Annotated in this window: 51 protein-coding genes and 2 pseudogenes; 21 read left to right on the top strand and 32 right to left on the bottom strand. The window is 69.8% G+C overall.

Annotated features, from left to right (window positions below; all coding sequences use genetic code 11):
• Nucleotides 1-360 precede the first annotated feature (360 nt).
• From AADR41_RS10240 to AADR41_RS10225, 4 genes are all read right to left on the bottom strand, one after another.
• Nucleotides 361-750, bottom strand: coding sequence for a GntR family transcriptional regulator (locus tag AADR41_RS10240; protein WP_259934326.1), 390 nt, complete (start codon nt 748-750; stop codon nt 361-363).
• Nucleotides 747-1,451 carry a hypothetical protein gene (locus AADR41_RS10235; RefSeq protein WP_342281012.1) on the bottom strand — a complete coding sequence of 235 codons (705 nt, stop codon included), beginning with the start codon at nt 1,449-1,451 and terminating at the stop codon, nt 747-749. Before AADR41_RS10235 ends, AADR41_RS10240 begins: the two co-directional genes overlap by 4 nt.
• 763 nt (nt 1,452-2,214) lie before the next feature.
• The gene (locus AADR41_RS10230) at nt 2,215-2,910 is read right to left on the bottom strand and encodes a UbiX family flavin prenyltransferase (protein ID WP_342281011.1); all 696 of its coding nucleotides are present in this window, start codon (nt 2,908-2,910) and stop codon (nt 2,215-2,217) included.
• 76 nt (nt 2,911-2,986) lie between these two features.
• Nucleotides 2,987-4,426, bottom strand: a complete 1,440-nt coding sequence (locus AADR41_RS10225; RefSeq protein WP_342281010.1) for a UbiD family decarboxylase — start codon at nt 4,424-4,426, stop codon at nt 2,987-2,989.
• Nucleotides 4,427-4,644: 218 nt separating this feature from the next.
• Here AADR41_RS10225 and AADR41_RS10220 point away from each other — a divergent pair, with 218 nt between their 5' ends.
• Nucleotides 4,645-5,637, top strand: a complete 993-nt coding sequence (locus AADR41_RS10220) for an Lrp/AsnC family transcriptional regulator (RefSeq protein WP_342281009.1) — start codon at nt 4,645-4,647, stop codon at nt 5,635-5,637.
• An 852-nt stretch (nt 5,638-6,489) separates the two neighbouring features.
• Here AADR41_RS10220 and AADR41_RS10215 read toward each other — a convergent pair.
• Both AADR41_RS10215 and AADR41_RS10210 read right to left on the bottom strand, forming a co-directional pair.
• The gene (locus AADR41_RS10215) at nt 6,490-6,867 is read right to left on the bottom strand and encodes a hypothetical protein (protein WP_342281008.1); all 378 of its coding nucleotides are present in this window, start codon (nt 6,865-6,867) and stop codon (nt 6,490-6,492) included.
• A gap of 374 nt (nt 6,868-7,241) precedes the next feature.
• Nucleotides 7,242-7,865, bottom strand: a complete 624-nt coding sequence (locus AADR41_RS10210; protein ID WP_342281007.1) for an LD-carboxypeptidase — start codon at nt 7,863-7,865, stop codon at nt 7,242-7,244.
• Nucleotides 7,866-8,424: 559 nt separating this feature from the next.
• On the opposite strand from AADR41_RS10210, the gene AADR41_RS10205 reads away from it, so the two are divergent.
• Both AADR41_RS10205 and AADR41_RS10200 read left to right on the top strand, forming a co-directional pair.
• Complete coding sequence (locus AADR41_RS10205) at nt 8,425-9,090, top strand: hypothetical protein (protein WP_342281006.1); 666 nt, start codon at nt 8,425-8,427, stop codon at nt 9,088-9,090.
• A gap of 383 nt (nt 9,091-9,473) precedes the next feature.
• Nucleotides 9,474-9,638: a hypothetical protein gene (locus AADR41_RS10200; protein ID WP_342281005.1), complete on the top strand. Its 165-nt coding sequence runs from the start codon at nt 9,474-9,476 to the stop codon at nt 9,636-9,638.
• Nucleotides 9,639-9,689: 51 nt separating this feature from the next.
• On the opposite strand, the gene AADR41_RS10195 is transcribed toward AADR41_RS10200, so the two are convergent.
• Nucleotides 9,690-10,385 (bottom strand): TetR/AcrR family transcriptional regulator, encoded by a 696-nt coding sequence (locus tag AADR41_RS10195; RefSeq protein ID WP_342281004.1) that lies wholly within the window; start codon nt 10,383-10,385, stop codon nt 9,690-9,692.
• Nucleotides 10,386-10,515: 130 nt separating this feature from the next.
• On the opposite strand from AADR41_RS10195, the gene AADR41_RS10190 reads away from it, so the two are divergent.
• Genes AADR41_RS10190 through AADR41_RS10180 form a run of 3 tightly spaced genes read left to right on the top strand, consistent with a single transcriptional unit; the run spans nt 10,516 to nt 14,596 of the window.
• The gene (locus tag AADR41_RS10190) at nt 10,516-11,706 is read left to right on the top strand and encodes a CaiB/BaiF CoA transferase family protein (RefSeq protein ID WP_342281003.1); all 1,191 of its coding nucleotides are present in this window, start codon (nt 10,516-10,518) and stop codon (nt 11,704-11,706) included.
• A 46-nt stretch (nt 11,707-11,752) separates the two neighbouring features.
• A complete protein-coding gene (locus AADR41_RS10185; protein WP_342281002.1) occupies nt 11,753-13,144 on the top strand; it encodes an MFS transporter in 1,392 nt (463 codons plus the stop codon).
• Nucleotides 13,145-13,177: 33 nt separating this feature from the next.
• Nucleotides 13,178-14,596 (top strand): amidase, encoded by a 1,419-nt coding sequence (locus AADR41_RS10180; protein WP_342281001.1) that lies wholly within the window; start codon nt 13,178-13,180, stop codon nt 14,594-14,596.
• Between the two features lie 356 nt (nt 14,597-14,952).
• Here the strand turns inward: AADR41_RS10180 and AADR41_RS10175 are convergent, their stop codons facing one another.
• Together AADR41_RS10175 and AADR41_RS10170 are read right to left on the bottom strand one after the other, a co-directional pair.
• A complete protein-coding gene (locus AADR41_RS10175) occupies nt 14,953-16,203 on the bottom strand; it encodes a PP2C family protein-serine/threonine phosphatase (protein ID WP_342281000.1) in 1,251 nt (416 codons plus the stop codon).
• A 333-nt stretch (nt 16,204-16,536) separates the two neighbouring features.
• Complete coding sequence (locus AADR41_RS10170; RefSeq protein WP_342280999.1) at nt 16,537-17,151, bottom strand: DUF2867 domain-containing protein; 615 nt, start codon at nt 17,149-17,151, stop codon at nt 16,537-16,539.
• 105 nt (nt 17,152-17,256) lie between these two features.
• On the opposite strand from AADR41_RS10170, the gene AADR41_RS10165 reads away from it, so the two are divergent.
• Both AADR41_RS10165 and AADR41_RS10160 read left to right on the top strand, forming a co-directional pair.
• Nucleotides 17,257-17,847 carry a TetR/AcrR family transcriptional regulator gene (locus AADR41_RS10165; RefSeq protein ID WP_342280998.1) on the top strand — a complete coding sequence of 197 codons (591 nt, stop codon included), beginning with the start codon at nt 17,257-17,259 and terminating at the stop codon, nt 17,845-17,847.
• Between the two features lie 387 nt (nt 17,848-18,234).
• A complete protein-coding gene (locus tag AADR41_RS10160; RefSeq protein WP_446751007.1) occupies nt 18,235-19,410 on the top strand; it encodes a serine hydrolase domain-containing protein in 1,176 nt (391 codons plus the stop codon).
• An 88-nt stretch (nt 19,411-19,498) separates the two neighbouring features.
• Here AADR41_RS10160 and AADR41_RS10155 read toward each other — a convergent pair whose 3' ends face one another.
• Nucleotides 19,499-20,422 carry a TIGR03620 family F420-dependent LLM class oxidoreductase gene (locus AADR41_RS10155; protein WP_342280997.1) on the bottom strand — a complete coding sequence of 308 codons (924 nt, stop codon included), beginning with the start codon at nt 20,420-20,422 and terminating at the stop codon, nt 19,499-19,501.
• A gap of 108 nt (nt 20,423-20,530) precedes the next feature.
• Between AADR41_RS10155 and AADR41_RS10150 the strand changes: the two genes are divergently transcribed.
• Nucleotides 20,531-21,124, top strand: coding sequence for a TetR/AcrR family transcriptional regulator (locus AADR41_RS10150; protein ID WP_342280996.1), 594 nt, complete (start codon nt 20,531-20,533; stop codon nt 21,122-21,124).
• 40 nt (nt 21,125-21,164) lie between these two features.
• Here the strand turns inward: AADR41_RS10150 and AADR41_RS10145 are convergent, their stop codons facing one another.
• The 7 genes from AADR41_RS10145 to AADR41_RS10115 all read right to left on the bottom strand — a co-directional run bounded on the left by AADR41_RS10145 (nt 21,165) and on the right by AADR41_RS10115 (nt 28,350).
• On the bottom strand, nt 21,165-21,464 hold the full coding sequence (locus tag AADR41_RS10145; protein ID WP_342280995.1) for a hypothetical protein: 300 nt from the start codon (nt 21,462-21,464) through the stop codon (nt 21,165-21,167).
• 418 nt (nt 21,465-21,882) lie between these two features.
• Nucleotides 21,883-22,710: an ABC transporter ATP-binding protein gene (locus AADR41_RS10140; protein ID WP_342280994.1), complete on the bottom strand. Its 828-nt coding sequence runs from the start codon at nt 22,708-22,710 to the stop codon at nt 21,883-21,885.
• Nucleotides 22,707-23,690 (bottom strand): ABC transporter ATP-binding protein, encoded by a 984-nt coding sequence (locus AADR41_RS10135; protein WP_342280993.1) that lies wholly within the window; start codon nt 23,688-23,690, stop codon nt 22,707-22,709. The genes AADR41_RS10140 and AADR41_RS10135 overlap by 4 nt, the downstream gene beginning before the upstream one ends.
• Before the next feature lie 4 nt (nt 23,691-23,694).
• The gene (locus AADR41_RS10130; protein WP_342280992.1) at nt 23,695-24,546 is read right to left on the bottom strand and encodes an ABC transporter permease; all 852 of its coding nucleotides are present in this window, start codon (nt 24,544-24,546) and stop codon (nt 23,695-23,697) included.
• Nucleotides 24,543-25,490, bottom strand: coding sequence for an ABC transporter permease (locus tag AADR41_RS10125; protein WP_317859734.1), 948 nt, complete (start codon nt 25,488-25,490; stop codon nt 24,543-24,545). Before AADR41_RS10125 ends, AADR41_RS10130 begins: the two co-directional genes overlap by 4 nt.
• Before the next feature lie 6 nt (nt 25,491-25,496).
• Nucleotides 25,497-27,152, bottom strand: a complete 1,656-nt coding sequence (locus AADR41_RS10120) for an ABC transporter substrate-binding protein (protein WP_342280991.1) — start codon at nt 27,150-27,152, stop codon at nt 25,497-25,499.
• Between the two features lie 13 nt (nt 27,153-27,165).
• Nucleotides 27,166-28,350, bottom strand: a complete 1,185-nt coding sequence (locus AADR41_RS10115; RefSeq protein ID WP_342280990.1) for a C45 family peptidase — start codon at nt 28,348-28,350, stop codon at nt 27,166-27,168.
• A gap of 140 nt (nt 28,351-28,490) precedes the next feature.
• Between AADR41_RS10115 and AADR41_RS10110 the strand changes: the two genes are divergently transcribed.
• Complete coding sequence (locus AADR41_RS10110; RefSeq protein ID WP_342280989.1) at nt 28,491-29,381, top strand: MurR/RpiR family transcriptional regulator; 891 nt, start codon at nt 28,491-28,493, stop codon at nt 29,379-29,381.
• 663 nt (nt 29,382-30,044) lie between these two features.
• Nucleotides 30,045-30,587, top strand: a complete 543-nt coding sequence (locus tag AADR41_RS10105; RefSeq protein WP_342280988.1) for a GNAT family N-acetyltransferase — start codon at nt 30,045-30,047, stop codon at nt 30,585-30,587.
• Between the two features lie 221 nt (nt 30,588-30,808).
• Here the strand turns inward: AADR41_RS10105 and AADR41_RS10100 are convergent.
• A pseudogene (locus tag AADR41_RS10100) lies at nt 30,809-31,112 on the bottom strand (hypothetical protein).
• A 51-nt stretch (nt 31,113-31,163) separates the two neighbouring features.
• Here AADR41_RS10100 and AADR41_RS10095 point away from each other — a divergent pair.
• Nucleotides 31,164-31,484: a VOC family protein gene (locus tag AADR41_RS10095; RefSeq protein WP_342280987.1), complete on the top strand. Its 321-nt coding sequence runs from the start codon at nt 31,164-31,166 to the stop codon at nt 31,482-31,484.
• A gap of 33 nt (nt 31,485-31,517) precedes the next feature.
• Here the strand turns inward: AADR41_RS10095 and AADR41_RS10090 are convergent, their stop codons facing one another.
• Both AADR41_RS10090 and AADR41_RS10085 read right to left on the bottom strand, forming a co-directional pair.
• Nucleotides 31,518-32,186 (bottom strand): hypothetical protein, encoded by a 669-nt coding sequence (locus AADR41_RS10090; protein ID WP_342280986.1) that lies wholly within the window; start codon nt 32,184-32,186, stop codon nt 31,518-31,520.
• Nucleotides 32,187-32,591: 405 nt separating this feature from the next.
• Complete coding sequence (locus tag AADR41_RS10085; protein WP_342280985.1) at nt 32,592-33,134, bottom strand: DinB family protein; 543 nt, start codon at nt 33,132-33,134, stop codon at nt 32,592-32,594.
• Nucleotides 33,135-33,571: 437 nt separating this feature from the next.
• On the opposite strand from AADR41_RS10085, the gene AADR41_RS10080 reads away from it, so the two are divergent.
• A complete protein-coding gene (locus AADR41_RS10080) occupies nt 33,572-34,669 on the top strand; it encodes an AI-2E family transporter (protein WP_342280984.1) in 1,098 nt (365 codons plus the stop codon).
• Nucleotides 34,670-35,134: 465 nt separating this feature from the next.
• On the opposite strand, the gene AADR41_RS10075 is transcribed toward AADR41_RS10080, so the two are convergent.
• Nucleotides 35,135-35,941 carry a DUF6042 family protein gene (locus AADR41_RS10075; protein ID WP_342280983.1) on the bottom strand — a complete coding sequence of 269 codons (807 nt, stop codon included), beginning with the start codon at nt 35,939-35,941 and terminating at the stop codon, nt 35,135-35,137.
• Between the two features lie 244 nt (nt 35,942-36,185).
• Nucleotides 36,186-36,641 carry a membrane protein insertion efficiency factor YidD gene (gene yidD / locus AADR41_RS10070; protein ID WP_342280982.1) on the bottom strand — a complete coding sequence of 152 codons (456 nt, stop codon included), beginning with the start codon at nt 36,639-36,641 and terminating at the stop codon, nt 36,186-36,188.
• A gap of 334 nt (nt 36,642-36,975) precedes the next feature.
• Here yidD and AADR41_RS10065 point away from each other — a divergent pair, with 334 nt between their 5' ends.
• Nucleotides 36,976-37,668 (top strand): DUF1963 domain-containing protein, encoded by a 693-nt coding sequence (locus tag AADR41_RS10065; protein ID WP_342280981.1) that lies wholly within the window; start codon nt 36,976-36,978, stop codon nt 37,666-37,668.
• A gap of 406 nt (nt 37,669-38,074) precedes the next feature.
• On the opposite strand, the gene AADR41_RS10060 is transcribed toward AADR41_RS10065, so the two are convergent.
• From AADR41_RS10060 to AADR41_RS10045, 4 genes are all read right to left on the bottom strand, one after another.
• Nucleotides 38,075-39,400 carry a BNR-4 repeat-containing protein gene (locus AADR41_RS10060; RefSeq protein WP_342280980.1) on the bottom strand — a complete coding sequence of 442 codons (1,326 nt, stop codon included), beginning with the start codon at nt 39,398-39,400 and terminating at the stop codon, nt 38,075-38,077.
• A gap of 227 nt (nt 39,401-39,627) precedes the next feature.
• Nucleotides 39,628-40,929 carry an extracellular solute-binding protein gene (locus tag AADR41_RS10055; protein ID WP_342280979.1) on the bottom strand — a complete coding sequence of 434 codons (1,302 nt, stop codon included), beginning with the start codon at nt 40,927-40,929 and terminating at the stop codon, nt 39,628-39,630.
• 67 nt (nt 40,930-40,996) lie between these two features.
• Nucleotides 40,997-41,917, bottom strand: a complete 921-nt coding sequence (locus AADR41_RS10050; RefSeq protein ID WP_342280978.1) for a carbohydrate ABC transporter permease — start codon at nt 41,915-41,917, stop codon at nt 40,997-40,999.
• On the bottom strand, nt 41,914-42,843 hold the full coding sequence (locus AADR41_RS10045) for a carbohydrate ABC transporter permease (RefSeq protein WP_342280977.1): 930 nt from the start codon (nt 42,841-42,843) through the stop codon (nt 41,914-41,916). The genes AADR41_RS10050 and AADR41_RS10045 overlap by 4 nt, the downstream gene beginning before the upstream one ends.
• A gap of 437 nt (nt 42,844-43,280) precedes the next feature.
• Here AADR41_RS10045 and AADR41_RS10040 point away from each other — a divergent pair, with 437 nt between their 5' ends.
• Nucleotides 43,281-45,581, top strand: a complete 2,301-nt coding sequence (locus tag AADR41_RS10040) for an FAD-dependent oxidoreductase (protein ID WP_342280976.1) — start codon at nt 43,281-43,283, stop codon at nt 45,579-45,581.
• Between the two features lie 64 nt (nt 45,582-45,645).
• On the opposite strand, the gene AADR41_RS10035 is transcribed toward AADR41_RS10040, so the two are convergent.
• The gene (locus AADR41_RS10035) at nt 45,646-46,434 is read right to left on the bottom strand and encodes an IclR family transcriptional regulator (RefSeq protein ID WP_342280975.1); all 789 of its coding nucleotides are present in this window, start codon (nt 46,432-46,434) and stop codon (nt 45,646-45,648) included.
• Nucleotides 46,435-46,934: 500 nt separating this feature from the next.
• Between AADR41_RS10035 and AADR41_RS10030 the strand changes: the two genes are divergently transcribed.
• Both AADR41_RS10030 and AADR41_RS10025 read left to right on the top strand, forming a co-directional pair.
• Nucleotides 46,935-47,510, top strand: a complete 576-nt coding sequence (locus AADR41_RS10030) for a histidine phosphatase family protein (RefSeq protein ID WP_342280974.1) — start codon at nt 46,935-46,937, stop codon at nt 47,508-47,510.
• Between the two features lie 317 nt (nt 47,511-47,827).
• Nucleotides 47,828-48,724 carry an aminoglycoside phosphotransferase family protein gene (locus AADR41_RS10025; RefSeq protein WP_342280973.1) on the top strand — a complete coding sequence of 299 codons (897 nt, stop codon included), beginning with the start codon at nt 47,828-47,830 and terminating at the stop codon, nt 48,722-48,724.
• A gap of 334 nt (nt 48,725-49,058) precedes the next feature.
• On the opposite strand, the gene AADR41_RS10020 is transcribed toward AADR41_RS10025, so the two are convergent.
• The 3 genes from AADR41_RS10020 to AADR41_RS10010 form a co-directional block, all read right to left on the bottom strand.
• Nucleotides 49,059-49,532, bottom strand: a complete 474-nt coding sequence (locus AADR41_RS10020) for a universal stress protein (protein WP_342280972.1) — start codon at nt 49,530-49,532, stop codon at nt 49,059-49,061.
• A gap of 246 nt (nt 49,533-49,778) precedes the next feature.
• The gene (locus AADR41_RS10015) at nt 49,779-50,255 is read right to left on the bottom strand and encodes an SRPBCC family protein (protein WP_342280971.1); all 477 of its coding nucleotides are present in this window, start codon (nt 50,253-50,255) and stop codon (nt 49,779-49,781) included.
• 521 nt (nt 50,256-50,776) lie between these two features.
• Complete coding sequence (locus AADR41_RS10010) at nt 50,777-51,628, bottom strand: LysR family transcriptional regulator (protein WP_342280970.1); 852 nt, start codon at nt 51,626-51,628, stop codon at nt 50,777-50,779.
• Between the two features lie 81 nt (nt 51,629-51,709).
• Here AADR41_RS10010 and AADR41_RS10005 point away from each other — a divergent pair, with 81 nt between their 5' ends.
• Both AADR41_RS10005 and AADR41_RS10000 read left to right on the top strand, forming a co-directional pair.
• Nucleotides 51,710-52,204 carry a cupin domain-containing protein gene (locus AADR41_RS10005; RefSeq protein ID WP_342280969.1) on the top strand — a complete coding sequence of 165 codons (495 nt, stop codon included), beginning with the start codon at nt 51,710-51,712 and terminating at the stop codon, nt 52,202-52,204.
• A gap of 164 nt (nt 52,205-52,368) precedes the next feature.
• A pseudogene (locus tag AADR41_RS10000) lies at nt 52,369-52,575 on the top strand (DoxX family protein); the annotation flags it as partial.
• 86 nt (nt 52,576-52,661) lie between these two features.
• Here AADR41_RS10000 and AADR41_RS42820 read toward each other — a convergent pair.
• The gene (locus tag AADR41_RS42820; RefSeq protein WP_446751006.1) at nt 52,662-52,886 is read right to left on the bottom strand and encodes a DUF6368 family protein; all 225 of its coding nucleotides are present in this window, start codon (nt 52,884-52,886) and stop codon (nt 52,662-52,664) included.
• 303 nt (nt 52,887-53,189) lie between these two features.
• On the opposite strand from AADR41_RS42820, the gene AADR41_RS09995 reads away from it, so the two are divergent.
• Entirely contained in the window at nt 53,190-53,747 is a 558-nt protein-coding gene (locus AADR41_RS09995; RefSeq protein ID WP_342280968.1) for a DUF3291 domain-containing protein, read from the top strand.
• Between the two features lie 389 nt (nt 53,748-54,136).
• On the top strand, nt 54,137-55,156 hold the full coding sequence (locus tag AADR41_RS09990; RefSeq protein WP_342280967.1) for a carbon-nitrogen hydrolase family protein: 1,020 nt from the start codon (nt 54,137-54,139) through the stop codon (nt 55,154-55,156).
• Nucleotides 55,157-55,340: 184 nt separating this feature from the next.
• Here AADR41_RS09990 and AADR41_RS09985 read toward each other — a convergent pair whose 3' ends face one another.
• The gene (locus tag AADR41_RS09985; RefSeq protein WP_342280966.1) at nt 55,341-56,372 is read right to left on the bottom strand and encodes an SMI1/KNR4 family protein; all 1,032 of its coding nucleotides are present in this window, start codon (nt 56,370-56,372) and stop codon (nt 55,341-55,343) included.
• Between the last annotated feature and the right edge of the window lie 253 nt (nt 56,373-56,625).

Here is a 56,625-nt window from a genome sequence, read left to right as displayed (position 1 = left end):
TGCCAAATGTCGGTTCTGGCACGGAACTTGGGGAGCGGTCGCGCAGAGGGACAGTTCTGTTCGGTGACCGGAGAGCGTCACGACCCTGAGCCCGTCACCGCGCGCCTCAACCGCCACAGGCATGAGCCCTGTTCGAGCCGACACGTACGCTGTCGCGACGGAACCGGGATCGTGAAGGTGGTGTCGACATGTCCTTGACGTGGCTGGAGAGGGTCCGCGGTCGTCGTACTCGGCGCACGGTTCGACAACGTTCGCAATCGCCTCGTCAAGCGCACCGAGCAACGACGAGCCGTTCTCGACCGCCTCGGCGTGCACTGGCAGCGGCGGCGGAGCAAGGGCGCGAACTGATTCGCCCCGAGGTCACGGTGTGTCGCGGGATGCGAGAGCATGCCGGATTGCCGCGAGGGTTTCCTCGTCAGTGGCATTGAGCTGCCTGGCGGCGGCCGCGTAGCTGCTTGCGTGTGCCGCGAGCTTCGCTTTGATGTCGGTAGTGGCCGCGGGGGCGACGACCTGGGTACCAGAACCTCGGCGGCTCTTGACCAGGCCCGCGGTCTCCAGTTCGCGGTATGCCCGCACAACGGTGTTGTTGGCCAGCCCGAGGTCGGAGGCAAGCTGGCGCACAGACGGCAGCCTGTCTCCCTGGGTCAGCCGGCCGATGGAGATCAGATCCGCCAGTTGTACGCGGAGTTGCTCGTACGGTGGGACCGGGGAGGCGTGATTGACGCTGATGCTGATGCCATTTGTCGTCATGGTCGGCCCTTGATGTAGGCCTGCGGCAGCAACAGGACACCCAGACAGTGACACGCGGTCAATGCGGAGGTGAAAGCCGTGACGGCCAGCCCCCACAAGGCCACGTCCTTCATCCCTCCCGCGCAGGACAAGCCCAGTACCACGACGCCCATCGTCAAGGAGACAGCGAAAAGAGGGGCGGCCACCAGCACACCCCATGCGCCGACTGCCGCCCGGACGTTCGTGCGGCGTTGGTCGTCGCTCGCGCACCGCGCGGTGACACGGCGCAGAAGCAGTGCGCAGGCCACGGTGCCGACGGCGAGGCCGCCGAGGGCCGGCCAGGCGTAGTGGGGGCCCGGCCAGGGCGAGAGCAGCTGGCTGCCCTCCGGGCACGTGACCGACAGCGCACGTCCTGGACGGCCGTCGGCGTCCGACGAGCCCGTTGCGGCGGAGACGATCAGGAGGACCAGCAGGACAACCGCCTGCACGGCCAGGGCAGCGGTCAGGAATCGGGGCAGGTTGTCCCGGATCCGGCGCGGTGCAACCTCGGCCACTCGTAGTCGGCCGGGACTCGGGCGCGCGATTGCATGTGCCGCGAACACGCCGCCCATGGCACACAGGCCGAACACGGGGAACCCGTACAGCAGATCCACGTCGGACTCGGGGCTGAAGGAGACCAGGGCGTTGACAGTCAGGCCGGTCGCCGCGCCGGCCCATCGCACGGGAGTCTCAAGCCTCGCCCGCCTCGCACTTTCCGTTCCTGCGGCAGCAAACATGCCGGGCCCGTCCCCTCCCACGATGTGTATCAACTATGTGACACACTGCCCCGGCAGATTGAAGTGTGTCAAGTAAGTAACACACTTGGTCTGCCCGTCTCGGCCGCCCTCATCCGCTCCGTGGTCCCACGGCACCGGAGGGGCCCACCGACCACCCTCGCCGAAGCCAGTCGCCACCTCGTCCGATCCAGTCGGGGCGGAAGTCCGAGGAACGTCCGCCCCGGCCGTCGCCCGGGCCGCTACCCGGCCGGCCATTCCCGGGTGCCGGCCAACCGTTCGGTCTCGGTCCCGGCCTCTTACGACGTGGACCGGGGTCGGCACCACGGAGGACTTCCCACGGGGACGCAGGGTGACAGCGGTGCTTCCGCCCCACCCGGAGCCTGCTCCGGGTGGGGCGGGCCGTGCCGGTGGGGGGTTCGCGGCTCCTGTCCGCGTCCGGCCCCGTCTCGTCCGGCCCCGTCCCACCGGGCGGGCGCCCCCGCCGCGGCCTGCTGAGCCCCCCTGGCCGCCGAGCCGGGATGACCATCCGCATCGTGATCCGGGACCAGGTCACCGGTGCCGCCGGCCGGCGCTTCGAGGCCCGAGAACCGACCCGGAACTCAACGCCTGTCACACCCCGACGCGCCGCCAGAGCCCCACTTCCGCGGAAACCGGGGTGAAGCGTCCGGAGGTCGGCCACGGAGCGAGGGACTTCGCTCCGCGCCAAAGCTCAAGGGCGTCCCGAACCCCGCCGACCGGGCTGCTGGCGTTCGCCGTCTCCCGGGCTGCGCCGCCGCATCCGGTCCACTCCTGACATGGGCCCGCGACTGCGCGTATGGGCCAGGCCCTGCCACCGCGCCGCGATGTCCGCGGTGCCCACCGGGAGATCGAACTGGTCGAGGATCCGCATGACGATGTGGTCCACGAGGTCGCTGATGCCGTTCGGGATGTCGTAGAAGGCCGGCATCGGGGGGACGATACGGACTCCCATACGGGAGAGGGCGAGCATGTTCTCCAGGTGGATCTCGCTGAGCGGTGTTTCCCGGGGGACGAGAACCAGCGGACGGCGTTCCTTGAGCGTGACGTCGGCCGCACGGGCGATCAGGTTGTCGGCCATGCCATGCCGTACCGCCGCGAGGGTCTTCATGCTGCACGGGACGATGACCATGCCCGAGACCGGAAAGGAGCCGGAGGAGATCGTGGCGCCCAGATCGCCGAACTTATGTGTCACGTCGGCGAGTTCGGAGCAGTACCTGCTGGTGCGGGACGTCTCCACCTCGATGGTGGAGCGGGCCCAGGTGCTCAGCACCAGATGGGTCTCCACTTGCGGCACCTCCCGCAGGATTTCCAGCAGGCGGACAGCGATCGGTGCCCCGGTGGCGCCGGTGACTCCGACGACGAGGCGGGTGGGGGAAACGGTTGTCACGGCGGGCTCCTGTTGCGGCGGAGGGGAACGGGCTGGCGGGGAGGGGGCGCGCTGCCCCCTCCCTTGCTGTGCCGGGCTACATCGACAGGACACCCGCCCAGCGCGCGCGCAGCTCGTCCCGGGTCGTCTCGTCGACCCGATTGGCCGCCGGGTACTGGTCCTTCCACGCGAACGGCTTGCACGCGTCGATCAGCACGATGCCCATCGACAGATCACCGGCGGCGCGTTTGTCCGGCGACAGCCGCGGGTCGATGGCAGTGGTGGGTGCGCGCAGCACCTGGATGGACTCGGACGGGTCGACGCGGGTGAACATCGCCCACAGGACGTGGTTGATGTCGGTGATGTCGATGTCCTCGTCGACCACGACGAAGTACCGCTCCATGCCACCGGTGCGCTTGCGCCCGGCCGCCGCGAGCAGTGCGTGCATGGCGTCGCCCGCGCCGGTCTGCTCGATGGAGACGACCATCATGAGCTGGCGGGCGTAGGCCCACACTCCCTTGATGTTCTGGACGCCGGAGGCCTCCAAGTGGTCCCAGGTCACCGATGCCGAGTACAGCGGGACGGCCTGGTCACCGGCCGGGACGGTCGGGAGCATCGGCGGGGCGCCCAGGATGATCGGGTCGTCCCGGTGCATGATCCGGTTGACCCGGACCACGGTCTCCTGGCCCGAGTGCGTGTAGTAGCCGGTCCACTCCCCGAAGGGCCCCTCCAGCACGGACTCCTCCTCGACCGGCGGCAGTTCGCCCTCGATCACGATCTCCGCGTACGCCGGGATCGGCAGGTCGCTGCCCGGTGCGTACAGGACCTCGACGCCCTGCCCGCGGAGTCCGCCCGCCAGGTCGTACTCCGACATCCCGGACGGCGCGGCGATCGCCGCGGCCGTCGACAGGATCGGGTCCTGGCCCACCACCACCGCGATCGGGCAGGTCCGGCCTCGCTTCCAGTACTTCTCGGCGATCGCCTTGGCGTGCCGGTTGCCGAGCATCCACAACGAGAGCCGGTCCGGGCCCTGGACACAGGCCCGGTAGGTGCCGACATTGACCCAGCCGCTGTCGGGGTCGCGGGTGATGACCATGCAGGCAGTGCCTATGTAGCGGCCGCCGTCCCCGTCGTGCCACTGCGGCGCGGGAAAGATGCCGAGATCCACGTCGTCGCCGACCAGGACGTTCTCCAGAACCGGTCCCGTGGCGACCTCCACCGGCGGGATGGGTTCGAGCCGCTTGCTCAGGTCCTTCCAGGCCCGCACGATGTCGAGCTTCGGAGTGTCGTGGGGCAGCCCGAGTGCCACCGCGGTCCGCGCGGCGGTCCCCATGAAGTTGGTGAACACGCGGTGTCCCGCCGGGTAGCCGGGAATGTTGTCGAACATCAGCGCGGGGCCTTCCTTCTCCGCCATCAGTTCGGTGATCCCGCCGATGTCCAGGTCCCGGTCCGCGCCGTCGATCCGGAGAACCTCGTCCTTCCCGAGCGTCTGCGTGATGTGATCGATGTAATGCCGAAGGTCACGGAATGCGTTCATGTGTCGTCGGGGAGCCGGGCAGTACACCCGTGCCTCCCGTCCTCCTCTTCTCTTTCGTGACGGCGGCGGCTGCGCATGGAGCGGTTGCCCACAGGGGGCGGCTTTCGCGAGGGCAGTCACCGCGCGGGCCTGCATCGCCAGGATCCGGACCGGCCAGGACCAGGCGCAACGAGCCTGGACATGCATGCCGGATATTGCGCGAGATAGAGTCGGGATACGTGGAATGCATCGATCTCCAGCTCATTCATGCACTGCAAATTGATGGCCGCGCACCACTGCACCGGATTGCTTCGGTGCTGGGAATCTCCGATCAGATGGCCGCCCGCCGCTACGCCCGGCTGCGTGAGACGGCGGGGCTCCGAGTCGTGGGCCGGCTCAATCCCCGTCCTGTCGGGCAGACCGTGTGGGCGCTTCGACTGCAGTGCGTCCCCAGCGCCTCGCTCGGCCTGGCCCAGGCACTGGCCGAGCGTGAGGACACACGATGGGTGCAGCTCGCCTCCGGCGGCACCGAGATCATCTGCCACCTCGCAGTCCACCGTGACAGCGACCGGGACGCGCTGCTGATGGACAGGCTCCCTTCGAGCCGCCGGGTCACCTCGATCACCGCGCACCGCATGCTGCGGCTGTTCAAGGGCGGACCGACCACCTGGGACGGCCCCACTTCCGCGCTGAGCCGGGACCAGATGGACGCACTCGCGCCCTCGTACCCGCCCCCTCACCCCCAGGCGGCAGCGGTGGAACTCACCGACCTCGACCACGTCCTGCTCGCCGCGTTGAACCGCGACGGCCGCGCGCCGCACGCAGCGCTCGCCGTGGAGGCCCGGTGCCATGAGTCGACGGTGCGCCGCCGCATCGCGCACCTGCGCACGGCCGGAGCGCTCTTCTTCGTGCTGGACGTGGACGAGCGTCTCCTGGGCAACCCGGCCGGAACCACCATCTGGATGTCGGTGCAGCCCTCGCAGCTCGCCGCCGCCGGAGCCGCGCTGGCGGGCCACCCCGAAGTGGCATACGCCGCCGCCACCACGGGGCGGACCAACCTCCTGGCCAACGTCCTCTGCAACGACGACGAGTCCCTCTACGTGTACCTCTCCGACCGCATCGGCACTCTCCTGGGCATCGACACGGTCGAGACCGCCCCGATCATCCGCACTCTCAAACGCGACGGCTCCGTCACACGCAACCACGGCCTCGGGATGGGTGAGCGCCGTTGATCGTGTGGCCGGGGCCTCCGGCAGGCCGCGCGCTGAACGCCCCCGCATCGATGTGAGCGGCTACACGGAACTCATCCGTCACGGTGCCGAACTCCGGCTCCTCCAGCGGATTCAGTCTCACCTTTCGGGCGGGTCCGTCCTTCGAAAGTGAGCGCCGTGTCGGCCCGTGGGCGATCGAGTTGGACTGGCCGAGCATCGGGACCAATGCAACATCTCCAGGGCAGTGTCGCGTGCTCGCTTCCGTTGAGTCCAAGAATGTGCGCGATCTTCGCAGCGATCTCCGCAATGTCGGCGGGGCGACTGGTGTCGACGGTCAGCAACGGACCGCCCAGCTTGAGTGGGCCCGGGTACGTGGCACGAATGGCGGCAACGCGCTCGGCGAGAGCGGCCGCGGCCCGGCGCAGGCCGACTGGCCGACGTTGGCACGGAACAGGTACGGACAGCCGCTCCCCGCATCGATCGCACCCCGGCCGCGCCACGCCCGCGTGAGCCGGGTCAGTCGAGTGCGCGCAGTACCAGCCTCGCCACTCCCGTGATCCCCCGTCCGATCCACCGGAGCAGTCCCGTCTCCACCGCCAGCTCGGCGGCATCCGCAGCTACGTCCGCACGGTCCTCACCGGAACGGCACCGCGAACAGGAACGAGGCCAACTCTTCTTTTGTGCACTGCACTTTCTACATATTGCCATATCCGCATTCTGCCCTGGTCGGTCTGCGGGCCAGCCACAGCACCGACCACCCCTGCGCCGCTCCGAGACCGGCCCTCACTGCGACCTCGCTCCGCAAGCATGCCGAGCAACTGGAGATGTGCGCCGGCCCCGGCCCGGCCGGGGGCCGGGCCGGGGCAGTGTGCGTTACGGGCGCGGTATCTCTGTGGTGACCTGGTCATACCGGACGAGACGAGGGGTGAAGGAATACGAGGGATGTCTCTCCTGGAGACGTGCCGTGGCATCGTCGAGATACGCCCACATGTCGGTGGGGTCGGCGCCGACGCCGAAGGTCGCGTCGTTCAACACCTCCATGTCGGGACTCGCGATGTATGCCACGTACTTGAGGGTCTGACTGCCACCGGCCATGGATGCTTCGGTCTCCTTCAAGGTGCTGTGTGGTGTGTTCTCGTCCCTGCCGCCCGTGGTGTCTGCGGCCTGCGCTGTTCCGGTTGTCGTGAGAAGTGTCGATGCGGCAACTGCGCCGGTGGCACTCAAGAGCGCTCGCCGGGAAATGTCTGACACAGTCCTCCCCCTGCCCTGGTGGCCCCTCACTGCGGGGGCTCGCGGCTGACGTTACAGCCACGTCTTCGCAGTGGAAGGACCAATGCGGTGACTCGGATCCCGGTTCCGGGGACTCTTCCGCGGGTGGCTCCGTACGCGGCAGAGGGTTCTGGCCCGGCTTTCATGCAGTCGCCACGGTGGATGACGGCTGAGCGCCCGGGCGGCTTGCGAAGTCGCCCGAGAACAGGCTGTGGTCAGTACGGCCGGGCTGACGGTCCGGGCCGTGGACAAGGCCGTGCCCCGGTTGAAGGAGCTGTTGATCCTGGCGATCACGGACATCGCGATGCGGTCGGTGGACGTGAACATCGAGATGGGGCGTGCTGGCGCGCAAGGCATCACACACGAGAACCGCGACCGGCCCCGACAACCGGCGGGAGATCTCCGGAGCGTTGTTCAGCCGACCGGTTGCGTCGCCGCGTGCGGCCGTACCGCCGGTTCGAGCGCAGATAGCTCCACATATGCGATGCCTGGCCACCCGTCTCCTCCCAGAACAGCACCGCGCCGTCGCACCTTTCGAGTGGCAGCGCGTACGGCGTCGCCTGTGCCGGCACGATGCGATTGATCACCCCGCCGATCAGCCGGCCTTCGGTGCGACCGGGACGCCAGCACTCCCACGACGGGGTGGTCGGCAGCGCACCGATCGCCTCGTCACTGGTCTGCAGTCTCAAGTAGAGCTTCTCAAGCACCGCTTGGCGTGCTGCGGGCGCGGCCTGCCAGTGCCCGCCGAGTCCAGGGGTGGCCAGGTCGGCATGGAAGCCGACCAGACCCGTGCGCGCATGGAGCACCAGATGCAGCAGTGAGATGTCGCTGTGACCGAGGATCGGCTTGGGGTCGGCAGCGATCGCCTCGACGTCGATCAGGTCGAGGTAACCGAGCGCCGTCTGGCCGCCGTCATACGCGATGATCGCGCGCACCTCGGGATCACGCAGCAGTCCGTTGAACTCCTCGGCGATCTCCACCGGCCGAGCCGCACCCCATCAGTTGCGCCGCCCTGCTTCGAGGTGCGGTGCCCGGCGCACACGGAATCCCATCCGCTCAAGCACGACCACTGCCTGCTCAAGATCGGGCTCGTAAGCGGTGTGGAGCGGCCCGGACAGCGACGCGACGGCGAGATCTCCGGGCCCAAGAGCGCGAGGCCGAAGCAGTTGAGGCAGTTGAGGCAGTTGAGGCAGTACGGAACCAGTCACCGACGCCGTCGGAACGATCGAGGCCGATCGGGCCGTTGCCGCCGGTGATCTCGGTCCGCAGGTCCACAAGTCCGCAGGTCCGCAGTGGCGAAGGTCGCAGGGAACCGCGCGGCGTCGTTCCGTCTTCGTTGACTGCCGTGAGCACGGGCGTGCCTTCCCAACCGGCGCAAGATCACCCCGCGGCACGACCGAGACGACGATCGGACGAGGTGACAGCCATGCGGGAGGACAAACCCCAGGGCTTACGCTCCCGCACATGACCAAGTTCTTCGCCACCGTGTGCCTGCCGCCGACCGCGCCTCGGAAAGTTCCACAGGCGATAGCTGCCACCATGGCGCCCTACGATACCGACCTCACCGAGGAATGGAATCCGGTCGGACACTGGGACCGGTGGGCCATCCACTCCAGCGCGGGCAACGCCTACCTCGTGCTGCCTCCGCACGACGGCGACCGCAGGCTCGTCACGGCCTCGACCGTGCCGCGCAGGAAGGCGAAGCTTGATGTTCTCGGGCCGCTGGAATGCTACGGCGGGCCTCGGGGGCTGCTCGACTTCGACGGCATGCGGCAACGAGCAGCGCGTACGCATGACGCCCTGCTCGCCGCCTGGACCGAGCTGACCGCGCTGCACCCGCCGGCCCGCCCGCTCGCCGACTTCCTCGCCCGCCACGAGGCCGATCCTGAAAGATACTCACCGGCAGATGCCAGGAAGGAGCATCTGGCCCAGCCGCTGGTGCAGGACGTGGCCCGGCGGGCCGTCGCGGAAGACCCGCACTTTGACACGTCGTTCCTGCTCAACGACCCGGTCGCATATTTTGCGCAGGAGCACGAGGAAGCCCGGCTGTGGTCGGTCCGGTGCGCCGTGCCCGGCTTCGCGCTGGTCACCCTTGATGGCTCGTGGACGGACGCGGGCACAGACGGCTACTGGGAACAAGCCAACCGCTATCTCGACGGTCTCGACGCCGAGGCCGTCGTCATCGACCTGCTCTGTCACTCCTGAGCCGTCGGAGCGGGCCGGACCAACGGAGGCCCGGCCCGGGGAGGGCGAGGATCACGAGCGGGTGCTTGCTGACGTCGCTGCGCACGGTCGCCGGCCGGCGGCGTACTCCCTGCACTTCGGTGAACCCTCACGCAGCGCGGATGTCACCCCCCCTACCTGCCGCCCGCGGCCGGGGAGTCCGTCACCGCCGACGGGATCCACGGCCCGGCCATCCGGAACGCCGCCATCGCGGATCAGCGCTCCCCCGCCCTGACCGCGGACGGCGTCATCGGCCCGAATACCTGCAACAAGCTGGTCCGTTCCGAGTCCGGCCACGGCGTCGGCCCCGCTCCCACGTCAACGGTCACAGGCTCGACCTGCGCACGCGTGACGAGGGCAACCGCGTGGCCGACCGGATCAGGACCACCCAGCGCGAGGGCGCTCCCCGGGACGAGAACGCCCGCTGTCGCTGCACTCTCGACGGCATCTCCGCCAAGTACGTCTACGAGGTCCCCGCGGCGGCGTCTCCGGAGGCCCCCTCGCAGCGCCACAAGAATGTCAAGACGTGACTTGACGTGATCTCAGGTGGGGACCAGGCGGGAACCGGAGTCGCCGGCCCGTCATCCCTGCATGTGCCCCTCTGGCGCCGGTGGAGCCGAGTCGCGTCCCGCCTGCGGGGTCTGCTGCGAGGCCGGCGTGGCGAGGCCGGCGAGCATGAGGCCGAAGGCTCGGGCCACACGTGCGTCGAGTTCGTCGACGGGGATGCCGGTGTCGCGGGCGTAGGCCTCCCGGAAGATGACATAGCCCATCTGTGCAGCGGCGGTCATGACATGAGCGGCGAGGACATCGGCGTCTTCGGGCAGTGAGCCGTCGGCCTGGTCCCGTTGCAGGGCCTGGATGGTCAGGGCGAGCCGGGGCAGCGGGCTGAAGCTGTCGTCGCGGTCGAGTGCGAGCAGCGCTTCGAGTTTGACGAGCTCCGGCTCACCGAGGCGGTGGCGGAACATCGCAAGGCGCCGCTCGGTGAACGGCTGCTCCCAGTGGCTGTCCCGGTCCTCGGTCTGGTTCTCGACGAGGTCGGCAGCCGCGGCGCGGAGCAGGGACTGGCGGGTGCCGAAGTACTGGTAGATCTGTCCGTGGTTGACGCCCGCCTCAGCGGCGATCTCGCGGAGGTTCACCCCGGCAAGGACTCCGTCGCGCTGGAGCAGGGTGCGTGCGGCAGCGAGCAGATCCGCCTCCGTCTCCTCCCTGCTGCGACGACGGCGCCGCTTCTTGCCCGTCTCGGCCCGATCGGCCTCGCGCGCCTGGCTCTCGGTCATGTGCTGCTCCCCGTCCGTCCTGGATGAATCTTCGCGCCTCAGCCCTTGCCGCGCCGAGACGACCACTCTATGGTCCCACTAACAACGTTTCGTTAATAACGAAACGTGAATAGTGTGCGAAGGGGCACCCATGTCGACACTCCCTCTGGCGGGCATACGCGTCCTCGACCTGTCCACCGTGCTGGCCGCACCGGTCACCGCGACATTCCTCGGAGACTTCGGCGCCGAGATCGTCAAGGTCGAGGATCCCGGCCGCGGTGACTTCACCCGCGGCACGACCCCGGGCGCCCGGTCCCCGTACTGGGCCCAGGAGGCCCGCAACAAGAAGTCCGTCACTCTCGACCTGCGCACCGAGGCCGGGCAGCAGATCGTGCGCCGGCTCGTGCCTCACTTCGACGTGGTCATCACCAACTACCGGCCGCCGACACTCAAGTCCTGGGGCCTGGACCCGGACACCCTGCGGGAACTCGCGCCGGACACGGTCCTCGTGTACGTGACGGGATACGGGCTGACCGGCCCGTACAGCGACCGCGGTTCCTTCGACCGGATCGCGAGCGCGTTCGCCGGCCTGACCTACGTCACCGGAGACGAGGACCGTCCGCCGGTGCGCAGTGGGTATTCGACGATCGACTACATGGCCGCCTATCTGGGGGCGTTCTCGGTGGTCACCGCGCTGTACCACCGGGACACCACGGGCGGCGGTGGACAGGTGATCGACCTGGCGCTGTACGAGGCGGGGTTCAGAGCATCCGAGGACGCGCTCGCCGCGTACGCAACGACCGGCAAGGTGCGGGAGCGCCTCGGCAACCGGAACCCTCAAATCGTGCCCGCCAGCGACTTCACGGCCTCCGACGAGCGGCGCGTGTCGATCCACGCCGGCACCGACGCCCTCTTCGGGCGGCTCGCCGTCGTCATGGGCCGTCCGGAGCTGGCGGTGGATCCCGCGTACGCCACACGAGCGGCACGTGCCGAACACGCGGATGCCCTGTACGCGCTGATCGCCGACTGGGCCTGCGGTCATTCGGCGGACGAGGTGACGAAACTGCTGAGCGATGCCGGGATCCCGGCATCGCCGCTGATGAGCGTCGCGGACATCGCCGCCGACGCGCACTACCGGGAGCGGGGCACGCTCGTCACAGTCGACGACCCCGACTTCGGGCAGCTCCTGATGGTCGCCCCCCTGCCGAAGATGTCGAAGACTCCGGGCAGCATCCGCTCCACCGGCCCGGCGCTCGGCGAGCACAACACCGAGGTCTACCAGGATGTGCTCGGCCTCGGCGAGGACGAACTCGCCGAACTGTGCGCCCGTGGCGTGATCTGAACCTCCCCACCTTCCCGCCCTCTTTCCTTCGGGAGGTCACGCACCCATGGCCGTCACCTTGCAGTCCTCCGCGCTCGGGATGCGTCTCGACCGGCTCCCGCTCAGCACGTTCCACCGTCGCCTGGTCGTCGCCCTGGCCGGGATGATCCTCTTCGAGTGGGTGGAGACGTACGCTTTCGCGTTCGTCGCCCCCGCCCTGCGCGAGCAGTGGGGCATGCCACTGTCCACGGTCGCCGTCGTGGCCGGAGTCGGTCAGCTCGGCGCCTTCGCCGGGGGTGTGCTCGGCGGCTACCTCGCCGACCGGATCGGCCGCCGGCGCACCATGCTGGCGTGCGTCACCCTCTACTGCGTCGCCACCGTCGGCTGCACCCTGGTCCAGAACCCGTGGCAGCTGATCACCGCCCGCACCGCGGCCCACTTCGGCGCCCAGGGGATGGCCGTGGCCGCCATCGTCGTCCTCGCCGAATTCGTCCCCGCCGCAGCCCGGGGGCGCCTGCAGACGTACAAGGTGGCGGTCGGCTCGCTCGGCATCCCGATCGCCGCCTGGGCCGGCTACTTCCTGGTGCCCATGGGGACGTGGGGATGGCGAGTCGTCTTCGGCCTCGGACTGTTCGGCGTCGTCTTCGCCTGGCTGATCCGCCGCTGGGTTCCTGAAAGTCCTCGCTGGCTCGCCTCCCGCGGCCGGATCGCCGAGGCCGAGGACATCGTGCGATCGATCGAACTCCAGTGCGGAATCCAGCACCCGGACGACGGGCCGGCAGCCCGCTCGGCAGCCGGTCCCGCCGCACCCGCGACGTCGCCCGCAACGGTCACCGCCGCCGCCACGCCTCGCCCCCGGATCGCCGAACTCTGGGCCGGTGCCAATCGCCGGAACTTCCTCGTCGTCACCACCATGTGGGTGACCGGCCTGCTCGCCTACTCCGCCTACAACACCTGGACGCCCACACTCCTCGCAGAGACCGGACTCGACCTCGACGACACCCTGCTGCTGTCCGCCGCCCTCGCCACAGCCGCCCCGCTGGGCGCACTTGCCGCCGTCCCGCTCATCGACCGCTGGGACCGGCGTCGTAGCCAGCTCGCCCTCGGAGTCCTGTCCGCCGCCGCTCTCGTACTGTTCTCGGCCGTCCGCGCCCCCACCGCCGTAGTGGTGTTGGGCTGCCTGGTCAGCCTGCTGTTCCAGATGGCCGTGCCCTTCCTCCAGGTGTACTCGGCCGAGCTCTTCCCCACCCCGATCCGGGCGCTGGGCTCCGGCACCGCCAATGCCCTGTCGCGGATCTTCAACTTCGCCGCGCCCATGCTCGTCGCCGCCGTCTACACCGGCGCCGGCTACACCGCCGTCTTCGTCCTGCTCGCCGCACTCAGCGCCACCGGCGGCCTCGTCGCCGCCCGTTACGGCCCCCGAACCACCGGCGTCAGCCTCGAAGCCACCACACCCTGAAGCCGCCCAGCCGCACAAGGAGCCCACCACGCCATGACCGACCTGTCCTTCGCCTCCGCCACCGAACTCACGGGTCTGATCCGAAGCCGGAACCTGTCACCCACCGAGCTCGTGCGCCACACCCTCGACCGGATCGCCACCGTCGACACGACGGTCAACTCCGTCGTCGCCCTCGCCCCCGAGCGGGCGCTCGCCGAAGCCGCCACCCTGGAACGGCGCCTCGCTCGCGGCGAGGATCCGGGGCCGCTCGCCGGCCTCCCGATCCTCGTCAAGGACCTCGAAGACGCGGAAGGCCTCCCCACCGCCCGCGGTACCCGCGCCTACCAGGACCGTCCGCCCGCCGCACGGGACAGCGTCCACGTCGCCCGGCTGCGCGCCGCCGGCGCCCTGGTGATCGGCAAGACGAACACGCCGCCGCTCGGCGCGGCCGTCCACACGGCCAATGAGGCCTTCGGCACCACCCGCAACCCGTGGAACCCCGAGCGGACACCCGGCGGTTCCAGCGGCGGCTCGGCCGCGGCCGTCGCCGCCGGAATCGTCGCCCTGGCCACCGCCGGAGACGGCGGCGGCTCCACCCGTATCCCCGCCGCCCTGTGCGGGATCGTCGGTCTCAAGCCGTCCCGCGGCCGCATCCCTCACGGCCCCTGCCGGATGCCGGTGTGGCCCCAGCACGCCTGCCTGACGGGCATGGCCCGCACCGTGCAGGACACCGCCCTGCACCTCGACGTCGCCGCCGGCCACCACCCCACCGACCCCAATTCGCTGCCCGCGCCCGTCCTCTCCTACCGCGACGCCCTCGGGACGCCGCTGCCCGCCCTGCGCATCGGCGTCCTGCGCACCCTCGGCATCGCCACCCCCCGACCCGAGATCCTCGGGGCCCTCGACCACGCGGCCGGCCTGCTGCGCGACCAGGGGCACGATGTACGGGACGACGAGTCGCCCCTGCCCGGCGCCCACGAGTTCCCCGCGCCGTTCCAACTCCGGCAGCAGGTGCTGGCGTACGCCCGGCTCCTCGATGTCCACGACGACTTCGCCCGGCGCCGCGACGCCTTCGAGCCGTGGTTCGCCGACCTCCTCGACGCAAGTCGCTCCCTGACTCCGGCCGACCTGGCCGCGTACTGGGCCCATCGCGCCCGCCTCGACCACTGGGCCGCCGACCTCTTCGACCGGTACGACCTGCTGCTCATGCCGACCACTCCCACCACCGCGTGGCCGGCCGAGGGCCCCGACGTGGCTGCGGCCGTCCGGAAGAGGGTCCTGCCCATCTCCTACACCGCCGTCTTCAACGACACCGGCCACCCCGCCATCAGCGTCCCCGCCGGAACCGCCCCGGACGGCCTGCCCCTCGCCGTCCAGCTCATCGCTCCCCACCACCGCGACGAACTCGCCCTCACCGCCGCGCACACGATCGAGACCGCGCTCGGGACACCCCGCCCGCCCGCCTTCACCTGAAACGCAACGGGCAGCCCGCCTCGTCCCTCGGCTCTCGGGCCGGGAAGCCCGCTGGGCAGCACCGGACAGACCTCGACCGATTCGGGACGCACCGGTGGCGGACAGCTTCGGAGGCGGTCCGGTGGAAGCACGCCGCGTCATGGCCGGATGGCCGGTCGTTGACGCTGTTGTGGCTGCGCGTGGAGTATCTCGTCGGTGTCATGGGTGGGTCCGGGTTGACCGGCGGCCCGGCGTCCTTCGTCGTGGGCGGCACCGCCGTGGCCGACGCCCGGCCGCCGGGCGACATTTCATCTGCAAGGGGCGCTGCGGGAGGGGGTGCCCGGCCCCTGTCACCGGAGTGTTCCGTCGAACCTCCGTCAGAGGCGGACGACGACCAGTGCGATGTCGTCACGGCCGCCACTGGCGAGGCCGAGGCGCGCCAGAACGGTATCGGCCAGCTGCTCCGTGCCGAGTCGGCCGCACTCGCTGAGCACACTCGTCAGGCGGGCCAGGCCGACGTCGATGTCTTCGCCTCGGCGCTCGATCAGTCCGTCGGTGTAGAGCACGAGGGTGTCTCCGGACCTGTAGGAAAGGCTCGCCTGAGGCCGGGGAACGTGCTGGAGACGGGCGCCGAGCGGCGGGTCGGTCGCCTGGTCCAGGAGTACCCAGCCGCCGTCGGGGCCCACGAGTACCGGCGGCGGGTGACCCGCACTGCTGTAGGAGATCAGGCGGCTTCGGGTGTCGATGATCGCCTTGAAGGCGGTGGTGCCCAGAGCCCCTTCGACGGACCGGGCGTACAGGCCGAGAACCTCCAGGGCCTGGGCCGGGCGTTCCAGGGCACGGACGGCAGCGGACAGTGCGCTGCGGAGCATCCCCATGACGGCCGCAGCCTCAAGGCCGTGGCCGATGACGTCGCCGACCGCGAGGGCGAGCCGGTCGGGCGGAATGTCGACGACGTCGTACCAGTCGCCGCACACGTTCAGGGAGCCGGTGGCGGGCAGGTAGCGCACCGATACATCACGGTGGTGGGCCAGGTCGGGGGCATGGAGCATGGCTTCCTGCAACGTGACGGCCACCTCGCGTTCGCGGGTGTGAGCCTGCCGCAGCTCCTCGTTCAGCCGCTGCAGCTCCCGCGCCCGTGAGTACAGCTCCGCCTCCAGCGCCTGTGCCTCCTCCAGACGCTCCCCCACCCAGGCACGGGTGGGGTGTGTGGCATGGTGCGCCTTGACGAACTCGGTGACGTCCTCAACCCGGTGGATGATGTAGGCCACCTGCCCGTCCGGGCCCAGCACGGGGGTGTTCACCGGGGACCACCAGCGTTCCTCGAACGTTCCCGGCCGGCTCACGACGGGGATGTCGTACTTCTGCAACGCCATCGTGTCGGCCTGGCGGGTGGCCAGCACCCGGTGCAGGGACGCGCCGAGATTGCGGACGCCGTCGGCCTCCGGGTCGGCGGGATTGTCCGGGAACGCGGTAAAGATGTGGAGGCCGAGCAGGCCCTTCCGTGTGCGTCCGGTGACCTCCAGATAGGCATCGTTCACATCGACGATCACCATGTCCGGCCCGAGAACCAGATAGGGGCTCGGAGTGGCGGCGAACAGAGCCGTGTGATCAACCGCTGGGACCACCCGTGCCACGCTCCCTTCCCGCCCTCGCCTGCTCCCCTCTTCAATCTACGGGCCGCCCTGCAACTGCGCCCTCTGTCACCCGCCGGGTGTCCACGGGAAGGGCGGACGGACCAGTGGCTGGTCGGGTCATGCTTTGCCGGGCTGCGTCGAAGGGTCTCGCTCCGTGGCACCCCGCTCCCGGAGGCGGGCGGGTGCGGAACGTGGTGGCTGCGGATCCTGCGCTCCGGCTTCGCGGATCCCGTGCTCCGGCGTCCTCGTCGCCGAGTTTCTGAGGCGCGACGGCTCGGACCGGCACCGATCCGTTCACCAGTCCCGGGCCGACGCCCGCAGCGATCACTGCTGAGGGCCGGCGTCCCCGGGAGGCAGAAGCGCACGGTCCCGCCAGGCGCGCTCCCACTGACGGGTCAGCGCCGGATAGACGATCCGGTGGCGGAAGGGTGCGACAAGGGCCATGTACAGCCGTCCGAACCAGCCGTTGGGTTTGACCAGGACCGCCATCCGCAGCTCGTGGTCGCCGTCACCGGACAGCACCCACCCGAGGTGCATGAGGGTATGGACGGTCTTGTTCGCCAGTTCGTGGACGCACTCGTCGTCGAGCTCGTACACGGGGGTGAACGGGCTGCCGCCGGAGTCGGGCGTGTCCACGGTCTCGCGGAGGTCGTGCGGCAGGCGGTCACGCAGCGACCGGACCCGCGCCCCGAGGCCGGACTTGGGCTTGTCCCATCCGAGCAGGGCACCGAGCTTCCAGCGCACCGCGAACAGGAACCGGACCGCAGGGGTCTGCTTGGCGACGCCGCCGCCCGACCGCATCGCGGCGAGCATCACGGGGAAGTCGCCCGGCCCGGCGCCGGGGGTGCGGAAGGACCACACGTCCTCGGTCTCGAAGTCGCGGGTGAGCGCGTGGATCCGCCACGGCTGGTCGGTGTGGGAGGTGTGCGGAAGTTTCATGGCCGCTGCCGCCGTTCCTGTCGTGGGGCGCCGTCCAACAGCCCCGTTATACGCTTACGTATAAGACGAGGCTAGATCGGTTGTACGGTTGCGTATATCCGATGGATGAGTGAGGTGGGACACAACGTGGGCGCTGCTCGTACACCGCGCGACGCGTGGGTGGAGGAAGGGCTGCGGGCGCTTGCCGGCCATGGCCCGGACGCCGTCAGGGTCGAGGCGCTGGCGAAGCGGCTCGGCGTCACCAAAGGCGGTTTCTACGGGTACTTCGCCGATCGTGGCGCGCTGCTGGAGGCGATGCTGGACGCCTGGGAGCAGGAGAGCACCGACGAGGTGATCGACCGGGTGGAGCGCGAGGGCGGCGACCCGAGGACCAAGGCCCGGCGTGCGGGCATGCTCACCTTCTCCAGCGACCGGCTGCTCCCCATCGACCTCGCGGTCCGTGACTGGGCCCGGCGCGACGAGGCGGTCGCCGAGCGCCTGCGGCGGGTGGACAACCGGCGCATGGACCTGTTGCGCGAGATGATCGGCACCTTCTGCTCCGATCCCGACGAGGTCGAGGCCCGCAGCCTGATCGCCTTCTGCGTGGCGATCGGACGCCACTCCCTCGCCGCCGATCACGAGGGCCGCACCCGGGACGAGGTTCTCGCCCGCGCCGGCGACCTCATCCTCAGCCGCACCGGCACCGGCACACGGTAGGACCGCCAGGCCTCGCCCTGCGGAGCCCCCCAGGGAAGCCGGTGGCCGGTCGGCAGCGGCATACCAACAGCGCCCGATCGCGTCGCGCCGGCGCCCCATCCCGCAACTCCCCTACTGGCGGCTCGCGTTCAGCAGCAGGGGAAGCGGCTGTCGCCGGCGCCGGGAGCTCAGGCTTGGCAGGAGTCAGGACTCGGAGCCCCAGCGGACACGGACGGACTTCCACGGAAGAACACGAGGCTTGAGCACCACGACATCGAGCCGACCTCCGCGTTGGAGGAGGCCGGCGGGTGCGCCGGGGCCCGGGCACGATGTCCATCCGGCCGGCCCCCGTTCGAGACGGGTGCATGCCGGATGGCCGGTGCCCCTTGCAGTTCCTAACCTCGCATCATGATCCTTCGTCGTTCGTGGTTGTCAGCCGCGGTGCTGGCGCTGGCCGTGTCATCTCTGCCGCCCGTTGCGGCCGCAGCCGCGCCACGCCCATCCGGCACGGCGTGGTCGGTGCAGCGTGACGCCGACGCGCTGCGGGACACCGGCGTCACCGGGGTGGCGGTCCGCCTGGAGACCCCGCGCGGGACGGTCACGGCCCGCTCCGGGGTGGGGGATCCGGTCACTGGCCGCCCGGTCCCGAGGGACGGCTTCCTGCGACTGGGCAGTACCACCAAGACGTTCGTCGCCACCGTCATGATGCAGCTGGTGGGCGAAGACCGGATCTCCCTCGACCAGACGGTGGAGCAGCTGCTGCCCGGGGTCGTGTCCGGCGCGGGAAACGACGGCCGGACCATCACCGTCCGCGACCTGCTGCGGCACACCAGCGGCCTGCCCGACTACATCTACGACGTCTTCCCCAGCCCCAGTGCCCAGACCTACTTCGCCGACCGGTGGCGTGCCTACGAGCCCGAAGAGCTGGTGGACCTGGCCATGCGCCATGAACCCGTCTTCCCGGCAGGCACCCGCTGGGCGTACTCCAACACGAATTACGTGCTCGCCGGAATGATCATCGAGAAGATCACGGGCCGCACCTGGGAACAGCAGGTCCACAGCCGCATATTGCGTCCGCTCGGCCTGCGGCACACCGACACCCCCGGCACCCGGCCCTTCCTTCCGTATCCGCACGCGGCCAACCATCAGCAGTTCGCCGTGGACGAACCACTGGTCGACACCACGATCCCCTACCGTCCCTTCGACAGCGGGGCCGACGGCTCGATGACCGGAACGGCCCGCGACCTCAACCGTTTCTTCGCCGCACTGGCGAGTGGGCGGCTGCTGAAGCCCGCCGAGCTCGCAGCCATGCGGTCCACTGTGCCCGTGCCGCAGGACAGCGGTCACCCGGAAGGCACCCGGGACGGCCTGGGCCTGTTCTTCACACCCCTGTCCTGCGGCGGCGGCTACCTCGGACACGGAGGGAGCGGCTTCGGATATGTCGTCCGGGCAGCGACGACCGTGGACGGTCGACGCGCCGTCACCGTCTCCGCGCACAGCCGCTCCGCGGACCCGCGAACCGCAGCCCGGCAGGAGGACGCACTGCGCACACTCATCGACCACGCCCTGTGCCGCACCACCTGAGCCTCCACTCGGCACAGCGGTGAAGCCCGGAGCGAAGGGTGCGGAGCACAGGGCGAAAGGCAGGCTCACCGCAGAGGCGGGGCGCCGCTCATACTGAGTGGTGGGGCAGGAGAGCAGCGGCGAGTTCGCGCCACTCGCGCTCCGGCAGAGCGGTGGCGTCGGCGGTGAGCACTTGCAGGCAGACGTGGTCGGCTCCCGCGTCCAGGTGCTCCTGAACGCGTCTGCGGATCGCTTCGGCGTCCCCTTGGGCGACGAGCGCGTCCACCATCCGACGGCTCGGTCCGCCGACGATGTCCTCGTCGTTGAAGCCGAGTCGCCGGACGTTCGCTTCCTGATGCGGTGCCGAGAGGTAGCCGGCGACGTGTTCTGTGGCCACTTGGCGGGCGCGGCTCAGGTCGGCGTCGAGCACCACTGCCTGTTCCACGGCGAGGAAGGCGTCCGGCCCCATGATCCGGCGCGCCCGTGCGGTGTGGTCGGTGGACACGAAGTAGGGGTGTGCGCCCCAGGTGTGTTCGGCGGCCAGCTGGAGCATCTTCGGCCCGAGGGCGGCCAGTACGCGGCGCGGGGCCGGGTCCGCCAGGGGTCCGTGGGCGGGTACCGCGTCCATGGCCTGCAGGTAGGCGCGCATGGTGGTCACCGCTCTGCCGCGGGCCGGTACGGGATAGCCGTCCAGTTCGTGGACGGTGTCGTCGACGCGATGTCCGCCCAGGCCCAGTACGTAGCGGCCGGGGAACGCCTCGCCCAGCGCACGTGTCGCGGTAGCGGTGGCGATCGGATCCCGGAACGCGATGTTGGCGATGCCGGAGGCGACGACGATGCGCTGTGTCGCCGACAGCAACAGCCATGCCTGGCCCACCGTGTCCCGGCCGAAGGCCTCCCCGAACCAGATGGCCCCGAATCCCAACTCCTCGATCTCCGCGGCCGATTCCCGTACCCGCCCGGCCGGCTGCCCCTCGTAGGCGAAGGTCCAGATCCCGACCCGTCCCAGCTCGGTCTGCCCGCTGTTCGTCATCCGCACTCCTCAGGCCACACATTCCGGAGAGGTTCTCCGTTTGATGGGCGCTACTATACGGAGAACCACTCCGCTTGGCTGGCCCGAACTCGACCGGAAGGCGGGACGATGACGACCACACCCGGACACGTCCCCGAGCGACGTCCGCGGCGTACCGATGCGCGACTCAACCGGGAACGTCTCATCGCCACGGCGCAGGAGGTATTCGCCGAAGCCGGACCGGAGGCGTCCCTCAACGAGGTCGCCCGCCGGGCCGGCGTCGGCCCGGGAACCTTGTACCGTCACTTCCCGAACCGCTCCGCACTGCTGACCGCGATCCTCAAGGACCGGATCGAGACGCTGTGCGAGCTGGCCGGGACGCTGTCCTCCTCGGAATCCGCCGATGACGCGCTGACGCACTGGCTGCGCGCATTCCTCACCCACGCCAGGGTCAACCAGGGGCTGGGAGGCGCGTTGATGGTCGGGGAGCCGGTCGCGCCGGGGTTCGACTGCCATCGGCTGATCCTGAACACGGCAGCCGAACTTCTTGCCCGGGCCCAGCGGCGGGGAACGGCACGCGCCGACCTGACCGCCGACGACCTGGTCCAACTGGTCGTCGGGATTGCGCTGTCCACAGCTCGCAGCCACGACGCGGAACAGCCCGAACGGCTGCTCACCCTGGTGCTCGATGCCACGTACGGGGCACCGCTTCAGCACGAGTGAGCCGGAGCGCGGCGGTTGTCACCCGGGCGGAATCCCTCCGTCAGGCACCGTGCTGCCGGGCCGACGCGATACCCGCCCGTACCGCTTCCAGCAGGGCTTCCAGGCCCTGCGCCCGTTGCCATTCCTCGGCCGAGTGGTGCCATGTGTGCTCCGACGCCGGGGCTTCGGGCGAACCGGCGACGATCACGACGGTCCACCGCCCCTTCCGGTCAGGGCCCGTGACCCGCAGGTCCATGTTCCGGATGTGGAACCGCCGTGGATGGCTGCCGAAGACCTCCAGGATCCGGCCGTCGAACGTGTAGAACTCTCTACCTGCCCTGGCCGTGATCTCGTCGGTCATGGGGTGACGCTACACGCAGGAAACCGCAGCTGTCAGGCCCCCGGCCGCCGGGAGCGACGACCGTGACCGAGACCGTGGTGACACCCGCGAGGAGTCTGCCGCGGCTCCGCTCGATGTCGCGCCACCGGCCGTCCGGGGCGGCGCTGGGGGCCACGTCCCTGGTGTTGCGAAGCGAACCCGGCATGGGCAAGGGCAAGCAGTGTGACGAGCCCCGGCAGCACCGGCGTCGTCATGACGTGACCGGGCAGGGCAAGGACGTACGGGGTGAACATGCCGAGGCGTGCGGCCCCGGGGTGCTCCGCGCCGGGCCGCGGTCACCGAACGCAGTGCCCTCCGGGGATGCGGACACGCGGATCCCGGGGGGCACTGCGTTCGAGTGAGGTGGCCTGCGTCAGCCGTTGCGCGCCGGGTCAGTGCCTCATGCCATTGCCGCCCGGGCCGTGACCGCGTCCGCCGGATCCCAGCCGGCTCGTGGCACCGAGGCCAGCAGCAGCCGGGTGTACGGGTCCTGCGGACCGGCCAGCACCTCGGCCGTCGGTCCTTGCTCCACCACCGTTCCGCGGCGCATCACCAATACCTCGTCCGTGATGTGGTGGACGACCGCCAGGTCGTGGCTGACGAAGACCAGAGCCACCCCGGTGTCCCGGCGGATCTCGCTCAGGAGCTGAAGGATCTGCGCTTGGATCGACACGTCCAGCGCGGCCACTGCCTCGTCGAGGACCAGGACCTTCGGCTCGACCGCCAGCGCCCGTGCGATGGCCAGCCGTTGCCGCTGGCCGCCGGAGAGGCCGTGTGGCCTGGCCTCCGCCTCCCGGGCGCCGAGCCCCACCCGGTCGAGCAGCCCGTCGGCCACGGTCGTCGCCCGGCCGTGCAGACGCAGGGCCGTGGTGAGGCACTGGCGGGCGGTGAGCCGGGGGTCCAGGGAGACATAGGGGTCCTGGAACACCATCTGGATCTCCCGGGCCCGTGCCAACCGGGCCTCCCGGCGGCGCGGGGTGCGCGGGGCGCGGGGCCGTCCGTCGACGGCGATGCTGCCCGCGTCCGGCCGTACGAGACCGACCAGCATCCGGGCCACGGTCGACTTGCCGGACCCGGACTCGCCGACGATTCCGAGTGAGCCGCCCGCCGGGACGGTGAAGGTGATGCCGTCGGCAGCGGTGAGGCGGCCTCCGCCGGGCAGCCCGTATGTCTTGCGCAGTCCGTCCACGGCCAGCAGCGGTGCGGTCTGCGGTAGTGCGGTGGTCATCGGTCATTCCTCCTTTCGGTGCCCGGCCCCGACAGCACGGGCAGGCGGCGGCAGGTCGCGGCGCCCTCGCCGTCCAGCGTCACCGGCTCGGGCCGCCAGGTCGAACACTCCGGTTCGGCATCCGGGCAGCGGTCGGCGAACTCGCAGCCGCCGAACGCGTCCGCGAGCGACGGCGGGCGACCCGGGATCGGGAGGATCTTCCGCCGCCCCTCCCCCAGCGTCGGGGAGCAGGCCAGCAGTCCCTTCGTATACGGGTGGCGGGGCCGGTCGAAGAGGCCGCCGGCGGGCTGTTCCTCGACGATCCGGCCCGCGTACATCACGTACACCCGGTCGCAGTACGCAGCGGCCAGTTGGAGATCGTGTGTGATGAACAGAAGGCCGAGGTTCCGATCGGCCCGCAGGGTGCGCAGCAGCGCGAGGATCTCGGCCTGAGTGGTGACGTCCAGGGCACTGGTCGCCTCGTCGGCGAGGAGCAGCCTGGGCTCGGCGGCCAGCGCGCCCGCGATGACGACGCGCTGGAGCATTCCCCCCGAGAGCTCGTGCGGGTGCTGGCGGAACCGGCGTTCCGGGTCGGAGAGGCCGACCGTGTCGAGGAGCTCGACGGCCCGGGTGCGAGCCGCCTTCTTGTCGAGTCCGGTCCCCGTCAGCCGCTCGACCAGGAAGTCGCCGATGCGGCGGACCGGGTTGAGAGCGGAACGCGGATCCTGGTGGACCATCGCGACGGTACGGGCCCGGTGCCGGCGCAGTGCGTCGCCGGTCAGTGCGAGGACGTCCGTGCCGTCGACGCGGACCGAGCCGGAGACAGCCGTTCTCTCGGGGAGTGTGCGCAGCGCCGCCCTGGCGGTCGTCGATTTGCCCGAGCCGGACTCGCCGACCAGGCCGACCACTTCGCCGCCCGCCACCCGCAGGGAGACATCGCTGAGGACGGGCCGGGCGGTGCCCGGGAGTTCGAGGGTGAGGTTTTCGATGTCGAGGAGCATGCGGCTACCTCCTGCTGCCGAGTCGGTCGGCGGCCCAGACCCCGACGACGTTGAAGGACACCACGACGAGGGCGATGGCGAAGCCGGGCACCAGGGCCGGCAGGAGCGCACCCTGGACGACGGCTGCCTGCCCCTCCTGCACCATCAGGCCCCAGTCGGAGCTGGGCGGCTGGGCGCCGAAGCCCAGATAGGAGAGCGTGGCCAGGGACATCAGGGCCTCGCCGAACAGCACGACCAGATAGCCGATGATCGAACGGCCGAGGTTGGGGACGAGGTAGCGGGCGCAGATCCTCGCTCCGCCCATGCCCTGGACACCGTAGGCGTCGATGTAGGGCTTTCGGCGTTCGGAGAGTGCCACCGAGCGGGTGTATTTGGCGACGGTCGGGGTGTAGGCGAGTCCGAGCGCGAGCACGGAGGTCGTCATTCCGGCGCCGAACACGGCGATGATCAGAACGGTGAACAGCAGTCCCGGAAAGGCGTACATGACGTCGGTGAGCCGGGAGACCACGGTGTCGACCCAGCCGCCACGCCATGCGGCGAGTGTGCCGAGGGTGACACCGAGGACGGCGGCGATGGCCAGCAGGAGGATCGGGGCGACGAGGCTGGTGCGGGCCCCGTACAGCACCCGTGAGAGGAGGTCCTGTCCGGAGGAGTCGGTGCCCAGCAGATGTTCCGGGCCGGTGCCGACCAGGGACGCGGACAGGTCGATGGTGTCGGGGGCGTACGGGGCGAGAAGCGGGGCGAGGAGCGCCGCCAGGACGACCACGACGAGCGTCCCGCCGGCGATCACCACACCCACCGGGCGGCGGTCCTTTCCGGTCTTCGGGCTGACCCGGTCAAGGGTGAACGCGCTCATGCGGAGGCCTCCTTCACCCGCGGGTCGAGCAGGGGGTGCACCAGGTCGACAAGGGTGGTCACGACGATGTAGCCGGTGACCATGAGCAGGAGTACGGCCTGTGCGACGGGGAAGTCGTGCGTGTTGATCGCCCCGACGAGCAGCGAGCCGATGCCGCTGATCCCGAAGGCGGTCTCCACGACGACGGTGCCGGCCAGCATGCCCGCCATGACCAGACCGCACATGGTGACGATCGGGCCGAGCGCGTTGCGCAGCACGTGCCGGACCACGATCTCCCGCTCGCGGATTCCGGAGGCGCGGGCGACCTCGACATGGTCGGCCGCGCCCGCGTCGACCATCGACTGCCTGGTCACACGGCTGATCAGGGCGAGCGCGCCGAGCGCCAGGGACAGGGCGGGCAGCGTCAGATGGTGCACGGTGCCCGCGAATCCCTCGCCCCTGCCGGTCACCGGGAACCAGCCGAGCTGGACGCCGAAGACCGCGACCAGGGCGATGGCGGAGACGAAGGAGGGCACGGAGGCGGCCAGCGTCGTGCCGCCGACGACCGTCGAGTCGATCCAGGTTCCGCGGCGGACGGCGGCGAGCACGCCGGCGCCGACCCCGAGGACGACGAAGAGCACGGTCGCGTACGCCACGAGGGTGAGCGTCGTCGGGAAGCGGGCGGCCAGCAGATCGGCCACCTGGTCGCTGTACTTGAAGGAACGGCCGAGGTCGAGCTGGACGCAGTCGCCGAGCCAGCGCCCGTACTGCACGACGAGGGGCTCGTCGAGGTGGTACTGGGCCCTGACCAGTTCCAGCTTCTCCGGGGAGAGCTTGTCGCGGCCCCCGGCGAGGAAGACGGCGGGGTCGCCGGGCGCCGCGTACACAGCGGCGAAGATGACGAAGGAAGCGGCGAGGAGTGTGGCCAGCAGTCCGGCCAGCCGCCGGGAAATCCGGGCGAGCATGCGCGATCAGCCCTTCTTCGAGCCGAGTCCGGCGGCCCACGGGTAGTAGAGGTAGGCCATGGAGGCGGGCGGTCCGGTCAGTTTCTCGTTGAGGACGAGGACGGAAGGCACTTGGGCGACCGAGATCCAGACGGCGGCGTCCGTGAACGTCTTCTGGACGTCGACCGTGAGTTTCGCGCGCTCGGCGTCGTCGAGCGTGGAAAGCGCCTTCTTCACCTTGGCGTCGTACGCGGCGTCCTTGAAGCCCACCCAGTTGTTGGAGGAGTCGGAGAGCGCGTTGTCGTAGAAGCCCATGGGGTCGGCCTTGGAGATGTACCAGTCACCGACCAGCACATCGATGTCGGCGCGGGCCTGGGGATCGCTGTAGAACTGCTCGAACTGCGAGGTCGGCACGGTTTTGATCTGCCCCTTGAGGCCGATCCGCTGGAGCGCGGCGCGCACGGCATTGGCGACGACGGAACGGCCCTGGCTGGCGTCCGTGCCGATCACCACCGGCTCGGTGGGGTCGGCGGCCGCCTCCTTCACCAGGTTCTTGGCCTCGGCGAGATCCTCGGCGGTCGGGGCGGCGGGGGCGTAGGAGACGGCCTTCTGGGCGGCCTCGAAGACGGGCTTCTCGTAGCCCCAGGCCCCGGAGCCGACCGGGGTGCCCCAGGGCTGGACCATGCCGCCGTAGCCGGATGCGGCGATGCCCTTGCGGTCCAGTGCGAGGGAGAGCGCACGGCGGATCTTCGGGTTCTTCAGTCCGCCGCGCTCGGTCGGGATGAGGACGAGGGAGGCGGTGGAGGGGCCGTAGTGCTGCTCGATGCCCTTCTTGCTCCGGAGAGCCGCCGCGGTGTTGGGCGATTCGGCGTAGGCACCGTCGGCGGCGCCGGTCGCCAGGGCGTTGACGAGGGCGCTGTCGGCGGCCCAGCGGAAGGTGACCCGCTTCGTCAGGGGCTTCTTGCCCCAGTACGCGTCGTAGCGCTCGATGGTGATGGAGTCGCCCGACTTCCAACTGCCCAGACTGTACGGGCCGGTGCAGGCGTCGGGCTGTCCCGGCGTACCGAAGTCCTTGCCCGCCTTCTCGACCTGCTCCTTGTTCCAGACGATGCCCGCGTCACCGGCGAGTGCCTTGAAGAACATGGCGTCCGGCGCCTTGAAGGTGATCGTGATGCGGCGGTCGCCGGTCTTCTTCATCGAGGCGATGTTGCCGAACTCGTCGCCCTGTTCCATGTCCGGATCGGCGTGCCGCTTCAGGCTCCAGAGCACGTCGTCGGCGGTCATCGGGGTGCCGTCGTGGAAGGTGACGCCGGAGCGCAGGGTCAGTACGAGGGTCTTGTCGTCCGGGGTTTCGGCCTTTTCGGCGAGGAACGGCTTCGTCGACATGTCCGGCTGGAGCTGGTACAGCCGCTCGCAGACGTTGGTGAGGACGACGCGGCCCGCGCTCGATCCCTGGGTGTCCAGGTCGAGCGAGTCCGGCTCGTCCTCCAGGAGCCAGTTGGCGTTGGCGAGTTCGCCCTTGGCCGGCGTGGTGGTCGGGGTGAGGTCGAGCGAGGCCGCGTCGGTGGTCCGGGATGCGCCTGCGGTGTTCTGGGTCGCTCCACTGCAGCCCGCTGCGGCGACGACGGTCGCCGCGACGAGGGCCGCGGCCAGGACCGGCCTTCTTGAAGAGGTGTGCGTCATCACTGAGTTCCTGTCAGTTCTGGCCGAACGGGCCGTCGTAGAGGTTCCAGGGGAGGTGCTGGTACTCGCGGTCGCAGGGGGTGCCCGCGGTCACGTGGTAGTCACCGGAGGTGAGGTCGGCCAGGGAGGAGACGAGCGTGGTCCACTGCTCCAGCTCCGGCCGGCGCGGATCGGGGTGGGTGCACAGGGATTCGGGATGGCCGAGGTGATCCGACATCGCCCGGCGGATGATCCTGCGCGACTCGTCGGGGCCTGCGGAGCCGCGCAGCGCCTTCAGCCCTTCCGTGGCCCGGGGGACGCGGACCAGGGAATCGGACGACATGGGCCGGTAGCCGGCGGCGGCCAGCTGTGCGGGAATGCCTGCCTGGTAGTGGTTGCCGTGCACCAGCAGGCCGTCGGTCGGATACATCCAGCCGTGCCCGGCCGGGGTGGTCTCCAGGTCGATGGCGAAGCCCTCACGGCAGGTGAGCAGGGCGTTGCTGGCGATATGGGCCCGGGTTCGGCAGAGCACGTCGAGGGCATCGGTGATGTTGTCCTGGTCCAGGACACTTCGGCGTACGACGGTCTGGGGCAGCCCGATCGCGTCGCTGAACCGGCCGCCGAGGCCGTTGGCGTTGAAGGCGAGCCCGGCGGAATTGGCGCCCTGGCGGCCGATCTGACCGGCCTCGACCTGCATGATCAGGGTCGGCTTGGGGGGTTGGACAATCCTGATCATGACGACGGTGTCGGCGACGCCGGCCCGCCAGTCCCAGTTCTGTCCGGCGTAGACGTGCCCGTCGCCGCTGGCCTCGCCGTGGACGGCGAAGGAGGTGCAGCCCTCGGCGGGTTCTTCCTCGCTCGCCCGCCCGTCGGCCTCCATCTGCGCGAAGGACTTGTCGTAGATGACCTCGCCCCGGGCGTTCAGGGCGAGAACGTCCAGCAGACCGACGCCGGCACCGTCCGCGATGCCCTGCATCTCGTCGACGAGGTGGGGTGCGTAGTCGCGTACCGGCTCCAGCCAGTGGGCGGCCCGGGCGGTGACCCGGTCCCAGGCCAGTCCCGCGGACCGGCCGAAGGCCTCCTCGTAGTAGCCGAGCGCGGCCTGTACCTGGGGCCGCACGGCCTCGCCGTACTGGCGGCCGCGCTGAAGCGGGCTGCCGGAGATCTCGATGACCGGGAGGACCCGGGCGGGCCCGGGGGCCGTGGGGCGGGGTGCCATGCTTCTCCTCGCTTGGGAACGCACTCCGAACGACGCCACAGGACAACGACAATCCTGTAACGTCGATTACGAGTTGCGTTCCGATTGGAACGTACTGCCCAGGAACAGTAACGTCGGTCACACGGAAGTCAATGGTTGTAATGGAGATTCCAGAGAATGGGGCCGGAGCGACTCGGCTGCGTGCTGCGATTCGCGATCAATGGGACGGTCTGTCCACATCTGAGCGAGCCGTCGCGCAGCACCTGGTCAGTGCTCCTGTCGGGCAGCTGCTCTTCGTCAGCGCCCAGGAGCTGGGGGCCGCCAGCTCCACCAGCAACGCCACCGTCGTACGCGCGCTGCAGCGCCTCGGCTACGCGGGGCTCCCCGCCCTGAAGCGCGAACTGGCCAACGACTTCACTGCGGCCGTCGCCCCCGAGGAGCGCCTCAAACAGCGCATCGCGCATGTGGGCCAGGACCTGGAGTCCATTTGGACGGACGTCTTCGACGAGGCCCAGGACCGCATCGACCACACCAGGCGCCTGACCGAACCGGAAGCCCTGAAGCGCTCGGTGACCGCCCTCGCCGAGGCGCGCGAGGTGTTCTGTTACGGAATCGCCGCCTCCGAACCGGGCGCCCGCCACCTGGCGTTGGCGCTCGGCCGGATCGGCCGACGGGCCCGCTTCGTCTCCGAGACGGGCTTCGCCCTCGCGGACCAGTTGCTGGCTCTGGAGCAGGGCGACAGCGTGGTGATCTTCCAGCCGGGCCGCCGGCTGGTGGAACTGACCGTCATGATGGAGCGGGCCCGTGCGGTGGGCGCCAAGGTCGTGCTCGTGACGGACGAACTGGGCGAGGCGTACGCGGACCGGGTCGAGGCGGTCCTGACCGCACCGCACACCCCGACCGGGATCACAGCGGAATCGCTGACGGGGCTGCTCGTCGCGGACGCGCTGCTGCTCGCGCTGGCCACGCTCGACGAGACCCGGGCGGTCGAATCCTCGCACCAGCTCACCGCGTTGCGTGAGCAGTTGTTGGATCCCAAGCGGCGAACCTGAGAGGGCGGGCCGAGGCCGAGGGGCTATGGAGGTCGGTCCCGGGGAGACGGTGATGCGGGTTCGTGGGGCGGCGGCCGTGTTGTGGTCCAGCGCGGAACGCGGCACAGCGAGCCCCGGGTGCCGTACGTGAACGTCACGCCCGGGGACCGGGACGGGTGGGCAGGAGGCGGCCCGGGCAGACGAAGCCTCCGTCGCCCGCACACCCATCGAGTTACCCCACCCCCGACCGATGCGGTGTGGGAGGGGTACCCGGTTGGTGCGCGGGCGAAGAGCGCCCGCGCCGCGGCGCGGAAGGCGATGGCGGCGTACGGAGGTCCCCGCCAGCCGGGCATCCTGTGCCGCAGGCAGCCAGGGCCGTGGCCGAGACACAGCGAAATGAGCTGGATTCGGTCGGTCAGGGGTGCTGACCTGCATGGGGAACGCCGGATAGCAGCGATGCCGCCGTCTCCTCCCGAGCCGTCTCCCGGTCGGCGAGCCGCTGCCGACTGCCGCGGGAACGCGCCGCCAAGCTCACCCGCCAACACCGGGCCGACCTCCACCGGCTGAGCAGGCACGGCCAGGGGCGCCGACACCGTTCCCGCGAACCCACCCGTCCCCGCCACGAGCACCGTCGCGCGGAGCACGGGCCGGCTCACTGTCAGACCCTCGTGCGAGGATCCCGAAATGGCCAACGGCTCCCCTTCATTGACGCAGTTCACCTCGGCGGACAGCGTCTCGCCCAAGTTGCAGCACGCACTCGCCGACTGCTGGATCGAAGTCACCAATGCCGGCGGAGCGGCCGGCTTCCCCTTTCCTCCGATCGACCACACTCAGGCGGTCCCGGCTGTGGACCGGATGGTCGGTGCCCTCGCACCCGCTACGAGTCGCCTGCTGACCGCAACCGATCACGGCGAGCTCGTGGGCTGGCTCAACGTCCGGCGTGATGCCGGGGCACTGATCGCACACTGGGGCACCCTCCACCATGTGCAGACCCGCCCGGCCGTCCGCGGCCGGGGATACGGGGTGGCCCTTATGAACGAGGCACGCAGGTTCGCGCGCGACGAGATGAACCTGGAGCAGCTCCACCTCGCGGCCCGGGCAGGCGTCGGCCTTGAGGACTTCTACGGACGGCTCGGATGGAAGGAGATCGGCCGCTGGCCCCGTGCCCTGCGGCTGGCACCGGACGACGATCGCGACGAGGTCCTCATGCTCCTCGACCTGCTCTGAGAGTGCCGGGCGCATTCAGCCGACCGCACCAGGCCCGACATCACGCCATCGGTGACAGGACACGGCAGGGGAGCGACCCGGCCAGGGGGCCTCAGTTTGAGGGCTCATCGCGGAAGAGGGCGCAGTCGGGGTCGGCCGGTCTTCGATGTCACTGAAACGGATTCCAACGCTCGGCCGCGCACCCCTGTCCGGGCGCGACGAGACCTGCGCCGGGGAACGAGCTATGCGCCGTCGTTGCCCTCGCGCAGGGAATGGATCATGCTCTGCAGGATCCGGAACACGCTTGACTGCTCGTCCTCGGTCATGCCGGCCAGCATTCTGACCTCGACGGACCGGACCGCTGCGGTCGCCTTCTCCAGACTCCGTCGACCCCGAGGCGTGAGCCGCGCGGGGAGAAGTAGTGCGTCACGCTCATCCCGAGCGGCCGCAGCACCTCGTCCATGGCCGCACGGAGAGCACTCGACGCCTCTTTCAGCAGGTAGCCCAGTGACGTTCAAGGTCGACGCCGGCACCGTCCTGATTCATGTCAGTTTTTCTGACACAGATTGACCCGTGTCAGAAAACTGACATGCGAGAATGCCCGCCACCGGCCCCGACTTCATCTCACTCCAAGCGCGCGACCTCGACGCTTCACAGGCGTTCTACGAGCAGTACCCCGGCCTCGTCCGCTCGCAGTCAGGCCCTCCGCACGCCGTCGTCTTCGAGACGAAGCCAATCGCATTCGCACTCCGTGACGTCGTTCCCGGCACCGATCTCGCATCCGTTGCTCAGCCCGGCATCGGTGCCGCGATCTGGCTCCACGCCACCGACGTCCAGACCATCCACGACGCTCTCGTCGCCGACGGTCACACCATCGTCTCCGCGTCTACCTGTGGCTCGGCCCGGGCAGTCTCCTGACGACCAACAGCGGAATCCTCTTGGTCCGAGCGATCACGCAGCCGTCGCCGCGCCAAGGTATGGGGCGAAACAGTCGGCGACCTCTGCCGCCACAGCCACCGCGTCGAGCGTCCCGTCGACTTCGATGACGCGGATGCCGAGGCGGCGGGCGTTCTGTGCCGCGTCCTCGGCGACCAGCCGGTCACGGGCGAGACGGTTTGCCTGGGATCGGGCCGGGTCAGTGACAGGGACGTTGAGGGTTCTCGCGCGCGGGAGGGTCCGGATTTGGTGCTGCCGGAAGTCCTCGGTGGGGATGAGGACGACCATTCGCCGGAGTGAGTCGAGCAGCGGCGCGACCAGCTCCGGTCGCAGCCCCCATCCCTCAGCGATCGCCGGCCGGCCGGTGAACAGTGCGCGAAGGTCGTCCAACGCCCACTCGAAGCGGACCGGGAAGCCGGCCAGCGTCTCGGCGGCCATCTCCTCCGGGCCCTGGTCCAGCCAGACATGGTCGGGGGTGGGATCCTTCACGGGCTCACCCAGGGCGACACGACGCGCGATCCGGCGATCCTGGTGTCCGCGGGCGTCGTGATAGTCGTAGTGGTACACCGTCAACCCGTACTTCTCTGCAATGAGTTCGGCGACGGTGGTCTTGCCGGACCACTGTGCGCCGCCGATCCACAACGCGCGCTGCAGACTGCCATGTGGATCCCAGACGTCTGACATGAGTGTCCTCCTGTTGGAGAGCGGTGCGGACCTCCGCTCGGGAACGAGTTTCCTGGTTTGACAGCAAAAATTGCAGTCTTGTCTTCGCCGGGCGGTTCACAGAGAGTGGAAAGGGAGGGGTGGATCGTTCCTTTCGCGCTCCTGGTCGTGGCTGCTGCCCCGTTGAGTCGCATGGTCAGCGGCAGCCCACAAGGTGCGCTCACCATCTCGAAGGAAGGGTCACGATCGGGCGGTTGGCAGACGCTCCCAATCGATTCCGGGACATGGGGCGACGCAGACCTGCCCGCCCTGGTCGAGTGGAGCAGGGCACCAGGGCCTCAGCGCTCGCCTGAACCATAACGACCTGGGGAGCCATTGGGCTCGACGTCGCGGTTGCCGTGCTGGACGACGTTCCTTCTGCTGAGCCTATTGCTTCTTGAGTCGCGACTTCGAGGCCGCCCAGATCAGCTGCAACTGCCCGATCTCGGCGACGTTCTTCATCAGCTCGGCGTTCAGCCAGGCGATCATGCGTCCGACGGTGTTCTCGGGAGGGGTCTGCCACGGCAGCGTGGAGGCAGCGTCCAGATCGGCGTCGGTGAGTTCGTCGAGGATCGCCAGCCACTGGGTACGCAGATCCTGGAGCCAGGCGACGGTCGCCGGTCCGTTGCCGGGCCAGGTGATGTCGGTACGCTCCCGGGGCGTGCGTCCCTGTACGTGAGCGATGGCAGTGCTCCACCACCAGCCGATGTGCCAGCTCGCCCAGCCGATGGTGGGAACGGGAACGGGGTCGGGCTCGGTGTCGGCCCAGTCCGGCCGCCAGTTCCCGGCGGCGTCCGGGCGCACTGTCCAGGTCAGGTCAGTGGGCTCCCACAGAAAGACCTCGGGTGCAAGCCGCTCCAGGTGGTACTCGAACAGTGACCAGGTCATGTCGAACTGCCAGCGCAGTAACTCACGGCGGGGATTCCTCATCGTTCGATCCTCGCATGGTGCCCTGGAACGCAGCCCTCACGTCGCATGAGCGGGGCGGAGGCGCCCGGCGCCGGACGGCCGGTGCGGGCCGTAAGGGGAAGCCGGCTTTCCCGGACCGGCGCGGCCTGCGTCTACGGACCTTCGATGATGTCTTCGCCCACGCCGAAGCCGAAGACGTCGGCCTCCGCATCGTTGGCACGGCTGTCCAGGTCAGACGTCCCAGGGCCGCGGCAGACGGCTCCGCCCGTAGGGTGTATTCCTGCGCATGTCGCTTCAGGAGCCCCGGTCATCTCATTCCGTGCTGATACCAGCAAGGAATGCCCAGGAGATCGCATCTGCAGCCCGACATCACGCCCTCCGAACGATCATTCGACGGACGGAGGCTCCGGATCCGCACGCCGTCGCGCCGGACGCTGCGCGGGCTCCCCCGCCCCGCGATGCGGAATCCCGTCAACGCGCACCGGTCCAGAACGCCGCACGAGCCGCAGGTGAACCCCGCACTGCGGACGACCGCCGCCTATGCCTGGCGCATCCTCGTCGTGGGTGTCGCGGTGTACGCCGCCTTCTCGGTGCTGGGACAGTTCCACGAGGTGGCGGTGGCCGTCTTCCTCGGTCTGGTCGGCACCGCGATACTGCGTCCGGTGGCGGATCTCCTGGCTCGTGCGATGCCACGGCCGCTCGCCGTGACCGTGACGCTGCTCGGCAGCGTCGCCCTCGTTCTCGGCATCCTGACCTTGGTCGGCGAGGCGGTCGCCGGGGAAAGCGCCGGACTGGAGAGGGAATTCGGCGAAGGTCTGCGCCGGATCGAGCGATGGCTGGAGGGCCCGCCGTTCCGGCTGGACCCCAAGACGCTCGACGATCTCCAGTCCCGCACCGGGCAGTTCCTGTCGAGCCACCGTTCCGCACTGATCAGCACGGCCCTCAGCGGCGTGGGACGGGTGGTGGAGGTGGTGACGGTGTTCGCGCTCGCCCTCTTCTGCTCGGTCTTCTTCATTCACTCGGGCGACCGCCTGTGGAGCTGGTTCAGCGACCAGCTTCCGCAGACGGCCCGGGCCCGGGTGTTGATCGCCGGTAGTGCGGCCTGGCGGACGTTCACCGGATACACCCGCGGAATCGTCCTGGTGGCGGCAACCAACGCGATTCTTGTGGGACTGGCGCTGTTCGCCCTCGGCGTGCCGCTGGCTCTGCCCCTGGCCCTGCTGGAATTCTTCGCCGCCTTCGTCCCACTGGTCGGCTCCCCCATCGCGCTGGCAGTCGCCGCCGTGGTGGCTCTGGCGTCCAAGGGCGTGCTCGTGGCCGGCGTCGTCGTGGCACTGATCGTGGTCATCGGCCAAATCGAGGGCCACCTGCTGCACCCGCTCGTACTGAGCTGGGCCGTCCGTCTGCATCCGGTCGTGGTCGCGCTCGCGGTGATCGGGGGCGCCATCACGGCAGGGGTGCTGGGCGCGGTGGTGGCAGTGCCACTGGTGTCCGTCGCCTGGTCGGTGTACCAGACTCTGCGCCAGGCCCGTGATTCCGTGCGGGAAAAGACATGATCGAGGCCGTCGGGATCGCGGTCGCCGCAGGTGCTCAATCACTGGAACCGGAGTTGTGCCAGGCGCCGGACGACCCCGGCTGCCGTGCCGTACGACTCGGGCTGCCGTGCCGTACGACTCGGGCCGGAATCCCTCGGCGGTCGCATTCCGGAAGACCTGACCAACGCCGTGATCCAGGTCGGTCGACGACCCCGCATATCCGCGGGTCCACGAACGCGGCGCCCACTGGGTCGTGAGGAAGAGCAGAACCGGTGGAGCGTGGCCTGCGACACCGGCCCTGTATCCCCCTCCGCCGGGCGGATCACCCACGCCAGAGGGCACGTCGGCTCGTCAGCGGCCGATCGGGAGAACTCGGTCCGGGCCGTTCCCACGCGGACCTGCCGCGGCGGACGACTTCCCCGAGGCGCTGTCGCCGTGTACCGGATCAGGCGCGCGGCCTGCGTTCCCACGACGCCCGGCACACGCTCAGTCTCGGATGATCAACGGCACCGAGGTCGCGTCGAAGTGGTCCCAGTCCATGACCAGACGGAAGCGCCGGTGTGCCTCCAGGCGTTCCACGTCTGCCGACTCCTGGCCTCGCCGCACCTGGGCGTGGCCGGACTCCACAAGCTCCGCGAGGGCGAGGCGGACATCATCGGCATCGTGGCCGGTCGCGGCCGCCAGGCGGTCCAAGGAGGTGAGGAGCTCCTGCGGTTCACCCAGATTGTCGACCAAGTACGTGGTGAGCGTGTTGACTAGCGGCCCGGTGCGCATCCCCCTGCGGATCCGGTCGAGCTGTTCGGTGAGTTCGTCGTCCAGGGTCAGCAGGTCAACGGGGAGCGGCAGTACGGCGGGCATCGACCACCGGGTGCCTTCCGGCGTCTCCTCACGGCCGGCCAGGCCCCATGTCAGGTAGAGCTCGGACAGGTCCCGCACGGTCGTGGGAACCGGGAAGCCGGAGGCCGAGAGCATGGCGCCGAACGCCTTCCAGCGGTTCGCCTCATATGCTTCACGGCCCTCCGGTGCCTCCTCGTGGTCCCATTCCGCGTCGGGCCACGAGAACGTGAGTGCGCCGTCGAGGTTGCCGCCGATCATGTCCCACCGGCCTGCGAAGATCTCCCGCAGGAGGTCGTCCAAGGAGCCGGTGCAGCCCGGTTGGCTCGCGGTGCCGATGAGCATCGTCAGCGCGAAGCTCTGACGCGGCAGGACGTGGTCCCAGCCCGACCCCCACCAGTCGTTGTGGATCACCAGGTCCCGGCGCGACTCTGGGACAGACGCATGCTCGGTCATCATCAGCTCTTCCTCAAGAGACGGCCAAATACTCGCAGCGTAAGCACAATTGAGGGGAGCGCCCGCGCTCCGGGCCGGGGGCGCGCTGTGGATCGTGGTGGCCTCAGTCCTGGCTCTGCGCGGGGAAGCTCTCGACCCGAATGTCGGGGGGACCGAAAAGTGCCGTCGGTGTGGAAGCCTCCGCAGTTCTGGCGCGGGGTGGTGTGGAAGAGCAGGTCGCAGCGGACGAAGTCGGCCTCCGCGCCGGTCAGGTCGCGGAGAAGTACGTCGTGTCCCGTCCGCCGGGCACCGGGTCGTGGAGCCCCCGCCGCCGGGCAGCTCCCGGCCGGCACCGCAGAAGACGTCCCAGAACCAGCCGGCCACCACGCAGGGCACCGTGCCGGTGCAGCGCCTTGACCGCGTATGTGGAGCAGCTCGGCGTGTACGGACAGCACGCGGGCAGCAGTGGACTGGCTTTCGTCCGGTAGTGCCGGACGACCTCGTACAGGGCACCCGCTGCCCGGCCGTCCGGGCGGGGTGCCGCCGGATCATCGCCAGTGGGTCTCAGGGGCCCGGCCACCCCGGGCGGCAGGACGACCAGGAGGAGGGAGACGAACCACAGGTCGGGGCAGCACGTACGGCTCCAGAAGCAGCTGTCGGCGCATGCGTCGCCGCAGTTCTCCTTCCGGCTGCCGCCCCTGTCGTTCTTGCGCCGCCGCGCCATCCGGCCTCCCTCTTCTACGACTTCGCCGTGATCCTACGCAGCACCCATGGAGCCCCAACGAGCGCTGCCGCAGCTTCCCGGCGAGGCCCGTTGGAGTCGGAACCGGCAGACCGCCGGCCTCCGCACTCACCGGCAAAGCCAGTCGTGCGGCTGCTGGTCCGCCACGTACGATGCGTGCGTGCCCGCACTTCAAGAAGAACAAGTCGTGCAGTTGTTGCGGCCGCTGATGCGGACACGCACCGTACTTGAGCCGGTCCGGAGCCCGCCCGAGGCAGGTGCGCGTGAACGCCGCCGACGGCACGACGCTCCTCCGCCCGTGCCTGCGCGGCCCCCTGTGACTCAGGAGTTGGTCGCCACGCGGTTCGGCGGGTTCCCGACGGCGGAGGAGGGCGAGACCTGGCCCCTGTGCGACGGCTGTGCCGACGACCTCACGTTCGTCGCGCAGGTCGACCACTCCCGCGACGGCCTGCACGACAGGCTCCCCATCTCGTTCTTCACGTTCTTCTACTGCTGGAAGTGCCACCCGTGGGGGCGGAGACGCGAACTGGGCGGATGGCTCGTGCGCTCCTACACCGCCCTGCGGCACCCCAAGGTTCTTGTTCATGGCACCGAGCCCGACTTCGAGGAATGCCACGCGGTGCCACGCCTGGAGAAGTCGCTGCCCGACGCGGTGGGAATGTGCCTGCACTGCCCTGAGCTCTGGGACCTTGTGCCGGGCGACAGCGGATCCCCCGAGGCATGGGCGAACTGGCGCGTCGTCGATCGCGCCGCGCTCGGTCTGACTCAAGGGCGTGCCCGAGCGCCGCACATGCGCAATGTGGCGGTGGCACTGGGCGGATACCCGCACTGGGCGAACGGCGGGGACGAAACGCCGGTCTGCACGCAATGCATCCTGCCGATGGAGTTGCTGCTGCAGATTCCGCCGAGCGAGCTCACCGACGCGATGTGGGGTGACGTCGGAACCCTGTATCTGTTCATGTGCCGCGTACACACCCAACAGACCGGCCTGCGGATCCAGTGCACATGAAGCAACAGGTCACCCCGGATGGGTGCCTCGCACCGGTCCGACGACCGTGCCCGTGATGCCGCCCGGCTGCACGGTCGTAACGGGAGGAGCCGGATTGATCCGCGGCATCCTGGTCGTCCGGTACGAGAGCCGGACGGTGGAGAGGCTGAAGTGACCCGGGGTGACAACGACGGCGGGCAAAAGGCCCCGCTCGCCGGTGGCGAGCGGGGCCTTCGCCGGCAGGGGCAGCGGTCGGCGTTTCCAAACGGTCGTCACTGCGGGAGTCGTGACCACGGCGACCTGGGACGGCGGCAGCGGCCACCGTCGCTGTCCCCGGGGCGTGGTCACGGGCAGGACGGGACAGCCAACCGCCGGGCTGCACCCCGTCGCCCTGCCCCACCCTTGGCCCCGCCCCCGGTTCAGGGTCTCAACGAATTCCGTAGTAGAGGGAGTTGTGCGCCGTGTCCGGCAGGTACAGCACGTCATGGCCGTCCGAGTCCCGCCGGACCGCGAGCCGGTCCGCGCTCACGCCCGGTGCCGCGGACTCCGCGGTCCAGGTCCCGTCGGCCGCCTGCGTCGCGGCGAAGACGCGGTCGGTGCCGGAGCCGGTGACGTAGTAGATCCGCTTGGTGTCCGTCCCGTCCCAGGTGATGCCGATCGCCGCGGCGGTCTGGCCACCGGCGTAGACGGTCTTGCGGACCCAGTCGCTGCCGCTCGGGTACGCGTAGTAGACACGGAAGTTGCCGCCGCTGTCGGCCGAACGGTAGCGGTAGGCGACCTTCGGGGTGGAGCCGTCGAGGGTGAGCTTGGCGCTCTGCACCGCCGGGCCCGTGTAGGTGTTGTCGCTGCTCCACACCTCGTCCGCGGTGAGGTCCTGGATCACGTCGGAGGTGGCGGGTGTCACCGGGGTGGTGACGGCCGCGCCCGTGCTGTCCGTGAAGGCGCCGGTCGACGGGTCGTAGCGCAGGTAGGAGAGCTGGTGCCGGAACGCGCTCGACGGGGCCTTGGACCACTCGTACAGGATGTGCACGCGCCCGGCGGCGTCCACCGTCAGGTCGTCGGGGTACACGGCGCGGTTCAGCGCGCCGGCGAAGGTGGCGACCACGCTCCAGCGCGCGGCGGCGTTGTCCCAGCGATACAGCTTGCCGGGGCGCTGGTCGGCGCCGGAACCGGTGCGGACGGTCAGGTACAGGTCGCCGTTGGGCGCGGTGGTCACGACCGGGTAGGTGATGCCCACGCCCTGGTCGGGCAGTTCGGACGCGTGATCCGTGACGTCCCCGCCGGGGGCATCGGTGCGGAAGTAGCGCCAGGTGTCGGTGTGCATGGAGGCGAACACATGCAGACGGCCGCTGCCGTCGCGCGCGACGGACGACTGGTTGTGACCGTTGTCGTCGGGGAACTCGGCCTGCTGCCCGCTCTTGTCGAGGAGCGGCAGCCGGCTCCACACCCCGTCCGGGTCGCGCCGCGCGATGGCCGGACGGTGCGTGGCGGCCGTCGAGCCCGGCTCGTTGAAGGCGAAGTACGTGTACTGACCGCGTCCCTTGTACGTGGCGACCGGCGTCCACCAGGCGGCCTGGTTCGACGAGTCCATGGCGTACGGGACCTTCTCGATCGCCGTCGCCGCCGCTGCCGCGGTGGCCGCGGTTGCGGTGCGGTCCGTGTCGTCGGCCCGGGCGGCGGCCGGGACGAGCGCGAGCAGGGCGGCCAGGGACGCGGCTGAGGCCGCGTACGCGCGTGCCGTGGGACGTCGCAAGGTGAACTCCTTCGTGGGGGTGTGGCATGTGACGGTGAGGCGAACGGGAGTGTTCCGGCAGGTCGGTACCCCTCCACTGCGCCCGGAATTTACAGCAGTTCCCAGATCATGAACAGAGGTTGCACAATGCGGAAATTGAATACGTCATAGGGAAGGTGCGTGCGGCATGACGAAGGGCCCGGTGATGGCCGTTTCGACCTTCACCGGGCCCTGAGCGCCGCGCCGAGTCAGCGCCGAATGAGGGCGGAGACGTCCTCCTTGGCCTTCTTCATCGCGTCCTTCGGCTTCGACTTGCCGACCAGGACCGCCTGGACCTGCTTGGCCACGGCCTCCTCGATCTGGGCGTTCTGCGCGAACTGCCAGAACGGGCTGCCGGTCGCCGTGTCGGTGATCTTCTCGGTCCACTCGGTGGTGAAGGTGTCCTGGGCGACCTTCGGGTCGGACAGGCCCGCGGTGGTGGACGGCGGCAGGGCGCGGGAGGCGAAGTACTCGGTGGTGGTGGCGCGGTCGGAAGTGGTGTGCAGCGCGAACTGCGTCGCCGCGTCCTGCCCCTTGCCCTTGACGATCGCGATCACGCCGCCCCACAGCAGTGCCTGCGGCGTGTCGCCGGCCTTCAGCACCGGACGCTTCATCGGCTGCATCGCGTCGGCCAGCGTCTTGTCCTTGGACTGCGCCGAGGTCACGCCCTTGCCGATGATGGCGTCGTCGTAGAAGGCGGCCTTGCCCTGCCCGAACAGGGCGCGTGCGTCGAACCGGTCCACGTCCGAGGCGATCAGCTTCTCGTCGTGCAGCTTCTTGTACCAGGTGACCGCGTCGACGGAGGCGTCGTCGCCGATGGTCACCTCGTCGCCGTCCATGAGCGTGCAGCCGAAGGTCTGCATCCACGGGAAGATGTCCTTGAGCTGCGCGACCTTCGTGGCCGCGGCATAGGGCACGATGCCGTTGCCGAGCCCCTTCAGCTCCCGCAGCGCGCCCTCGAACTCCTCGATGGTGGTGGGGTGCTTCTTGATGCCCGCCTTCTCCAGGAGCTTGGAGTTGGCGATCACGCCGATCGAGCCGGTGTTCCACGGCAGACCGTACTGCTTGCCGTCGTACATGCCGCTCTCCAGCGCCACATTCGTGTATCCCCCCTTCATGGCCGCGGAGTCGAGTTCGGCGAGCTTGCCCATCTGCGCGATCGCGGCGAGCCAGGCGATGTCGAGGTGCACCGCGCCGGTCGTCTCCCCACCGCCGAGCTTCAGGGTGAGCTGGCTCAGGTACTCGTTGTACGGGTACGAGACCGCGCGGATCTTGGAGCCCTCGGCCTTCTCCCACGCCTTGATGATCTTCTCGATGGAAGGCTTGGCGGCCTCCTCGTTGAGCGACCAGGAGGTGAAGTCGAAGTCCTTGGACTTCGTGTCACCTCCGTTCGAGGAGGTGCTGGCGCCGGACGGTGCGCAGGCGCCCAGCGCACCGGCTCCGGCCACACTGAGCGCGCCGATGCCGAACATGCGCAGCGCGCCGCGCCGGCTGATGCCAGAGGTGGTCATGGTCTCTCCATGGGGAGTGAACGGAAGGGAAGGGTGTGGGGGGAGGGTGCGGGAGGATCCCGCGGACTCAGCTCTTGACCGAACCGGCGGTCATGCCGCCGACGAGGTAGCGCTGGAGGAACATGAAGGCGATGACCACGGGGATCGAGACGACGAGCGAGGCGGCCATCAGCTCGGGCCAGGCGGTCTGGAACTCACCGATGTAGGTGGAGACGAGGCCGGGCGGCAGGGTCTGCTTCTCCTTGTCGGCCAGCGTCACCGCGAAGATGAAGTCGTTCCAGCCCCGGACGAAGGCGAACAGGCCGGCGGCGATCATTCCGGGCGCGGCCAGCGGCGCGACGATCGAGTGCAGCGTCCGCCACCGGGACGCGCCGTCGATGGAAGCGGCCTCCAGCAGGGCGTCCGGAATGGTGTCGAAGATGCCCTTCAGCATCCAGACGCACAGCGGCATCGTGAACGTGGTGAAGGACAGCACCAGAGCGGTGTACGTGTTCAGCAGGCCGAAGCTGGAGAAGACGGCGTACAGCGTCACCAGCAGGACCGCCTGGGGGAACATCTGGGAGGCCAGCACCAGGTGCATCAGCGACCGACGTCCGCGGTAGCGGAACTTGGAGAACGAGTAGCCCATGTACGTGGCGACGACCACGCTCAGCACGGCGGTGATCGAGGCCACGATGAGGGAGTTGACCAGGTACTTGATCAGCTGGTCGTTCTCGGCGAGGGCCGTGAAGTTGCTGAAGGTGATCTCGGTGGGTATGAGCTTCGGAGGGAACTGGAAGGTCTGCTCGGGGCTGCTCAGGGCGGTAGCCAGCAGCCAGTAGATCGGCAGCATGCCGAAGGCGCCGATCACCAGAACGGCGGTCCAGGCGGCGATCCGCGAGCGCAGCAGGTCCTTGCGGATCCGGCGCCGCGAGGTGCGCCCGGCGGACGTGGCCTGCGGCCTCAGCCGCTCGGTGCCGGACAGCGGGGTGGAGGTCGTGGAGGTCATCGGGCGTCGCCCTTCCGCTCGGTGATCCTGAGGTACACGGCGACGAGGATGAGCAGGAGCAGCATCCACAGTCCGCCCAGCGCGGTCGCCCGGCCGATGTCGAAGCCCTTGAAGGCGGTCTGGTACACGGCGGTCGCGAAGGTCTCGGTGGAGCCGGCCGGGCCGCCGCCGGTGAGCACGTAGATGGTGTCGAAGTGCTGGAAGTTCCAGATGAACTCCAGGAGCAGCACGATCGAGGCGACCCCGCGGACCTGCGGCCAGGTGACCGCGAAGAAGCGCCGGATCGAGCCCGCCCCGTCCATGGAGGCCGCCTCGTGCAGTTCCTTGGGAACGGTCTGCAGACCGGCCAGCAGCATCACCATCATCCAGGGGAAGCTCGCCCAGGTCTTGGTGATGATGACGGCGAGCATGGCGGTGCCGGGCTGGCCGAGCCAGGAGATGGACTCCTCGATGATCCCGGCCTTCATGAGGATGCCGTTCAGCACGCCGTAGTTCGCGTTGAAGATCCACATCCACAGGAAGGAGATCACCACGCCGGGGATCACCCATGGGAAGAGGAACAGGCCGCGCAGGAAGCCACTGCCCTTCAGCCCCGAGTTCAGCGCGAGCGCGAGCGCGAAGCCGATCACGAAGGGCACGACCGTCGCGCCGACGGTGAAGACCAGCGTCTGCTTGAGGATGGTGAGGAAGTCGCCGTCCAGCCAGTAGGCGAAGTTCTCCAGGCCGACGAATTCCCGGCCCGGCAGCCGCAGATCCTGCTTGAAGAAGCCGGTGAACAGCGCCGAGACCAGCGGGTAGACGATGATCGTCGCGAACAGCGCGATCCCCGGGGCGGTCAGCAGCAGTGCGAACGCGCCGTTGGAGAGCCGCCCGCCGGCCCGCTCACGGCGTGGAGCGGCCTTCTGGGGAGGTGCGGCCGTACTCATGGGTGTGTCCTCTCAAACGGGGCGGGAGCGGTGTTGCAGGGCGTGGCACGGAAGGCCGTGCACCGGCAGCCGGATGCGAGGCGGCCGGGCGCGAGTGGCGAGTCGCCCCGTCCCCTGTTTCGCCCGAGGCCCTGTGTGAATGCCATTGCATGCTCCATTGAACGCAAGTTGCAGCATGCGGGATCGTTCTCCATATCGTGCGACGGCGTCAACCCTGTAGGTGAGTGGATCGCCGGTTCTGTGCGGGACCGGCGAAGTCGCCGCACTTGTCATGAGCTGGACCGTCGGCCCGCGGCGACGGTGTCGTCGGCTGCGCTGGAAACTTACAACACATCCCACTGGCTGAACAGTGGTTGCACAATATGGATGTGATGTACGTTCAAGACCGCTCCGCTGTGGCGGAGAGAGTCCGAGCTTCACATCAAGGAGGCCGCCCCGTGCGGGAAGAAGAGGTCCATTACGACATTGCCGTCATCGGCGGCGGCCTGGCGGGGACCTGTGCGGCCATCGCCGCGGCACGGCTCGGCCGGCGTGTCGCGCTGGTCAACAACCGCCCCGTCCTGGGCGGCAATGCCAGCAGCGAGGTCCGGGTCTGGGTCTGCGGCGCCACCGCCCACGGCGTGCACCGCTGGGCCCGGGAGACCGGCATCATGGGCGAGCTGTACACCGAGAACCAGTTCCGCAACCCCGAAGGCAACCCGTACTACTGGGACCAGGTGGTCCTCGACGCCGTCCGGGCCGAGCCGAACATCGATCTGTACCTCAACACCGACGTACGCGAGGTCGAGGCGAGCGGCCCGGACGACGCACGCGAGGTGCGCTCCTGCACCGGGTGGATGATGGGCTCCGAGCGGCGCATCACCTTCCACGCGCGTCAGTTCCTCGACTGCACCGGCGACGGCCTGCTCGGCCACCTCGCCGGCGCCCGATACCGCATCGGCCGCGAGGCCCGTGCGGAGTTCGGCGAGCCCTGGGCACCCGAGGCGGAGGACGAGGCGCTGCTCGGGTCGACGATCCTGTTCCACACCAAGGACACGGGCCGGCCGGTGAAGTTCGTGCCGCCCGCCAGCGCCCGCGACCTCACCACCACGCCCATCCTGCGCAACCGCGTCCTGCGCACCGGTGACAACGGCTGCGACTACTGGTGGATCGAGTGGGGCGGCGAGCTCGACACCGTCCACGACAACGAACGCATCCGTGACGAGCTCCAGTCCGTGATCATGGGCATCTGGGACCACATCAAGAACTCCGGCGAGTTCCCGGACGCCGAGAACCTGACCCTGGAATGGGTCGGCAGCCTCCCCGGCAAGCGCGAGTACCGCCGCTTCCTCGGCGACCACATGCTGACCCAGCAGGACATCCTCGAACAGCGACAGTTCGCCGACCGCGTCGCCTTCGGCGGCTGGTCCGTGGACCTCCACCCGGTGCAGGGCATGTACGCCGACGAGCCCGGTGCCCGCCAGCGCTACGCGGACGGCATCTTCCACATCCCGCTGCGCTCCCTGTACTCGGTGAACGTCACGAACCTCCTGTTCGCCGGGCGCAACATCTCCGCCACCCACATCGCCTTCGGCGCCACCCGTGTCATGGCCACCTGCGCCACGCTCGGCGAGGCCGCGGGCACGGCCGCCGCGCTCTGTGTCGCCGAGGGCCTCACCCCGCGCGAACTCGCCGCAAAACACCCGGAACTGGTACGCCGCACCCTGCTGCGACAGGACGCCTCGGTCATCGGCCTGCGCGACGACGACCCCGAGAACCTGGCACGCACGGCCCGCGTCAGCGCCTCCTCGCACCTGAGCCGCCTGGCCGCCGAGCCCACGCGGAACGCACCCGGTGAGCCGTACCCGCTCACCCGGGACCTCGCGCTGCTGCTGCCCGTGGACCCGGCACTGGACACGGTCGACCTGCTCGTCCACGGCGCCCCGGGCGAGCGGGCGAGTGAACTCACCGTGGAGCTGTGGAGCACCGGCCGCCCGGAGAACGCGGTCCCGGTCGACCATCTGCTCACCACCACGGTCACCGTGCCGGCCGACGGCCCCCACTGGGTCACGGCCCGTCTGGGCCACCGCCCGGACGCCCCGGAGAACGTCGTGCTGATCGTGCGCGCCTGCCCGGGTGCCGCGCTGGTCCTCGTCCCCGAGCGCACCGACGGCGTCCTCGCACTGCGCAGCAGGGCCGAGGGAGACGCGGCCGTCGACCACGACATTCCGGAGGAGGACGGCCAGCTGGTCCTGGAATGGCAGGCCCGCGGCCTGCGCCGCCGAACCTTCGGCTTCCGCGCCGCCCCGGACACCGGTGCGTTCCTGCCCGAGCGGGCCGTCGGCGGATTCCAGCGCGCTTACGGAGGCCCGCAGATGTGGTCGTCCGAGCTGCTGCCCGACCCGGACCGGGCCGAGCAGTGGCTGAGCCTGGACTGGGACGAGGAGCAGCAGCTCACCGAGGTCCGCGTGGTGTTCGACGACGACGTCGACGAATACCTCAACAACCTGCACCGCCACCGCACCCCGTTCGAGGTCATGCCGGAACTGGTCCGCGACTACCGCGTCCAGAGCCGCGAACCCGACGGCACCTGGAGCACGCTGCTGACGGTGGAGGGCAACCGCCGCCGCCACCGCGTGCACCCGCTGAACGGTGCGGACGGCGGGCCCCTGCGCACCGACGCGCTGCGACTCGTGGTGGACGCGACGCACGGCGCACGGCACGCACACGTGATCGCGTTCAAGGCGTACGGCGCGTAAGCGGCACGGCGAAGGGGCCCGGTGAAGGCCGAAAGACCTTCACCGGGCCCCTTCGCCGTGTGATTCAGAGGACGCCGAGTGCCTGGCTGATGGCGTCGGCGGCTTCGATGACCTCACGGGTGAGGGCGAGCCGCTGCCCGTTGGTCTCGGTGTGGTTGCCGAGGAGGGAGGCCGGGCCCCACAGGGAGATGGCGGCGACCACGTCACCCGAGGCGTCGCGGACGGGCGCGGCCAGGGAAGCACGGCCCAGGGCGCGTTCCTCGGCCTCGATCGCGTAGCCGGTGCGGCGGACCGTGTCGATCTCGGCGTCGAGGAGGTCGTGACTGGTGGTCGTGTAGTCGGTGTGTGCCGCGAGCGGTTCGGGAAGCAGCTTGCGGCGCTCTTTGGGCGTGAGGCCGGTGAGAAGACATTTGCCGATGCTGGTGGCGTGCAACGGAGCCGTGTGCCCGGCCTGCGTATAGGACTTCGGGGCGCGGTGTCCCTCGAAATTGCACAGGAACATCAGCTCGGATTCCCGGCGGACGGCGACGTTGGCCCCCAGCCCGGTGCGGGTCGCGAGGTCCTGGAGGACCATGCGGGCCGCGCGGTGGACGGGGTGTCGGTTGGTTGCGGTGGCGGCGAGCGGGAGAATCCCGAGGCTGAGGCGGTAGAGGTTGCTGACCGGGTCGCGTTCGACCATGTCGAGCCGTTCGAGGGTGGACAGGAGCCGAGAGGTGGTGGAAGACCCCAGCCCGGTGAGTTCGGCGACGTCGGAGACGCGTAGTTCGGCGCGGCCGGCGTCGAGTGCGCGCAGTACCGAGACCGCTCGTTCGACGCTCTGATTCGTCCCGGCATCGGTCGCCCGCGTAGCCATGACCCTCCTCATTTTGCAAATGGCTTGCACAATCTGCATCAGCATATCGTGTCGATCTGGAGGATGTCCCTGAGTTCCACCGGCTCGCGAAGGACCGGATCCGGGCCCGCTCCGTCCCTCGGGGGACGGCGCACGGCCTGGTACGGCGGCACGACCGGCTCCGGGCCGACCGTCCGGTTGGCGCCCGTTTCGGTCCGATCCGATGGCGCGGGCTTCGGCTGTGGCAGCGGAATCCGCACGCGCCACCCGCCGTTCGCGCGCCCGGGCGCACAACGCCTGATTGTCGAACCGATCCGGCGCCGGGCGTCCGTGTGTGCGAAGGCGCGCTGCTCGGGGCATCGACCACTCGGCGCCCCTGGCCGCCAGGCACGTCGTCTGCGGTCCGGGCGACGCCCGTTCGGTGGCGGCATCGCTCTGTGACCACCGCCGGCCATCGACGCTTCGGACGGCCCCGGGCGAATCCCGTGGCCGGCGGCGGCCGCCGCGGCTACGATCCTCGAATGATTCCGGCACTGGACGGTCTGACTGTGGACCTGGTACCTCACACCCAGTCGGTCCCGCGCGAGGGTTGGACGGGCGAGGAGTCGGCGCGCCCGCTGAGCCCACAGGGCGTGAGCCAGGCCGGATCCCTGACCGCAGTCATGCGGGACAGTATCGATGCGATCTGTTCCAGCCCCGCGAAACGGTGTGTGCAGACGGTCGAGCCGCTGGCCCGGTCCTGCGGCCTGAGCATCGTGACCGCTCCGGGCCTCGCCACCCCCAATGGCACCTGCCGGCCGCTGGAATGGACCGAAGGGTTCTTCTCCCCGTTCCAGCGGGAGCTGGGTGGGGCCTGGACGGCCGGGGCGGCCCTCGCGGCGCTGATCGCGATGGGCAACACCCACCCCGGTGGGCACGTGGTGGCCTGCTCACACGGTGACGTCATCCCTGTGCTTGTGGCCCAGGTGCTGGCCCTTCACGGCCATGCGTCCCCGCCCCCGGTCGTGGACCGGGGCGGTTGGCACCGGATGCGGTTCGGCGCGGACGCGCTGACCGTCGAATCCCACGGACCCGTGGTGTCACTGCCGAGCACATGAGCCTGTTCAGGGGCCTCAGCCCGTCGTCATGGTTGCGCTGGAGTCCGGGCGCACCCGAACGCGAGGTCTGCTTCAGCGACCGTCGAGACCGGAAGGGTCGAAGAACAGGCTGAGACAGTCATCGACGTGTGCGCCGCCGCCTGCCCCCACTCTTCGTCCGCCACGACACTGCCCCGGCCTCGGAGTGTCCTGACCGGTCCGGCCGAGGTGTCGGCGGGCGTGGGTGGACGCGCGGGCCCGTACGACCGGGGGTGGGCCCGTCGCCCCCGAACCGAAATCCTCAGTGGCCGGGACCGGGAACGGGCAGACTGGCCCGCATGAAGCGACTACCGGTGGATGTGGACAGCGCAACTACGCGACTGGTTCGTAGATTCGGTCCTCAGGTTGCCGAATGGTGCGCTGACACACCCAACCTGATCGCGCGATTGACATCCCGTTGGGGCCTTTCCCTCGGTGAACCCCTCCCGGACGGTGCTTCGTCGGTCGCGTTGCGGTGCACATGGGCCGACGGCACGCCCGCGGTGCTGAAGCTCAGTCCGGATCGGGCCCTGCTGGTGGAGCAGGTCGGAATGCTGGGGTGGTTCGCTGCCTCGGGCCGGGTGCCCGCGGTGCTGGCCGTCGACGGGGACGCGGGGGCAATGGTGCTGGAAGAGGTCGTGCCCGGAACGCCGGCGGAGGACATGCCTGCGGATGCGCTTGGCGGGCAGTGGTCGGATCTGCTCGCCGCGTTGCACGGGGTCGCTCCGCCGCCGCGGCCGCCTCGTGTACTGCGTGAACGGTGCGAGGAGGCCTTCGCTCGTGTCGGTGGGCGGCTGTCGGAGCCTGCGATCAGTGCACGTATCGATGTCACTGCGTGGGACAGGGCCGAACAGCGGTGTGAGCGGTTGCTGGACACGGAAGCGAAGACCGTGTTGCTCCACGGTGACCTGCACCTGGGCAACGTGCTGGACGGTGGCGCGGGGCGGGGCCTGATGGCCATCGATCCGAAGGCATGTGTGGGTGATCCGTGCTTCGACGCCGTGGACTACGTTGTGGCCGGCGCCGGGCTGGAGGGCGTGGAGACCCGCTGTGCGCGCGTGGCAGCGGCGTGCGGGCTCGACGGCGACCGGCTTCATGCCTGGAGCCGGGTGATCGCCCCGTTCGCGGCCATCGCCCACCTCGGTAGCGGTGGTGAGGAGCCGGTGATCGATGAACTGCTCGCGTTGAGCCGGTGAGACACCCTGCGTTTCCCTCGTGCCCCGCGCTCTGCGGAACGGGCCTCTCCATGAAGCCCACGCGCCCGATCTCCTTCATCACAAAAGTCTTCATCTGCTCCGTGACTCCTGGAATGCGGCACGGTCACGCCGAACGGCGGCCATGGGGGACAAGGATCGATTCCCCGCCGGGCATGCGGCGCCCGGCCGTGCCGCTCCCGGTCTCACATTCCCAGGGATAGTGCCGGATCGCGATCCGACCACTGCGGCAGTGGTGCTTTCCGGTGAGAGGCGGAAGTTGCTCCGCCGGAAGCGGAGGGCGGCTCGACGCGGAGCGGAGCCTCGTCCGGCCGTGTCACTCGCCGCGGGCTCCGCTGCCACCGTCACGGATCACGACCACCGGACAGGCAGCGTGCTGCGTACAGTGCTGGGCCACCGATCCCAGCAGCAGACCTGCGAAGCCCCCGAGACCGCGGCTCCCGACCACCAGCAGGGACGCGCCGCGGGCCGCGTCGAGCAGCACGCTGGCAGGGGTGCCGTAGCGCGCGTCCGTACGCACCTCGACCGGCGGCTGCGATCCGACGGTCTCCTCGACAGCGTTCGCGAGATCACTGCGTGCCCGGTCCTCCAGAGCTGCCTCGTCACCGCTGGTCGGGGGCAACCAGCCGAGCGCGCCGTGGAACTGCGGAAAGTCCCAGGCGGTCACCGCCTCCACCACACCACCGGTGAACTCCGCCTGACGCACGGCCCAGCGAAGGGCCTGCTTCGACGAGTCCGATCCGTCCACCCCCACCACGATGCGGACTTCCTCCTCGCGCTGGTCAGCCATGGCTTCTCCTCTGCTCGATGGCGGAGGAAGACCGCACGGGCCCGTGGTCCGCCACCTCGGGACTCGGTCTCCAGCCTCACGCCGACCGCACCGTACGCGCAGTCCGAGAGGTCCAGATGGGGGCCGCCGGCCGCCGGCGCCCGCTCCACACGGCCGGTGAAGCCGGTCATGACGAGGTGCTTCCGGTGCTCGGGCACGGCCCCTTCGTCGGGCAGCCGTCCCCGCGTCCGCTGCGATGTACTCCTCTCATCCCCTCCGGAGGCCCTGTGGAGCGCCACCGGAGCCGATGCGCTGCTCGCGCACCGCGATCCGGGCCAGCTTCGTCAGCATCATGCCGTTGCGAATCGAGACGATGTAGTCCACGGGCAGCCCGTGCATCCGGACGCCCGGGCCCCGCAGCGGATGCCAGTCGAGAACGCAGAGAGTGTTTTCGCCCCAGGGGATCAGGTTCATGGCGATGCGGGCCGCACCGAAGGGGTCCGCCTTCGCTTCCAGTTCCAGACGGCGTTCCGGCTCACAGATGCGTACGACACACGTGTCGTCGAGAGCCAACGGGCCGACACCGACCCGGACTTGGAGGCGGGCGCCCACTTCGGGCCAGTGCGGGTCGGCGGCGGTGATCTGCTGTGTTCCTGAGACCCACTCCCGGTAGCGAGGGCCGTCGGACAACAGCCCCCAGACTGTGGACGGCGAGCTCAGGATCAACCGGAGATTCCGGGCCACATCAACCACGCTCCCTCTTCCCGCCGCCCCTGGACACCGGCTCGCTCCGTACGCCTCCAGCATCCCCGACAGGGGCAGGGCCCGGCATCCGCACGGCACCGCGCGCGACAGGCCGGCAGGCGGGATCGCAGCCCCCGCTCGGCGCCGCCTGTCCAATAGGCACCGAGCTGCGCACTCCGCCAATCGAGTGAGCCGCGCGGGTGGGATACGAGTGTGATCGCGCACCTGGTCCGCGCCGGTCCTCACAGATTCCGGGGTGGCCCTTGGTCTTGTACAGGCGGCGACGCCACCTTCAACGTCGGCCTTCGACCAGCCACTTGGTCGATTTTCTCGTGTGCGGCAAGCCGGCGTCCCCTGCGTCCGGCGGACACGGTCTCCTCCTCTTCGGCAGCCCGGCCGCGGACGAGCGCCCTCGGGGCAGGGGTCGACGCCGCGCGGCGCGCGGAGGTTCCGGCACCCTGCGGACGCTCATCGCAGCTCGCGCCCGCCCCACGGGATGCGGCAGCACCGGCTGCCGGAGCTCAGCGGCGGTACGTGGCTGTCGCGATCTCGACGAAGGATCGCACCAATGGGTTGGGGTCGCCTTCGTTCCACGCCGCCACCACTCGGCTCGGCGCCAAGTCGATCAGTGGCACCGCTGCCAGCTCAGCGGGCAGATCGTGTCCGAGCGGGGCCAGTCCGACCGTGCCGTTCCACAACACGGCCTGCCGGCATTCTTGAACGGTACGCACCATTGGCCCCTCTCGCAGCCTGCCGCCGTTCCAGTACGACTGCCAGACGGGGTCGGTGCCCTGCGGGAACTGGAACCAGCGTCGGTCGCTCAGCTCGGCCAGTCGCAGCCGGTCATGGCGGGCCAGCGGATCGTCGCTGCGCAGGACCGCTCCTACCGGATCGGTCCGCAGCGCACGCACCGTCAGGGCGGTCTCGTCGAACGGCGCCCGGGTGAGGGCGACGTCGACCAGTCCGGCGCGCAGCCCGCACGTCGGATCGGTCAGATCCGTGTCGCGGATGCGGATGTCGATGCCGGGGTGAATCCGGCGGTAGGCGGCGGCCAGCCCGGACATTCCAGGATCGGTGCCGTCGCCCAGGATGCCGACGGTGATGGTCGTGGCACCGGCCGCCTCACTGACGCGTACGCGGACGCGGTCGGCATGATCGAGCAGCGCTCGCGCCTCGTCGAGCAGCACCGTGCCCACCGGCGTGAGCGTGACTCCGCTGGGCGAGCGGGCGAGGAGCAGTGCCCCGATGTCGGCCTCCAACCGCTTGATCGCCCGGCTCAGCGGCGGCTGACTCATGTGCAGTCGGGTGGCGGCCCGGCCGAAGTGGAGTTCCTCGGCGACCGCCACGAAATAGCGCAAGGTCCGTAGCTCCACGCTGCAACGATACCCACGAGGTATCGGTGCTGCGCGATGGGTCTTGGACACCGGAGGGGTTGCGGCGGTGCACTGGTGGACATGACCGAAAAAGCGAAGACCAGCGAGCCGCAGGCCTGCCCCGCCGTGTCGGTGGTGGGTCCGGGCGACGGTGAGACGATCGTTCTGGGAACCACCCGCATGCGCGTCCTGGAGGACGGCAGCCACACCGGGCACCGCCTGGCGATCGCCGAGTCCGTCCTCGCCCCGCACACCCAGGGACCGCCGCAGCACCGCCACGCACAACACGACGAGGGCTTCTACGTCCTCTCCGGCACCGTGCGGTTCACCGTCGGGAACGAGGACCACGACGCCACCGCGGGCACGCTCGTGATGGTTCCGCCAGGCACCCCGCACACCTTCGCCAACCCGACCGACCGGCCCGCCGTCATGCTCAGCACATTCACCCCCGACCTGTACGTGCAGTACTTCCGCGATCTCCAGGCGGTGTTCGCCGAGGGCCGGCAGCCGACGCGACAGGCCGACATCGATGCGATGAGCCGCTACGCGACCGAGCCCGCCACCGGCCTCACCTGAAGCCGGCGGGACGGTACGGCCCGGCCGTCCTTCTTCCGAGCGACCGGCGAGGCCGTGGCACTGCCGCCTTCCCGTCCGGCCCCTCGGCCGATGGATCGGGCTTCCTCCAAGGGCTTCCCCGGCAATCGGCGCAACCGACGGGCCCCGCGAACCGCTGGCCCACGGTCGAGATACTCGGCGCGACCGGCCTGGTCCTGCCACCGCTGACCGGCATCGCGCCCTCGTTGGCGCCGGCCGCGGCCGCCGGCTTCGTCCTCCTGCAGACCGGCGCGATCGCCATGCATCTGACCGGCGAGGACCGTCGCATCGCACTCAGCATCGGGCTCACCGCCACCGCGGCCGTGACCATGTGGCTCGCCACCCGGCTGTGACCGAGCACAGTCTTCGACCGTGGATGGGTCCGGCCGCGCCGGCTTCGAGCTGTTGCGCAAGCGGGTGGTGCCAGCCTGTCCCAACGCTATGTGAGAAGCCGGAATCCTGGTTGTCGGACCCGCACTCGGAGGAATTCCGCCGAGCCGTAGGCGGCAGGCCACGGATCGGTCAGCAATGCCACGGTGCCCGGCAGATCCGCGACGGTCGGCACTTGTTCTTCCCGTAGTTCAGCGTCGGCGACGCCGCCGACCACGTCCGCCACGGCGGGCGTCGGCGCGGCTGTGACGATGTGTCCGGGCGAACCGGTCACGCCGGGCGAACCGATCGCCGAAGCCGATCACCGGTACCCCGCAGCCTGATCCGCCCGTCACCGCCCGTGCCCCGCGACGGCCGGTGCGGGAAGCCACTTGGGCAGGGAAAACGCAACTTCGACATCGCCCGCAGAGGAAGCTACCTTCATCTCGTCTTCAGCGATCGCCCACGGTCGCACGGGAGTTCCCTCAGGCTGAGCCACCCGCGACGGGTGAGTCGGCAACGCTCCGCCCATGCCCGCCTCCATGCCCGGGCCACCGAACCGGGTGCACGCCGGACACCTCCAACCAGAGAGAGACACATGCCCCAACTTGCGCTGTACACATTCGGCGTCCTGAAGTCGCCGCTCGCCGATCCCGCACCTCTCACGCGCGAGTTCCACGACCGCGCCGAACCCATCTACCAGACGATCAGCCGGCACCCCGGGTACCTCGCTCGTGCCGAAGCGGCAGACGGCGACCGGGGCACACACTTCGAATTGGACTGGGGCGCATGGGGAAAGTTCACCGTACCGACCTGGTACGGCAAGGGCCACACGGCGGAGACCACCGCCCTGGCCACGACCCTCTCACTCTGGACCGACCTGCGCCCCGCCTTCGACGCCATCTACACCGGTCTGCACCGTGAGGCGCTGAACAGGCGTTACGACTGGTTCGAGAGGACTGGACACCCGGGCCATGTGTTCTGGTGGGTCTCCGACGGCGTGATCCCCACCTGGCAGGACGGGGTTTCCAGGCTGGAACACCTCCACGACCACGGCTCCGCGCCGCACGCCTTCACCTTCCACCACTCGTTCACCCCGGACGGAACTCCGGCCAGGATCAAAGGCATCGGGCCGAAGAGCGACCTGGCTCGCTGACAAGAAGGCCCGGACGACCGGGTTCGCTGTCGGACGCCTCGACCGCATGACGGCGGACAGATGCGTCTGCGCCACGGCGGATCCGTCATCGCCCGGGGCTTGCCCCTCTCCCCCGCGAGCACCGATGAGTGCCAGGGCACTATCCGGACCACCGGGCGCGTACTGCGCCGGACGGGAATTGCGGCGAAGTCCCGTACCCGCGGCAGCGAACCGTGGCACACTGCGCGCGACCGGCCCCGTTCCGGCCGGGTGCGCGCGGCCGGCGCGCCTTTGAACAGCACGGTGGGGCCGGGGCGTCCGGACCGGGCTCGGGCGCCGCTGTTCATCCGCCGGTCACCGGCGATCCCGCACCATCGGGCCGTCGGTCCGCCGCTCTCAAGGAGAATCCCATGTCCTCTCCCGCCGTCGGGAAACGAACAGTCGCGGCGGTCCACGCCGCACCGGTGTTCATGGACACCGAGGCGACGGTCGACAAGGCCGTCGCCCTCATCGAACAGGCCGGCCGGGAAGGCGTCGACCTGCTGGTGTTCCCGGAGACCTTCGTGCCCGGCTACCCGTACTGGATCGAGGCGTACGCCCCGCTGGACCAGCAGGGCGCCAACGCCGCCTACGCCGGGGCGTCCGTCGAGGTGCCGGGACCTCAGATCGCCCGGATCCAGTCGGCCTGCCGACGGGCCGGCGCCGGGGCGGTCCTCGGCGTCAGTGAACGCCTCAAAGGCACCCGCACCTGCTTCAACAGCCAGGTCTTCATCGACCCCGACGGGGCTCTGCTCGGTGTACACCGCAAGCTCCAGCCCACCTACGCGGAACGGATCGTGTGGGCCCAGGGCGGCGGCGCCACGCTCCGCGTGTTCGACAGCTCACTCGGCCGGATCGGCGGACTGGCCTGCTGGGAGCACACCATGAACCTGGCCCGGCAGGCCCTGATCGCCCAGGGGCAGGAGATCCACGCGGCGGCCTGGCCCGGGCTGTCCACCATGGCCGGCTTCGAGGCCGTCGCCAACGTACAGATCGACGCGATGATGAAGACCCACGCGCTCACCGCCCAGGCGTTCGTCGTCTCTGCGGGCAACCCGGTCGACCAGACGTGTCTGCGCTGGATGGCGTCCACCCTCGGCCCACAGGAGCACATCACCGCGGGCGGCGGCTGGTCAGCGGTGATCCATCCGTTCACCCAGTATCTGGCTGGGCCGCACACCGGCCCGGAGGAGCGGCTCGTCACCGCCGTGATCGACCTCGCCGACCTCGACGCCGTCAAGGTCTGGGTCGACTCACGCGGCCACTACGCGCGACCGGAGATCCTCGGCCTGCGTGTCGACCACCGGCCGCTCTGGCACGACGAGGGTGCGCGCCGGTGGCCCGTCTCCCCGTGTGACGACGGACCTGAGACCGCGGACGGAACGGACTGAGCCAAGGCCTGGGCCACGGACGCAGGTACGGACCGGTCCCGGTCGGGCGGGCGTGGCTCACTTCCGACGATTCGGTGCGGGCACGGTCCATGCACCAGGCCGATGTGGTGGCCGAGCCCCGCCCGTTCCCGAGCGCATGCGCCTGCGGGAGCAGGTGGATCCGGTGGACAGGGGCGCGGCCCGGCTACCGGTCGTCAGTCGCTGCGGCCAGTCCGTCGAGCAGGGCGGTGACGGCGGCGCCCGTCATCCGGTACCCGTCGGCGGTCTCGGCGATCCGTCCCGAGGCGACACGGGAGTTCCACCAGTCCTCGACGAAGCCGGGGGCGTATCCGCCGGTGCTGAAGTCGTAGGGATCGGCCACGAGACCGAAGACGATCATGAGCTCGTAGTCCGGCAGCGCGTAGGAACGCTCGTGCCCCGCAGCCGCCTTCATGTACCGGTCGAGGGAGTCGACCCGGTTGAAGCTGGTGAACAGCCAGAACAGGCAGTCGTACATCAGCGTGGAGCGCTCATCGGCGTGGAGGGCGAAGAACCCCTTGTCGTCCACGATGGCCTCCGCGAGCCTCCGCAGGCGCCGGTCCGCGTCGGGCAGGACGTCGGCGACCTCGCGGAAGGCACGGGACAGCACCGGGGAGAAGCGGCCGTCGCGGACGGTGGCCAGGGCGTCGAGCCGGTCCTGCTCCGAGGTGTCGTAGACGGACGCGTCGACCAGGCCCGTGATGAAGGCCTCGAAGTTCTCCGCCACCGGGGTGATCGCGAAGTCGCCCTCCTGGTCGACGTGGACCACGGTCGGTTCACCGTGCCTGCCGCAGGCGCGGTAGTCGAGGGCGAGCATGTCGTGGCCGGCCGAGGGTGTGTCGGCGAAGTAGACACCGATGTCGGGGTACTCCCACATGTCGGTCCAGAACCGGCTGCCGTACTCACCGCCGAGCGACTGCGGCCGTGTCCGCCCCACGCCCCTGATCCCGGTGATCGCGATGTGGTCGTCGGCCCAGGAGGTCGGCTCGGTCATGGGGAAGTGGTCCCGGTGCGGAATGCCGCCGTTGTGCGTGGTCATCAGAGCGATGTACGAGCCGGGCAGCCGGTATCCGCCGATCTCCTCCTCCACCGACGCGATCAGCTCCGGCGTGGGAGGGACCTCCTCCACGTACTCCCCCAGCGCGTATGCCGAGTCGTCCCAGAACCCGGCGACGTCGAAGCCTTCGAAATGTCCCACTGTGCCCTCCCAGGCCCGCTCGCCCGGCGATCGTACGTCCCGGGCCCGAACGCGAGCACGACCGCCCCCGGCTTCGGGGAGGCCGTCGACTCCGTCGGGGCGGCCCGGTGCCTCGCCGGGCTCCTGCCCCGGCCCAGGTGCTACCCGCCGCTCGCCGTGGGATTGCCCTGGTGCGTGAACGCCGCCCAGTGGTGCAACCGGTGCAGGTCGGGTCTGGCGGCCTCGGAGCGGAGGGGGCCGTCGAGGGTGGGCG

Source organism: Streptomyces sp. CLV115, from assembly GCF_038448545.1.
GTDB classification, from domain to species: domain Bacteria; phylum Actinomycetota; class Actinomycetes; order Streptomycetales; family Streptomycetaceae; genus Streptomyces; species Streptomyces sanglieri.
Note: the sequence above shows the minus strand (reverse complement) of the source record. Positions and strands in the feature narration are given on the sequence as shown.

Coding starts and splice junctions, on each gene's coding strand:
- AADR41_RS09990 (WP_342280967.1), top strand. CDS start 54,137: ATGTCCTCTCCCGCCGTCGGGAAACGAACAGTCGCGGCGGTCCACGCC.
- AADR41_RS10190 (WP_342281003.1), top strand. CDS start 10,516: ATGTCGACACTCCCTCTGGCGGGCATACGCGTCCTCGACCTGTCCACC.
- AADR41_RS10005 (WP_342280969.1), top strand. CDS start 51,710: ATGACCGAAAAAGCGAAGACCAGCGAGCCGCAGGCCTGCCCCGCCGTG.
- AADR41_RS10075 (WP_342280983.1), bottom strand. CDS start 35,941: ATGATGACCGAGCATGCGTCTGTCCCAGAGTCGCGCCGGGACCTGGTG.
- AADR41_RS10090 (WP_342280986.1), bottom strand. CDS start 32,186: ATGTCAGACGTCTGGGATCCACATGGCAGTCTGCAGCGCGCGTTGTGG.
- AADR41_RS10150 (WP_342280996.1), top strand. CDS start 20,531: ATGACGACCACACCCGGACACGTCCCCGAGCGACGTCCGCGGCGTACC.
- AADR41_RS10080 (WP_342280984.1), top strand. CDS start 33,572: ATGCGGAATCCCGTCAACGCGCACCGGTCCAGAACGCCGCACGAGCCG.
- AADR41_RS10225 (WP_342281010.1), bottom strand. CDS start 4,426: ATGAACGCATTCCGTGACCTTCGGCATTACATCGATCACATCACGCAG.
- AADR41_RS10145 (WP_342280995.1), bottom strand. CDS start 21,464: ATGACCGACGAGATCACGGCCAGGGCAGGTAGAGAGTTCTACACGTTC.
- AADR41_RS10105 (WP_342280988.1), top strand. CDS start 30,045: ATGGCCAACGGCTCCCCTTCATTGACGCAGTTCACCTCGGCGGACAGC.
- AADR41_RS10140 (WP_342280994.1), bottom strand. CDS start 22,710: ATGACCACCGCACTACCGCAGACCGCACCGCTGCTGGCCGTGGACGGA.
- AADR41_RS10180 (WP_342281001.1), top strand. CDS start 13,178: ATGACCGACCTGTCCTTCGCCTCCGCCACCGAACTCACGGGTCTGATC.
- AADR41_RS10130 (WP_342280992.1), bottom strand. CDS start 24,546: ATGAGCGCGTTCACCCTTGACCGGGTCAGCCCGAAGACCGGAAAGGAC.
- AADR41_RS10205 (WP_342281006.1), top strand. CDS start 8,425: ATGGCGCCCTACGATACCGACCTCACCGAGGAATGGAATCCGGTCGGA.
- AADR41_RS10055 (WP_342280979.1), bottom strand. CDS start 40,929: ATGACCACCTCTGGCATCAGCCGGCGCGGCGCGCTGCGCATGTTCGGC.
- AADR41_RS10045 (WP_342280977.1), bottom strand. CDS start 42,843: ATGAGTACGGCCGCACCTCCCCAGAAGGCCGCTCCACGCCGTGAGCGG.
- AADR41_RS10135 (WP_342280993.1), bottom strand. CDS start 23,690: ATGCTCCTCGACATCGAAAACCTCACCCTCGAACTCCCGGGCACCGCC.
- AADR41_RS10030 (WP_342280974.1), top strand. CDS start 46,935: ATGATTCCGGCACTGGACGGTCTGACTGTGGACCTGGTACCTCACACC.
- AADR41_RS10095 (WP_342280987.1), top strand. CDS start 31,164: ATGCCCGCCACCGGCCCCGACTTCATCTCACTCCAAGCGCGCGACCTC.
- AADR41_RS10035 (WP_342280975.1), bottom strand. CDS start 46,434: ATGGCTACGCGGGCGACCGATGCCGGGACGAATCAGAGCGTCGAACGA.
- AADR41_RS10120 (WP_342280991.1), bottom strand. CDS start 27,152: ATGACGCACACCTCTTCAAGAAGGCCGGTCCTGGCCGCGGCCCTCGTC.
- AADR41_RS09995 (WP_342280968.1), top strand. CDS start 53,190: ATGCCCCAACTTGCGCTGTACACATTCGGCGTCCTGAAGTCGCCGCTC.
- AADR41_RS10050 (WP_342280978.1), bottom strand. CDS start 41,917: ATGACCTCCACGACCTCCACCCCGCTGTCCGGCACCGAGCGGCTGAGG.
- AADR41_RS10155 (WP_342280997.1), bottom strand. CDS start 20,422: ATGACGAACAGCGGGCAGACCGAGCTGGGACGGGTCGGGATCTGGACC.
- AADR41_RS10240 (WP_259934326.1), bottom strand. CDS start 750: ATGACGACAAATGGCATCAGCATCAGCGTCAATCACGCCTCCCCGGTC.
- AADR41_RS10165 (WP_342280998.1), top strand. CDS start 17,257: ATGAGTGAGGTGGGACACAACGTGGGCGCTGCTCGTACACCGCGCGAC.
- AADR41_RS10195 (WP_342281004.1), bottom strand. CDS start 10,385: ATGACCGAGAGCCAGGCGCGCGAGGCCGATCGGGCCGAGACGGGCAAG.
- AADR41_RS10115 (WP_342280990.1), bottom strand. CDS start 28,350: ATGGCACCCCGCCCCACGGCCCCCGGGCCCGCCCGGGTCCTCCCGGTC.
- AADR41_RS10160 (WP_446751007.1), top strand. CDS start 18,235: ATGATCCTTCGTCGTTCGTGGTTGTCAGCCGCGGTGCTGGCGCTGGCC.
- AADR41_RS10020 (WP_342280972.1), bottom strand. CDS start 49,532: ATGGCTGACCAGCGCGAGGAGGAAGTCCGCATCGTGGTGGGGGTGGAC.
- AADR41_RS10125 (WP_317859734.1), bottom strand. CDS start 25,490: ATGCTCGCCCGGATTTCCCGGCGGCTGGCCGGACTGCTGGCCACACTC.
- AADR41_RS10025 (WP_342280973.1), top strand. CDS start 47,828: ATGAAGCGACTACCGGTGGATGTGGACAGCGCAACTACGCGACTGGTT.
- AADR41_RS10170 (WP_342280999.1), bottom strand. CDS start 17,151: ATGAAACTTCCGCACACCTCCCACACCGACCAGCCGTGGCGGATCCAC.
- AADR41_RS10085 (WP_342280985.1), bottom strand. CDS start 33,134: ATGAGGAATCCCCGCCGTGAGTTACTGCGCTGGCAGTTCGACATGACC.
- yidD (WP_342280982.1), bottom strand. CDS start 36,641: ATGGCGCGGCGGCGCAAGAACGACAGGGGCGGCAGCCGGAAGGAGAAC.
- AADR41_RS10185 (WP_342281002.1), top strand. CDS start 11,753: ATGGCCGTCACCTTGCAGTCCTCCGCGCTCGGGATGCGTCTCGACCGG.
- AADR41_RS10110 (WP_342280989.1), top strand. CDS start 28,491: ATGGAGATTCCAGAGAATGGGGCCGGAGCGACTCGGCTGCGTGCTGCG.